This is a genomic window from Bulleidia sp. zg-1006 (assembly GCF_016812035.1).
GTDB lineage: Bacteria > Bacillota_I > Bacilli_A > Erysipelotrichales > Erysipelotrichaceae > Bulleidia.
The window spans coordinates 1152664-1209197 of record NZ_CP069178.1 but is presented as its reverse complement, the minus strand read 5'-3'; the positions used below and the strand labels follow the sequence as shown (position 1 = coordinate 1209197).

Annotated in this window: 66 protein-coding genes, 1 tRNA gene and 4 pseudogenes (2 of these 71 only partly in view); 59 read left to right on the top strand and 12 right to left on the bottom strand. The window is 35.7% G+C overall.

The genetic code is table 11. The features are described 5' to 3' along the window. The 11 genes and pseudogenes from JOS54_RS06155 to JOS54_RS06110 form a co-directional block, all read left to right on the top strand. A protein-coding gene (locus tag JOS54_RS06155; protein WP_238928336.1) for a helicase-related protein crosses the window boundary here: on the top strand, positions 1-3793 show its 3' end. The gene continues 4529 nt to the left of window position 1, outside the view; 3793 of the gene's 8322 nt are visible here — the last part of the coding sequence; its start codon lies off the left edge, out of view; it ends in the stop codon at positions 3791-3793. After that, complete coding sequence (locus JOS54_RS07945; RefSeq protein WP_255520682.1) at positions 3783-3905, top strand: hypothetical protein; 123 nt, start codon at positions 3783-3785, stop codon at positions 3903-3905. Before JOS54_RS06155 ends, JOS54_RS07945 begins: the two co-directional genes overlap by 11 nt. Then, a pseudogene (locus JOS54_RS06150) lies at positions 3850-4509 on the top strand (single-stranded DNA-binding protein). Before JOS54_RS07945 ends, JOS54_RS06150 begins: the two are co-directional and overlap by 56 nt. A 119-nt stretch (positions 4510-4628) precedes the next feature. Further along, on the top strand, positions 4629-4844 hold the full coding sequence (locus JOS54_RS06145; protein WP_203244733.1) for a helix-turn-helix transcriptional regulator: 216 nt from the start codon (positions 4629-4631) through the stop codon (positions 4842-4844). Position 4845: 1 nt separating this feature from the next. Next, the gene (locus tag JOS54_RS06140) at positions 4846-8043 is read left to right on the top strand and encodes a type I restriction endonuclease subunit R (protein ID WP_203244732.1); all 3198 of its coding nucleotides are present in this window, start codon (positions 4846-4848) and stop codon (positions 8041-8043) included. Positions 8044-8053: 10 nt separating this feature from the next. After that, the gene (locus JOS54_RS06135; RefSeq protein WP_203244731.1) at positions 8054-9676 is read left to right on the top strand and encodes a class I SAM-dependent DNA methyltransferase; all 1623 of its coding nucleotides are present in this window, start codon (positions 8054-8056) and stop codon (positions 9674-9676) included. Next, positions 9669-10916: a restriction endonuclease subunit S gene (locus tag JOS54_RS06130; protein WP_203244730.1), complete on the top strand. Its 1248-nt coding sequence runs from the start codon at positions 9669-9671 to the stop codon at positions 10914-10916. The genes JOS54_RS06135 and JOS54_RS06130 overlap by 8 nt, the downstream gene beginning before the upstream one ends. Before the next feature lie 49 nt (positions 10917-10965). Further along, positions 10966-11400 (top strand): hypothetical protein, encoded by a 435-nt coding sequence (locus JOS54_RS06125; RefSeq protein ID WP_203244729.1) that lies wholly within the window; start codon positions 10966-10968, stop codon positions 11398-11400. Next, a complete protein-coding gene (locus tag JOS54_RS06120; protein ID WP_203244728.1) occupies positions 11400-11798 on the top strand; it encodes a TIR domain-containing protein in 399 nt (132 codons plus the stop codon). The genes JOS54_RS06125 and JOS54_RS06120 overlap by 1 nt, the downstream gene beginning before the upstream one ends. 99 nt (positions 11799-11897) lie before the next feature. Beyond that, positions 11898-12881, top strand: coding sequence for a site-specific tyrosine recombinase/integron integrase (xerA, locus tag JOS54_RS06115; protein WP_203244727.1), 984 nt, complete (start codon positions 11898-11900; stop codon positions 12879-12881). A gap of 4 nt (positions 12882-12885) precedes the next feature. Continuing rightward, entirely contained in the window at positions 12886-13470 is a 585-nt protein-coding gene (locus tag JOS54_RS06110; RefSeq protein ID WP_203244726.1) for a restriction endonuclease subunit S, read from the top strand. On the opposite strand, the gene JOS54_RS06105 is transcribed toward JOS54_RS06110, so the two are convergent. From JOS54_RS06105 to JOS54_RS06075, 7 genes and pseudogenes are all read right to left on the bottom strand, one after another. Then, positions 13449-13985: a restriction endonuclease subunit S gene (locus JOS54_RS06105; protein ID WP_203244725.1), complete on the bottom strand. Its 537-nt coding sequence runs from the start codon at positions 13983-13985 to the stop codon at positions 13449-13451. The two genes, JOS54_RS06110 and JOS54_RS06105, sit on opposite strands and share 22 nt — an antisense overlap. 52 nt (positions 13986-14037) lie before the next feature. Beyond that, a pseudogene (locus JOS54_RS06100) lies at positions 14038-15036 on the bottom strand (relaxase/mobilization nuclease domain-containing protein); the annotation flags it as partial. A gap of 96 nt (positions 15037-15132) precedes the next feature. Further along, complete coding sequence (gene ltrA / locus JOS54_RS06095; RefSeq protein WP_203245794.1) at positions 15133-16950, bottom strand: group II intron reverse transcriptase/maturase; 1818 nt, start codon at positions 16948-16950, stop codon at positions 15133-15135. 539 nt (positions 16951-17489) lie between these two features. After that, positions 17490-17846 (bottom strand): annotated as a pseudogene (locus tag JOS54_RS06090) (relaxase/mobilization nuclease domain-containing protein); the annotation flags it as partial. Then, positions 17846-18205 carry a plasmid mobilization relaxosome protein MobC gene (gene mobC / locus JOS54_RS06085; RefSeq protein ID WP_203244723.1) on the bottom strand — a complete coding sequence of 120 codons (360 nt, stop codon included), beginning with the start codon at positions 18203-18205 and terminating at the stop codon, positions 17846-17848. The gene mobC and the pseudogene JOS54_RS06090, both read right to left, overlap by 1 nt. A gap of 237 nt (positions 18206-18442) precedes the next feature. Beyond that, entirely contained in the window at positions 18443-19003 is a 561-nt protein-coding gene (locus JOS54_RS06080) for an ImmA/IrrE family metallo-endopeptidase (RefSeq protein ID WP_203244722.1), read from the bottom strand. A 3-nt stretch (positions 19004-19006) separates the two neighbouring features. Continuing rightward, the gene (locus JOS54_RS06075; RefSeq protein WP_203244721.1) at positions 19007-19414 is read right to left on the bottom strand and encodes a helix-turn-helix domain-containing protein; all 408 of its coding nucleotides are present in this window, start codon (positions 19412-19414) and stop codon (positions 19007-19009) included. A gap of 372 nt (positions 19415-19786) precedes the next feature. Between JOS54_RS06075 and JOS54_RS06070 the strand changes: the two genes are divergently transcribed. The 13 genes and pseudogenes from JOS54_RS06070 to JOS54_RS06015 all read left to right on the top strand — a co-directional run bounded on the left by JOS54_RS06070 (position 19787) and on the right by JOS54_RS06015 (position 31574). Beyond that, entirely contained in the window at positions 19787-20152 is a 366-nt protein-coding gene (locus JOS54_RS06070; RefSeq protein ID WP_203244720.1) for a hypothetical protein, read from the top strand. Positions 20153-20202: 50 nt separating this feature from the next. Next, a complete protein-coding gene (locus JOS54_RS06065; protein WP_203244719.1) occupies positions 20203-20364 on the top strand; it encodes a hypothetical protein in 162 nt (53 codons plus the stop codon). Between the two features lie 239 nt (positions 20365-20603). Next, a complete protein-coding gene (locus JOS54_RS06060; RefSeq protein WP_203244718.1) occupies positions 20604-21017 on the top strand; it encodes a sigma-70 family RNA polymerase sigma factor in 414 nt (137 codons plus the stop codon). A gap of 502 nt (positions 21018-21519) precedes the next feature. Beyond that, positions 21520-21669, top strand: a complete 150-nt coding sequence (locus JOS54_RS06055) for a hypothetical protein (RefSeq protein ID WP_002843633.1) — start codon at positions 21520-21522, stop codon at positions 21667-21669. Positions 21670-21764: 95 nt separating this feature from the next. After that, on the top strand, positions 21765-23450 hold the full coding sequence (locus JOS54_RS06050; protein WP_203244717.1) for a recombinase family protein: 1686 nt from the start codon (positions 21765-21767) through the stop codon (positions 23448-23450). After that, positions 23450-25117 carry a recombinase family protein gene (locus JOS54_RS06045; RefSeq protein ID WP_203244716.1) on the top strand — a complete coding sequence of 556 codons (1668 nt, stop codon included), beginning with the start codon at positions 23450-23452 and terminating at the stop codon, positions 25115-25117. Before JOS54_RS06050 ends, JOS54_RS06045 begins: the two co-directional genes overlap by 1 nt. Next, positions 25110-26603 carry a recombinase family protein gene (locus tag JOS54_RS06040; RefSeq protein WP_203244715.1) on the top strand — a complete coding sequence of 498 codons (1494 nt, stop codon included), beginning with the start codon at positions 25110-25112 and terminating at the stop codon, positions 26601-26603. Before JOS54_RS06045 ends, JOS54_RS06040 begins: the two co-directional genes overlap by 8 nt. Positions 26604-26673: 70 nt before the next feature. After that, positions 26674-27108: a class I SAM-dependent RNA methyltransferase gene (locus tag JOS54_RS06035; protein ID WP_203244714.1), complete on the top strand. Its 435-nt coding sequence runs from the start codon at positions 26674-26676 to the stop codon at positions 27106-27108. Positions 27109-27269: 161 nt separating this feature from the next. Next, positions 27270-27509, top strand: coding sequence for a CD1845 family protein (locus JOS54_RS06030; RefSeq protein ID WP_203245793.1), 240 nt, complete (start codon positions 27270-27272; stop codon positions 27507-27509). A gap of 84 nt (positions 27510-27593) precedes the next feature. Further along, a pseudogene (locus JOS54_RS08020) lies at positions 27594-27812 on the top strand (hypothetical protein); the annotation flags it as partial. Between the two features lie 147 nt (positions 27813-27959). Continuing rightward, a complete protein-coding gene (locus tag JOS54_RS06025; RefSeq protein WP_203244713.1) occupies positions 27960-29027 on the top strand; it encodes an ATP-binding protein in 1068 nt (355 codons plus the stop codon). After that, positions 29020-31254, top strand: a complete 2235-nt coding sequence (locus tag JOS54_RS06020) for a S8 family peptidase (protein ID WP_203244712.1) — start codon at positions 29020-29022, stop codon at positions 31252-31254. Before JOS54_RS06025 ends, JOS54_RS06020 begins: the two co-directional genes overlap by 8 nt. 38 nt (positions 31255-31292) lie before the next feature. Further along, positions 31293-31574, top strand: a complete 282-nt coding sequence (locus JOS54_RS06015; protein ID WP_203244711.1) for a hypothetical protein — start codon at positions 31293-31295, stop codon at positions 31572-31574. A gap of 113 nt (positions 31575-31687) precedes the next feature. Here the strand turns inward: JOS54_RS06015 and JOS54_RS06010 are convergent, their stop codons facing one another. Continuing rightward, positions 31688-32602 (bottom strand): sugar phosphate nucleotidyltransferase, encoded by a 915-nt coding sequence (locus JOS54_RS06010; RefSeq protein WP_203244710.1) that lies wholly within the window; start codon positions 32600-32602, stop codon positions 31688-31690. 73 nt (positions 32603-32675) lie between these two features. Here JOS54_RS06010 and JOS54_RS06005 point away from each other — a divergent pair, with 73 nt between their 5' ends. Both JOS54_RS06005 and JOS54_RS06000 read left to right on the top strand, forming a co-directional pair. Then, the gene (locus JOS54_RS06005; RefSeq protein WP_203244709.1) at positions 32676-33233 is read left to right on the top strand and encodes a nucleoside triphosphate pyrophosphatase; all 558 of its coding nucleotides are present in this window, start codon (positions 32676-32678) and stop codon (positions 33231-33233) included. A 41-nt stretch (positions 33234-33274) separates the two neighbouring features. Beyond that, a tRNA-Thr gene (locus JOS54_RS06000) sits at positions 33275-33345 on the top strand. Between the two features lie 83 nt (positions 33346-33428). Here the strand turns inward: JOS54_RS06000 and JOS54_RS05995 are convergent. Next, on the bottom strand, positions 33429-34472 hold the full coding sequence (locus tag JOS54_RS05995) for a site-specific integrase (protein WP_203244708.1): 1044 nt from the start codon (positions 34470-34472) through the stop codon (positions 33429-33431). A 149-nt stretch (positions 34473-34621) separates the two neighbouring features. Then, positions 34622-35308 (bottom strand): LexA family transcriptional regulator, encoded by a 687-nt coding sequence (locus JOS54_RS05990; protein WP_203244707.1) that lies wholly within the window; start codon positions 35306-35308, stop codon positions 34622-34624. A 455-nt stretch (positions 35309-35763) separates the two neighbouring features. Here JOS54_RS05990 and JOS54_RS05985 point away from each other — a divergent pair, with 455 nt between their 5' ends. Continuing rightward, positions 35764-35988 carry a helix-turn-helix domain-containing protein gene (locus JOS54_RS05985; RefSeq protein WP_238928334.1) on the top strand — a complete coding sequence of 75 codons (225 nt, stop codon included), beginning with the start codon at positions 35764-35766 and terminating at the stop codon, positions 35986-35988. A 12-nt stretch (positions 35989-36000) separates the two neighbouring features. Continuing rightward, on the top strand, positions 36001-36162 hold the full coding sequence (locus JOS54_RS05980) for a hypothetical protein (protein WP_203244705.1): 162 nt from the start codon (positions 36001-36003) through the stop codon (positions 36160-36162). Here JOS54_RS05980 and JOS54_RS05975 read toward each other — a convergent pair. Beyond that, a complete protein-coding gene (locus JOS54_RS05975; RefSeq protein ID WP_203244704.1) occupies positions 36147-36815 on the bottom strand; it encodes a hypothetical protein in 669 nt (222 codons plus the stop codon). The two genes, JOS54_RS05980 and JOS54_RS05975, sit on opposite strands and share 16 nt — an antisense overlap. A 49-nt stretch (positions 36816-36864) precedes the next feature. Here JOS54_RS05975 and JOS54_RS05970 point away from each other — a divergent pair, with 49 nt between their 5' ends. Continuing rightward, a complete protein-coding gene (locus JOS54_RS05970; protein WP_203244703.1) occupies positions 36865-37167 on the top strand; it encodes a hypothetical protein in 303 nt (100 codons plus the stop codon). On the opposite strand, the gene JOS54_RS05965 is transcribed toward JOS54_RS05970, so the two are convergent. After that, entirely contained in the window at positions 37150-37290 is a 141-nt protein-coding gene (locus JOS54_RS05965; RefSeq protein ID WP_203244702.1) for a hypothetical protein, read from the bottom strand. The two genes, JOS54_RS05970 and JOS54_RS05965, sit on opposite strands and share 18 nt — an antisense overlap. Before the next feature lie 180 nt (positions 37291-37470). On the opposite strand from JOS54_RS05965, the gene JOS54_RS05960 reads away from it, so the two are divergent. From JOS54_RS05960 to JOS54_RS05815, 30 genes are all read left to right on the top strand, one after another. Then, on the top strand, positions 37471-37713 hold the full coding sequence (locus JOS54_RS05960; protein ID WP_203244701.1) for a hypothetical protein: 243 nt from the start codon (positions 37471-37473) through the stop codon (positions 37711-37713). An 87-nt stretch (positions 37714-37800) separates the two neighbouring features. Beyond that, entirely contained in the window at positions 37801-38064 is a 264-nt protein-coding gene (locus JOS54_RS05955) for a hypothetical protein (RefSeq protein WP_203244700.1), read from the top strand. A 14-nt stretch (positions 38065-38078) separates the two neighbouring features. After that, entirely contained in the window at positions 38079-38381 is a 303-nt protein-coding gene (locus tag JOS54_RS05950) for a hypothetical protein (RefSeq protein ID WP_203244699.1), read from the top strand. A 463-nt stretch (positions 38382-38844) separates the two neighbouring features. Then, entirely contained in the window at positions 38845-39180 is a 336-nt protein-coding gene (locus JOS54_RS05945; RefSeq protein WP_203244698.1) for a hypothetical protein, read from the top strand. After that, on the top strand, positions 39168-39926 hold the full coding sequence (locus JOS54_RS05940; protein WP_203244697.1) for a Rha family transcriptional regulator: 759 nt from the start codon (positions 39168-39170) through the stop codon (positions 39924-39926). Before JOS54_RS05945 ends, JOS54_RS05940 begins: the two co-directional genes overlap by 13 nt. Positions 39927-39936: 10 nt before the next feature. Continuing rightward, positions 39937-40818 carry a polymer-forming cytoskeletal protein gene (locus JOS54_RS05935; RefSeq protein WP_203244696.1) on the top strand — a complete coding sequence of 294 codons (882 nt, stop codon included), beginning with the start codon at positions 39937-39939 and terminating at the stop codon, positions 40816-40818. Continuing rightward, positions 40815-40985, top strand: coding sequence for a hypothetical protein (locus tag JOS54_RS05930; protein WP_203244695.1), 171 nt, complete (start codon positions 40815-40817; stop codon positions 40983-40985). Before JOS54_RS05935 ends, JOS54_RS05930 begins: the two co-directional genes overlap by 4 nt. 37 nt (positions 40986-41022) lie before the next feature. Next, positions 41023-41217, top strand: coding sequence for a hypothetical protein (locus tag JOS54_RS05925; protein ID WP_203244694.1), 195 nt, complete (start codon positions 41023-41025; stop codon positions 41215-41217). Positions 41218-41235: 18 nt separating this feature from the next. After that, positions 41236-41997, top strand: a complete 762-nt coding sequence (locus JOS54_RS05920; protein WP_203244693.1) for a phage replisome organizer N-terminal domain-containing protein — start codon at positions 41236-41238, stop codon at positions 41995-41997. Next, on the top strand, positions 41997-42362 hold the full coding sequence (locus JOS54_RS05915) for a hypothetical protein (RefSeq protein ID WP_203244692.1): 366 nt from the start codon (positions 41997-41999) through the stop codon (positions 42360-42362). Before JOS54_RS05920 ends, JOS54_RS05915 begins: the two co-directional genes overlap by 1 nt. Before the next feature lie 6 nt (positions 42363-42368). Beyond that, a complete protein-coding gene (locus JOS54_RS05910; RefSeq protein ID WP_203244691.1) occupies positions 42369-43130 on the top strand; it encodes a site-specific DNA-methyltransferase in 762 nt (253 codons plus the stop codon). Between the two features lie 52 nt (positions 43131-43182). Further along, entirely contained in the window at positions 43183-43854 is a 672-nt protein-coding gene (locus tag JOS54_RS05905; RefSeq protein ID WP_203244690.1) for a tyrosine-type recombinase/integrase, read from the top strand. Between the two features lie 172 nt (positions 43855-44026). Further along, positions 44027-44464 carry a hypothetical protein gene (locus JOS54_RS05900; RefSeq protein WP_203244689.1) on the top strand — a complete coding sequence of 146 codons (438 nt, stop codon included), beginning with the start codon at positions 44027-44029 and terminating at the stop codon, positions 44462-44464. 143 nt (positions 44465-44607) lie between these two features. Then, a complete protein-coding gene (locus JOS54_RS05895; RefSeq protein ID WP_203244688.1) occupies positions 44608-45120 on the top strand; it encodes a Panacea domain-containing protein in 513 nt (170 codons plus the stop codon). Beyond that, positions 45104-45580, top strand: a complete 477-nt coding sequence (locus JOS54_RS05890; RefSeq protein ID WP_203244687.1) for a hypothetical protein — start codon at positions 45104-45106, stop codon at positions 45578-45580. Before JOS54_RS05895 ends, JOS54_RS05890 begins: the two co-directional genes overlap by 17 nt. Positions 45581-45784: 204 nt before the next feature. Next, positions 45785-46135, top strand: coding sequence for an HNH endonuclease (locus JOS54_RS05885; protein WP_203244686.1), 351 nt, complete (start codon positions 45785-45787; stop codon positions 46133-46135). 130 nt (positions 46136-46265) lie between these two features. Next, entirely contained in the window at positions 46266-47501 is a 1236-nt protein-coding gene (locus JOS54_RS05880) for a phage portal protein (protein WP_203244685.1), read from the top strand. Beyond that, complete coding sequence (locus JOS54_RS05875) at positions 47501-48595, top strand: hypothetical protein (RefSeq protein WP_203244684.1); 1095 nt, start codon at positions 47501-47503, stop codon at positions 48593-48595. The genes JOS54_RS05880 and JOS54_RS05875 overlap by 1 nt, the downstream gene beginning before the upstream one ends. Further along, complete coding sequence (locus tag JOS54_RS05870; RefSeq protein WP_203244683.1) at positions 48579-48788, top strand: hypothetical protein; 210 nt, start codon at positions 48579-48581, stop codon at positions 48786-48788. Before JOS54_RS05875 ends, JOS54_RS05870 begins: the two co-directional genes overlap by 17 nt. A 287-nt stretch (positions 48789-49075) precedes the next feature. Further along, on the top strand, positions 49076-50488 hold the full coding sequence (locus tag JOS54_RS05865; protein WP_203244682.1) for a terminase: 1413 nt from the start codon (positions 49076-49078) through the stop codon (positions 50486-50488). A gap of 127 nt (positions 50489-50615) precedes the next feature. Continuing rightward, positions 50616-51098 carry a DUF4355 domain-containing protein gene (locus JOS54_RS05860; RefSeq protein ID WP_203244681.1) on the top strand — a complete coding sequence of 161 codons (483 nt, stop codon included), beginning with the start codon at positions 50616-50618 and terminating at the stop codon, positions 51096-51098. 4 nt (positions 51099-51102) lie between these two features. Beyond that, positions 51103-51984 (top strand): phage major capsid protein, encoded by an 882-nt coding sequence (locus JOS54_RS05855; RefSeq protein ID WP_203244680.1) that lies wholly within the window; start codon positions 51103-51105, stop codon positions 51982-51984. 126 nt (positions 51985-52110) lie between these two features. Beyond that, the gene (locus JOS54_RS05850) at positions 52111-52512 is read left to right on the top strand and encodes a Gp19/Gp15/Gp42 family protein (protein WP_203244679.1); all 402 of its coding nucleotides are present in this window, start codon (positions 52111-52113) and stop codon (positions 52510-52512) included. Continuing rightward, on the top strand, positions 52499-52840 hold the full coding sequence (locus tag JOS54_RS05845) for a hypothetical protein (RefSeq protein WP_203244678.1): 342 nt from the start codon (positions 52499-52501) through the stop codon (positions 52838-52840). The genes JOS54_RS05850 and JOS54_RS05845 overlap by 14 nt, the downstream gene beginning before the upstream one ends. Then, complete coding sequence (locus tag JOS54_RS05840) at positions 52833-53087, top strand: hypothetical protein (protein WP_203244677.1); 255 nt, start codon at positions 52833-52835, stop codon at positions 53085-53087. The genes JOS54_RS05845 and JOS54_RS05840 overlap by 8 nt, the downstream gene beginning before the upstream one ends. Before the next feature lie 2 nt (positions 53088-53089). Beyond that, positions 53090-53434 (top strand): hypothetical protein, encoded by a 345-nt coding sequence (locus tag JOS54_RS05835; protein WP_203244676.1) that lies wholly within the window; start codon positions 53090-53092, stop codon positions 53432-53434. A gap of 1 nt (position 53435) precedes the next feature. Continuing rightward, on the top strand, positions 53436-54017 hold the full coding sequence (locus JOS54_RS05830) for a phage tail protein (RefSeq protein ID WP_203244675.1): 582 nt from the start codon (positions 53436-53438) through the stop codon (positions 54015-54017). An 11-nt stretch (positions 54018-54028) separates the two neighbouring features. Beyond that, positions 54029-54295: a hypothetical protein gene (locus tag JOS54_RS05825; RefSeq protein ID WP_203244674.1), complete on the top strand. Its 267-nt coding sequence runs from the start codon at positions 54029-54031 to the stop codon at positions 54293-54295. Positions 54296-54396: 101 nt separating this feature from the next. Beyond that, positions 54397-54669 (top strand): hypothetical protein, encoded by a 273-nt coding sequence (locus JOS54_RS05820; protein ID WP_238928333.1) that lies wholly within the window; start codon positions 54397-54399, stop codon positions 54667-54669. Then, positions 54669-56534 carry the 5' portion of a phage tail tape measure protein gene (locus JOS54_RS05815; protein WP_203244673.1) on the top strand. It continues 99 nt past the right edge of the window, so only the first 1866 of its 1965 coding nucleotides appear in the window; it begins with the start codon at positions 54669-54671; the stop codon falls past the right edge of the window. Before JOS54_RS05820 ends, JOS54_RS05815 begins: the two co-directional genes overlap by 1 nt.

Genomic DNA, 56534 nt, shown 5'->3' with positions numbered 1-56534 from the left:
AAGGTTTAATCAGAAACTTTCATTTGACCTTGAAGATGGGGATTTGCCATTTAGCTGTAGTGATGAGAATAGTTCATTTAAGTATGCCTATGTAACAAAAGATGAGTATTTAAGCGGAAATATCAGAGAAAAGATAGGTATTGTAGATAGCTATATTGCAAGACTAAGCCAAGCACAAAGAATGCTTCCGGATGAAAATACAGATGAACAAGAAATGCTTGCAAGTGAATTAAACCGCCTTGAATTTCAAAAGTCAGAGCTTCAAAAGGTTATGCCGAAAGAACTTGAAGCAAGCGAGATAAATGTAAGGCTTGGTGCTACTTGGATACCGACAAAAGATATAGAACGATTTGTCTTTGAAACCTTAGAGACACCGGGCTGGGCAAGATGGGATATAAAGGTTAAATTCTCCCATCTTACAAGTGAATGGAATGTTGAGGGGAAAAGCAAAGACCGAGGAAATGACCTTGCGGAAATGACCTACGGTACAAGTAGAGTCAGTGCCTATAAGCTTATTGAAGATGCTCTAAACCTAAAGGAAACAAAGGTATTTGACCAGATAGTAAATCCTGACGGCTCTAAAACATCGGTCTTAAATAAAAAAGAAACCATGCTTGCAGGACAAAAACAGGAGATTCTGAAAGAAGAGTTTAAGAACTGGATATTTAACGATCAGGAGCGAAGAAACAGGCTTGTAAAGGTATATAACGAGAAATTCAACTCAATCCGAAACCGTGAGTATGACGGCAGCAATCTGACCTTTGAGGGGATGGGTGAGGGGATTGACCTATATGAACATCAAAGAAACGCTATCGCAAGAATTTTGTATGGCGGAAACTCGCTTCTTGCTCATGTAGTAGGTGCCGGCAAGACCTTTGAAATGGTGGCAAGTGCTATGGAAGCAAAAAGGCTTGGAATGTGTACGAAGTCATTATTCGTAGTTCCTAATCATTTGACCGGACAAATTGGAAGAGAGTTTATGCAGCTTTATCCGTCCGCCAACATCATGGTGGCCGACAAGAAAGATTTTGAACCGAAAAACAGAAAGAGATTTATCGGAAAGATTGCAACCGGCGAGTATGATGCGGTAATAATCGGGCATAGTCAGTTTGAAAAAATCCCTATGTCAAAGGAATATCAACAAAAACATATTCAGGATCAGATTGATGAAATCATTAACTATGTTGAAGAATACAAGCACGACAGAAATCAGAACTTCACGGTTAAAGAGCTGCAAAAGACAAGAAAGAAGTTGGAAGCAAGACTTGAAAAACTAAATGATGATTTCAAAAAAGATGATGTCATTACCTTTGAGGAGCTTGGCGTTGATAAGCTGATAGTGGACGAAGCCCATAATTACAAAAACCTTTATCTTTATACAAAAATGAGAAATGTAGCAGGTATCGGGCAGTCGGAGGCTTTTAAATCTTCCGATATGTTTATGAAGTGTCGCTATATGGACGAGATGACAAACGGAAAAGGTATCGTATTTGCCACAGGAACGCCTGTAAGTAACTCGATGACGGAGCTTTATACTATGCAGAGATATTTGCAGTATGATGCTTTAAAGAAAAATGGCTTGGAGCATTTTGACTCTTGGGCTTCTACATTTGGTGAAACACAATCAGCATTTGAACTATCGCCTGAGGGAACCGGATATAGAGTAAAGACCAGATTTTCCAAGTTCTATAATCTTCCGGAGCTTATGAGTATGTTTAAGGAAGTGGCAGATATTCAGACGGCGGATATGTTAAATCTTCCTACTCCTGAAGCACACTATGAAGTTGTTAAGACAATGCCGAGTGATGAACAAAAAGAGATATTAAAAGGTTTGTCTGAAAGGGCGGATAAGGTCAGAAATAAGGAAGTAGAGCCTGAAGAAGATAATATGTTGAAAATTACGAATGACGGCAAGAAACTTGCTTTAGACCAGCGTTTAATCAATCCACTGCTTCCTGATAATCCTGATAGCAAGGTCAATGTCTATGTTAAGAATGTATTTTCAATATGGGATAAGACAAAAGAGAATAAATCTACACAGCTTCTTTTCTCGGATATGTCTACACCAAAGGGAGACGGAGAGTTTAATATCTATGATGATATAAGGGATAAGCTTGTGGCAATGGGAATACCGAAAGAAGAAATTGCCTTTATTCATGAAGCAAATTCAGATAAGCAAAAGGATGAACTTTTTGCAAAGGTAAGAAAAGGAGAAATCCGTATCTTAATGGGTTCTACGCAGAAAATGGGAGCAGGTACAAATGTGCAAAACAAGCTGATTGCAATGCACGATTTAGATGTGCCGTGGAGACCTGCTGACCTTGAACAGAGAGCGGGCAGAATTGTCCGTCAGGGAAATGAAAATAAAGAAGTTAATATCTATCGTTACATTACCGAGAACACCTTTGATGCTTACCTTTGGCAGACCATAGAGAATAAGCAAAAATTCATTTCTCAGATTATGACTTCAAAGACTCCTGTCAGAGTGGCGGAAGATGTGGATGAAAGTTCCCTTAACTATGCGGAGATTAAAGCCCTTGCAACAGGTGATCCGAAAATCAAAGAAAAAATGGATTTAGATAATGAGGTTACGAAGCTTAAAATGCTTGAAGCCAATTACAAGTCAAATCGCTATCGCTTGGAAGATAAGGTTGCAAAAACCTATCCTGATGAAATCGCAAAGCTTGAGAAACTTATTGAAGCTGTTAAAAAGGATATATCAAGTGTAGAACCGCAAGGAGATGGCGAAAATAAGTTTACTTCCATAACCATTAACGGAGCGAAGATAACGGATAAAAAAGAAGCGGGCGAAAAGCTGCTTGAAGCTATAAAGACAGTAAAAGTAAATGAGAGCAAGGTTATCGGTAAGTATCGAAATATGGACTTGGAAGTGAGCTACAACTTCTTTACCAATGAGCATAATTTCAGCTTGAACGGAGCTTCTAAAACGATAGGAGAGCTTGGAACGAGTGCGGACGGTAATATTACAAGACTTGATAATGCCATTGAGAAAATGCCTGACAAACTAAAAAAGCTTGAAGAAAAATTCGTCAGCACCAAAGAGCAGCTTGAAAATGCTAAAGAGGAATTAAAAAAGCCTTTTGAAAAGGCGGAGGAATTGAAAACTAAGATATTAAGACTTGCAGAGTTGAATAAGCTCCTTGATATGGGAGAGGTGGAAGAAAAAGAAAATCCCAATCCATTAGTGGAAGATGTAAAAAGAGCCATTATTGACTTCTGTAACAGAGAGTATGAAGAAAATCATTGCTATGAGGAATTCAATACACTGTATCCTGATTTAAAACATATAGGTATTGCCTATACAAATACGCCTGATGAAAAGCATGAGATACAGTTTGAACTTAATCTTGAGGACTTTATGGCTACACAACTTGTAAACGACAAAGAGATAGGTCATTACGATTATGTAAAAGAAAACGGTAGCGAAGAAAAGGCTCTTGATTGCATGAAGTTTGAAATGGAAAATGGCGAATTTAGTGCATTTGTTTTTGTTGATGAGGAAGAATTAAGACAGGCGTTAGGTCTTGAAATTGATGATGAAGGTAATTTCTATGATCCGCTTGCAAAGGACTTGTATAATGACGGCGTGCCTGACAGATATGACAACGACTTTAGGGATAGCGACTACTTTGAGACTACCTACGATGTGGAAGATAATCTCCACGCAAAGGAGGAAAAGCCATCTATCTTAGGGCAGATTAAGTCATTTCAGTCAGAGCAGAAAGAAAAAGAAGTAAAAGATACAAAATCAAAAGAACACGATGAACGATAAGGGGCTTGATTTAAGTCCCTTATTCACTTTTAACAACAAATATGGAGGTATGAATAATGAATTACAAGGAAATGAGAAATACCATCGAGCAGATGGCAAACGAGAACTATGAGGACTTTACAAAGGCTCTAATCAGTTTTGAAAAGGGCGTGAATGACAAGGAAGCACTCGATATATTGTATGACAACTACACAAACAACGACTCACTAACACTGCTTAATGAGGAATTTGACTATATGATTGATGAGCTTCGTGAAAGCGGTCAGATTAAAGAGAATGAGACTCTTGAAAAAGAAGATAACGACTTGGTAAATATTGTCGGCAATATTGTCGGTGATGTCGAGGTAGTAGAACGAGAAAACAAGAACGGAGAAGCCTTTAAGGTAGTCAATTTCTCCGTTGTATAAAAAGACGATGAGGGCAATAAGCACTATACGAATTGCTCGGCTTATGGAGAAAAGGGCGATATTCCAAAGGACTTTAAGCAAGGCGATTTTGTAAAGCTCTTCGGTCAGGAGCGAAAATCCATTGATGATAATGGAAAAGAGCATACGAATGTAAGGATACTCGCTTCTAAGCTCTTGAAAGCCAAAGAGCAGATGAAGAGCCAGGAAGAAAAGAAAGAGTCCGTCCTTGGAGCAATTAAGAAGTTTAAGGCGGAAGAAAAAGCAAAGCCTACTGAGAAAAAAGAAGCTTCCAAAGAAGCGGAAAGATAAAGAATTGTCGGTGTGGTCTTCGGGCTGCACCGGCTTTTTTTGTATATGGAATAAATTCTAAATTTATGGTAAAATATATGAAATGAAACTTCATGAACACGAATTAGAGAGGTGAAGATATGAAGGTTAGCTATAATGGATTATGGAAAATACTAATTGATAAGAATATGAATAAAAAAGACCTGGCAGAAAAAGTATCTTTAGCACCGGCTACTATAGCAAAAATGGGTAGAGGTGAATTTGTCAGTATGGAGATTTTATATCGAATCGGCAAAAAATTGAATGTCGATTTTGCGGATATGGTTTCAATTGTTAATGGTGAGGAGAGTGAATAATATGAGTGAGGTTAAAAATTATTCAAGAAATAAGGACTTCAATGAGGCTACAAGAGTACAAATGCCTGCGTTGGTTCATTTATCTCGCCTGGGATATAAGTATTTCGGGAAAATAACTGAAGATATGAAGGGTATCAAGTATGATGGAGATACTAATATTCTTTTAGAAGTTTTTAAAGATCAATTCAAAAAATTAAACCCTGCTCATGCTGGAGAAGTTGAAGAAGTTTTAAGAAGCATAAGGCAGGAATTGGACAATGACGATTTAGGCAAGAGTTTTTATAAGAGATTAGTAGCAATTTCTCCAACAAAACTCATTGATTTTGAAAATATAAACAACAATACTTTCCATTATACTGCTGAGTTTACTTGTAAAAATGGACAGGATGAATTCAGACCGGACATTACACTTTTTGTAAATGGGCTTCCTCTTGTATTTATTGAAGTTAAGAAGCCTAATAATAAAGGTGGAATGGTTGCGGAAAGCAAGAGGATGAATGACCAAAGATTTCCAAACAAGAAATTTCGCAGGTTTATTAACATCACTCAACTAATGATTTTCTCTAATAATATGGAGTATGAAACCTTGGGAGGAATAATACCTATTCAGGGTGCGTTTTATTGCACTGGAGCAAGAGATACAACAAAATTCAATTGTTTTAGAGAAGAAAATCCTGGCAACAATGATGTAGCTCCATTTATCCAAGATTTTCCGTATTTGGATATAAATCAAGATATGGAAAAGCAAATTCTATCAGATTTTAATTGCCAAGTAATCCATACATCTCCAGAATATCAGACTAACTTAAATGAGAGCACGCCGACAAACAGAATAATTACATCAATGTGTTCAAAACAAAGACTGTTATTTCTTTTGAAATATGGATTTGCTTATGTAAGAATAGATAGAGAAATTGATGGCGGTAAGATTGAAAGCTTAGATCAAAAGCATATTATGAGATACCAACAATTTTTTGCAACGCTTGCTGTAATAGAAAAACTGGAAGAGGGGATTAAATCAGGTGTTATTTGGCATACACAAGGCAGCGGAAAAACAGCATTGTCTTACCATTTAACCTATGCCTTAACAGATTATTATGCAAAACAGAATAAAGTAGCTAAGTTTTATTTTATTGTAGATAGATTAGATTTGTTAGAGCAAGCATCTTCAGAATTTGAAGCAAGAGGTTTAGTGGTCAAAACTGCAAGTAGCAGAAAAGAACTGATGGCTCAATTCAGAACAAACCAATCTCAAGACGGAAACAGTGGAAAAACAGAAATCACAGTTGTCAACATTCAAAGATTTGCTGAAGATAAAGAAAAAGTCGTGATTAACGATTATGACACAAATCTTCAAAGAATATTTATCATTGATGAAGCACATCGAGGATATAATCCGAAAGGCTGTTTCTTGGCAAATCTGTTTGATGCGGATCAAGAATCTATAAAGATAGCCTTGACCGGAACTCCTTTGCTTAAAGAAGAAAGAGCTTCATGGAAAGTGTTTGGTAATTACTTGCATACTTATTATTATGACAAGTCAATTCAAGATGGGTATACCCTGAAAATAATAAGGGAAGACATTGAAACTTCATACCGCGAAAAGCTTTCTGAAATTTATGACAATATTGAGCATTTGGTTGAGAAAAAAGATATAAAGAAAAGCTATATAGTAGAACACGATTCCTATGTGAAAGAGCTTTTACGATATATTATCTCGGATTTGAAAAAATTCAGAGAAATTCAGGGAGACGATACATTAGGCGGAATGGTGATTTGCGAAACAAGTGAGCAAGCAAGGAAACTATTTGCTTATTTCGATGAAATACAAGAAGAACTGAATTGCAACGCTTCTGTAAAAAGTAAGTTAAAAGCGGGGTTAATTCTTCATGATAGCGATGATAAAGAGACAAGAAAAGAAATAGTTAATGATTTCAAGAAAAATAATACAATAGATATTCTTATTGTGTTTAATATGCTTTTGACCGGATTTGACGCTCCAAGACTAAAAAGGCTATATTTCGGGAGAAAATTGAAAGATCATAATCTTCTACAAGCTTTGACGAGAGTTAACAGACCTTACAAAGATAATTACTATGGATATGTCATTGATTTTGCAGATATTAAAAAGAACTTTGATGAGACAAATGAAGCTTATCTAAAAGAACTTAACAGGTTTAAGGATCCTGCTGAAACAGGCGATGGAAATACAATGGATACACTGAGCCAAGTTCTTGAAAGTCCCGAAGAATTAGTTGCAAAGATGAAAGAAGTAAGGCAAGTTTTATTTAACTATACCATAGACAATGCAGAGGATTTTAGCTCCGAAATATCAACAATAGAGGATAAAGAAGAGTTGTTAAAGTTAAAAAAGGTGCTTATATCTGCAAGAGATTTGTGCAATATTGTAAGAACTTTTGGCGATGAGGAATTGAAACAAAAATTTGAAAAACTTGAGATAACAAAGTTGCCTTCAATGATTTCTGAGGTTTCACATTGCATAGATATTATCAACCAAAAAGAAGTTTTCAGTATGCATGATGAAACGAAGCAAATTGTTAATAAGGCGATGGAGGATATAGAGTTCAGTTTCAAATCTATAAGCAAAGAAGAAATGAAAATTATATCTGGAGGCATTGAGATAAAGGAAAAATGGAAAAAAACCATAAATGAATTTGCCGAAAATTTCGATCAAGATGATCCAGAATATATCACACTTAGAGAAGCTTTCATGCAAAGATTTAAAGAACATGGTTTTGTAATTGACAGTATCAAAGAATTTAATGAGCAATCGGAAGCATTGGAAGATGTTTTGAAAAAATTGGCTGAAATTAAGAGGAAAAATACTGCTATATTACGAAGATATAATGGCGATACTAAGTTTGCTCGTGTGCATAAGAGGATAAAGGAAGAAAATGAGCGAAGAAGGATGACTTCAGCAACTCCAATTGCTTCTGAATACGATGAGGATATTGTTGATGTGCTGAATACAATAAAGAGAAATATTGATAGTAAGGTTTATGATCGTAACGACATATTGAAGAAAGATGCGTATTTTGAGCAAACTGTGATGAAGGAAATAACAGACTCAATGAACAGCATGAATTTTTCAAATAGCCGTGAAGATAGGTCATTTATTCAATTCAGAATAAGTCGAGAATATCTTGATCAGTACAACTCTTACTACATGTATGCTTAAGGGAGAAAGTATGAATATTAAGGAACAGACTATACAGTTAATAGATAATTTAAAAGCTACTTGCCAAGTTTATGGACTTGGCAACGATGGAAATGAATATAAAATAATCACTCAAGTATTTCTTTTCAAGTTCTTGAATGATAAATTCGGAGTGGAAGTCAAAAAAATTAGTGAAAGACTTCGCAATGCGTCTAAATGGGAAGAAGAATACAGAAAAATGACAGAGGATGAAAGGCTTGATTTATTCGATCAGCTTTCTCCGGATATTCCAAGATTAAATCCAGAACATTTAATATCAAACTTATGGAATCAGCAGTCAAAAGGCGATTTTGATGTCATTTTCGATTCTACGATGACGGATATTGCAGACAAGAATAAGGAAATATTCTCCACAGAAACAACTGAAAAAACAAAAATAGCTTTATTTGAAAAAATAACTACCAATGTTACAGACGATGCACAAAGAGCTCCTTTTGCACGAGCTTTGGTGGATAAACTTATCAATTTTTCTTTTGATGAAGCATTTAATGAACATTATGATTTTTTTGCAGCTATATTTGAGTATTTGATTAAAGACTATAATACAGCTGGCGGTGGAAAATATGCTGAATACTACACTCCTCATGCAATAGCGACAATTATGGCTCGCTTGCTTGTGGGAGAAAATAAGGATTTGCACAACATAGAATGCTACGATCCTTCGGCGGGAACAGGCACACTGCTTATGGCGTTATCACACCAAATTGGCGAAGATAGGTGTACTATCTTTTCTCAGGATATATCTCAAAGAAGTAATAAAATGTTGAAGTTAAACCTTATTTTGAATGGCTTAGTTTCTTCTTTAGATCATGCTATTCAAGGAGATACCTTAGTTAGCCCGTATCATAAAAGCGATGATGGAAAAGAACTTAGACAATTTGATTATGTAGTATCCAATCCACCTTTTAAAATGGATTTTTCTGAGAATAAAGCGAAATTAGATCAAATGCCCGTTCGTTTTTGGGGTGGCGTTCCGAAAATTCCTGCTAAGAAAAAAGAGAGTATGGCAATTTATACGCTCTTCATTCAGCATGTCATAAATTCGCTTAAAAGCAATGGAAAAGGTGCGATTGTTGTTCCAACTGGATTTTTAACGGCAAAATCAGGTGTTGAAAGTAAGGTGTTAAAACACATTGTTGATAAAGAAATTATTAGTGGAGCAATTAGTATGCCGTCCAATGTTTTCGCAAATACCGGCACAAATGTATCTGTTTTATTCTTTGATAAATCAAAGGAGAACAAGAAAGTTGTCCTTATTGATGCTTCTAAGTTGGGAGAAGAATACAAAGACGGTAATAATCAAAAAAGAAGATTGCGTCCGGAAGAAATCAATAAAATAGTTGATACATTTAACAATAAAGAAGCTGTAGAGGATTTTTCCGTTGCAGTTACTTATGAGGAGATAAAAGGAAAGAAATATTCACTTGCAGCCGGTCAATATTTTGATGTAAAGATTGATTATGTAGAATTAACACAAGAAGAATTTCAGGCAAAAATGGATGAGTATCAGGCAAAATTAAAAGAATACTTTGCAGAGGGAGATAAGCTCAAAACCGAGATTATGGAACAGTTAAAGAAGGTGAAGTATGAGTAAACTTACAAAGTACAAATTCAGTGATTTATATGAAATGAGTTCGGGCATATCTTCATCAAAAGCGCAATCTGGACACGGTTCTCCATTTGTATCATTTAGTACGGTGTTTAATAATTATTTTCTTCCCGAGGAATTATCGGATTTAATGAATACATCTATTAAAGAACAAGAAATATATTCTGTAAAAAAAGACGATGTATTTATTACGAGAACAAGTGAAACAGTGGATGCTTTAGCGATGAGTTGTGTTGCGATAAAGGACTATCCAAAAGCAACTTTTAGTGGTTTCGTGAAAAGACTAAGACCTAAAACAACGGGGATTGTGTACTCGAAATATATTGCTTTTTTCTTGAGAAGTAAGTATTTTCGGAAAGTGTTGGATTGTAATACTATAATGACCTTGAGGGCAAGTTTTAATGAGGATATTTTTTCGTTTTTGTATGTATATTTGCCTGATTATGAAGAACAGGTAAGAATTGGCGATTTATTATATAAAATAGAAATGAAAGTTCGGACAAATAATAAGATAAACGATAATTTAGAGCAGCAAGCTAAGCTTATTTACGACTACTGGTTCACACAATTTGATTTTCCAGACGAAAACGGAAAGCCATACTGCTCATCTGGCGGTAAGATGGTTTGGAACGAACAACTAAAACGTAATATTCCAGAGAACTGGAATGTTGTTCCACTGCTCAAATTGGTAAGTTGGGAAAGCAATAGTCAACCACCTAAAAGTGAATTTGTATATGAGCCAAAAGAAGGTTATGTGCGTTTCATTCAAAACAGAGATTATGATAGCGATACACACATAACATATATTCCTCGAACAAAAAATCTTAGTATAGTTGACCGCTTTGACATACTTATGGACAAATACGGAGATGCTGGTGCAGTTCGATACGGAATAGAGGGTGCGTTCAATGTAGCTCTTGGAAAAATTTGTGTTCACAATCCTAATTACAGGGAATACATACGTTCATTTTTAGGTAGCGATGGCATATATAAATTTCTCCATAATTCGTGTATGGCATCAACAAGAGCATCTCTCAGCGAGGCTAATTTGGCAATACTGAATGTTGTTGTTCCTGATGAAAAAATTATATTGGACTATGAAAACTTCCTGCATAAAATCCGTGTCAGCATATTGAAGAACAAAAATGAAACCGTCGAGTTAATCAATCTTCGTGATTGGTTACTTCCTATGTTGATGAATGGACAAGTTACTATTGCTGATTAAGCCACTAAATTATCGTTTATAATATTAAGTATTAGGAGGTAAGGTATGGATGGAAGATAAAGATGCATTGTTATCTCAATGGCAAACTTGTGTTGAAATGGCTAATTCAGTGAGTCAAAGAAGAGATAGCATGAACAATTTGTTTGTAACACTCAATATCGCATTATTAGCCGCAAATTCTTTTTTGTGGGATATGAAGACTATAATTCTTTCGATAACAGGGATTTGTATTTGCGTGGTTTGGACATTTTTTATAAGAAATTTTAAATTATTAAATACAGCAAAATTCTTGGTTATCGAGGAAATAGAGAAAAAATTGCCAATGCAAGCATTTAATGAAGAGTGGAAGCATTTAAAAGACAATAAAAAATATAGAGAAGGAACTAAGTTAGAAATTGCTTTTCCAGTCATCTTTATAGTGCTTTATATTTCTATAATAATTATCATGATAGCAACAAAGTGTTGTGGAATAGGAGGAAATTAATGTCTACTTATAATATTTTCATAAGCCATTCATGGAGCTACAGTGATCAGTATCAAGGATTAGTTAGGTTGCTGAATAATGCACCATACTTTAGTTACAGGAATTATTCAGTTCCTAAAGATGATCCTATTCATAATACTTCAAACACATATGAGCTGAAAAAGGCTATTAGAAATCAAATGCAATATGCAAGTTGCATTATCATTTTGGCGGGCGTTTATTCTACATATAGCAAGTGGATAAACATAGAGATTGAACTTGCTAAAGAGATGGGTAAAAGAATAATTGCTGTTGAACCTTGGGGAGCGAGTAGAACATCTGATATTGTAAAAAAATCAGCAGATGAAATTGTTGCTTGGAATTCAAGTTCTATTGTAAGTGCTATTAAGAGATACTGACATTTTATAAAACAAATAACTCTTATCAACGGCAAGAGTTTATTATGGAAGAACTGCCGTTGGTAGTCGTTCTCTAAGAAAAAGAAAAGGAGAATGACTATGAAACAAAATTTAATCACAGACATTGTTCAAGGCATGTTGCCATATTTGAGCAATGCACAAACAGAAAAATTACATGAGGTACTACAACACACGCTTTTTAATTACGATGTAACCCTTTCAGAAAAAAGCAAGGACATTTCGGGAGAAAACTTGGTAGAATCTTTCTTGTCAGCGAAGAAAATTGAAGGTTGCTCCGAAAAGACTTTGAAATATTATTATGCTACGATACAATCGATGCTCGATGAAATTAAGAAGGATGTTAAGCATATTGTAACGGATGATATACGCTGTTATCTTACAGAATATCAAGCAAACAAGAAGTCAAGCAAGACTACCATTGATAACATAAGACGAATTCTATCCAGTTTTTTCTCATGGTTAGAAGATGAGGATTACATTTTAAAAAGTCCGGTTAGACGAATCCACAAGGTTAAAACTGGAACAAATATTAAAGAAACTTATTCTGACGAAGCTCTGGAGATTATGCGTGATAATTGCGTGGAACTAAGAGATTTAGCAATAATTGATATGCTTGCTTCAACAGGTATGCGTGTTGGAGAAATGGTATTGTTGAATCGAGAAGATGTAGACTTTAATGAAAGAGAATGTGTTGTTTTTGGAAAGGGAAACAAGGAACGAATTGTATATTTTGATGCAAGGACGAAAATACATTTGCAGAATTATTTGTCTAAAAGAAAAGATAATAATCCTGCCTTGTTTGTATCGCTCAAAGCTCCATATGATAGGCTTAAAATTGGCGGGGTAGAAGTAAGATTACGAAATTTTGGAAAGCAACTTGGACTCAATAAGGTGCATCCACATAAGTTTAGACGAACACTTGCAACTATGGCGATCGACAAAGGTATGCCGATAGAACAGTTACAAAAGTTGTTAGGGCATAGTAAAATAGATACGACTTTGCAGTATGCAATGGTTAAACAGAGCAATGTTAAAATTGCTCATAGAAAATATATAGGGTGATGGAATGATATATAACGAAAGTAAATACAATAAAGATTGGAATGAGAATAAACTAAGTGATCTTGGTGTTTTTTCTCGTGGAAAATCCAAGCATAGACCAAGAAACGATGAGAGATTATTTGCTGGTGGCAAATATCCATTTATACAGACGGGTGATATAAAAGAGGCAAATTTATATATCAAAAATCATACACAAGAATATGGTGAATTTGGGCTAAAGCAAAGTAAATTATGGAACAAAGGCACTCTATGTATAACGATAGCTGCGAATATAGCTGAAACAGCTATATTATCCTACCCAGCTTGTTTTCCAGACAGTGTTGTTGGGTTTAATGCTTATGAAAGCCAATCATCAGAAATATTTATGTATTATATTTTTGAGTATATAAAGGCTTCTATTCAAAATGCTGCCAGTGGAAGCATTCAGGATAATATTAACATAGACTATTTAACGACTTTGAATTTTAAAATCCCCGAGAAGAATTATCAAGATATGATAGTTGCGTTATTAGGTGCAATCGATAAAAAAATCATATCCAATAATGATATAAACGATAATTTACCGTATCAGTCGCTAATGGTAGCTTGACCGTTCATTAGCATAGGAAGTAGCCAATCTCGTAACTGCACAAGCAATTCGTTTTCAAGCATATTTTGCTCTTGCATTATGACTAATTTATTAAGCTCATCAAGATACTTAGAATCATGAGGCATAAACACAGGGATGTTTTCAACATCACTTTTAGTAATAAATTTTACTATAGAACCTGAAGAACCTGTTTTGAAAGAATTGATTCTATATAAAGCTGCTAAATATAAGATAGCATAATACTCTTTTTGAGGGCTTAGCACATATGTCCTCTGATATGCATTAAATTTACCGGAATAATGTTTAACATTAAAATCGCCATTACCGGCTATAAGTACAGATGATGAATTGAATGCATACTCATCACAATGCAATGGAGTATTTGAACAGGTAAAAAATTTATATTTCCCATTTGATACAGAAAAATTTGCATCTTCTTTACCGGTTATAACTTGTGTAAGGCTTTTAGCAACAATAAATTCACCTTTAATTTTATTATTTGTTGCTTTAGCCATCATATCTTCAAAAATGAGATGCATTTGCTGCTCTAAATTATCGTTTATATTACTATCTCTCCATCTCTTTCCCCATATATCTCTCGTAGTTTTTCCTAATTTGATACAGTTCGGTCATCTCGGTTTTTGAGGAAGAATACTCTTGCATAAGGGTATTCTTTTTTTCGTTCAGTTTTTCAAGTTCCTCAAAAATCTGCCTGGAATTTGGCATTTTAGAGTATGACTTTTTAAGGTCGGCAAGGACTTTTTCGTACAAGAGAATTTCCGATTTATGCTCACCGGCAAAGGCTTTGTCAGTAGGGTCTTTCTTATATGCCTGATAAATTTGGCGGTATTTCGTAACAGTATGTACTTGCTCCATAGTAGTGGAAAGGGTAGCTATTTTCTCGTCAAGTAACTTAATTTTGTCCTGTAAGCTTTGCCTTTTGTCTGCACTTTTCTTAATAAAATCATCAAGCTGAGCAAGAGACTTAAAGCCTTTTTCACGCATTAAGATAACAGTATCTGATGCTACTTGCAGGTTGTGTTTGGTAGCCCAGAATTCGTATCCCTTGCTTGATTGTGCCTTTTCATTGTTAGCAATGTCGATAATATTTCCGACACGCTTTTTAACGGAGAATGTTTTTTGATTAGCGTTTTCTAAAATTCTTTCTTTGAGTCTTTCTTCCGTATAATCTTCTCCGATAGTTTTTGCTCTTGTAAATCTTTCCTTGTCTTTGTGCTTAAAAGCGATATGCTTACCATACTTGATTTCATAGCCGAGATCCGCCATCCTCTTTAAGAATTCATCCCAGTCCTTTGACTGTTTTATCATTCTATCAATGTCAAATTGGAGCTTACTTTTCCAAGAAGTTCCGTTTTTAGCTTGCTCATTTTCATACCAGGATTTGCCGTTCGTCCTATACTTTTTCTTAAATCTTTCGTAGTATTCGTCAATGACTGACAGGCTATTTTCTCTGCATAGCTTATCGCTTTGATAACGGATTTGATGATAGCTTCTTTTGTTGGACTGGTAGCATTTCCCCGTTACCATATTTACATTATTAAGTAGGCTAAGTATCCAACGCCTTGCATTATTTCTAATGTAGGTTTTTAGATACTCGCCCCCAAACCGTACGTACACCTCTCGATGTATACGGCTTTCCATTTATTCTTCATTTGAGTTATTAATTTTTTCAAAACATTCATTACAAATTACTAGAGTTTTTCTATTAATGCTTTTCATAAAAACATGCCAAGCATATTCATCAGTTAAGTCTTTAAGCTTTTTTACTTGATACACTTTTAGATTATTAGTTTCTTTCCCGCACCATTCACACTTATTATTTTTTAATCTTAAACCTAGCGTTGGTTTCTTAAGATAGAATTTTTGCTTATGAATCACATCAGCATTATCACATTGGGGAAATTCTTTTCTAGCCAAGCTGTCTTTCCAAAGTAAACGAGTTTTGTTATTACCATTTTTATCTGTATAACTTATACCAAAATCTTTATCAGTGCGGTATCTAGTTATAATATCCGTTACCTTTGTCCTATATTTGCAAGCCAATGTTTTATACAGACTATATTCCATAATGTATCTAAACTTATGGAGCTTTGAAGAATTATTTGCGATTCTGTAGTAGTTGCAGAATCCTCTAATTTCTCCGTTATATTGGTCTAATATACTTAAGTTTGTTCTTGATATTAGCTCAGTTCTTTCTTTAGGAAACCATACTTCTTTTCCATTTAGATTTTTAATTCTTAATGCTCCAAGCTCTGCTAGCTTATTTTGTATTGTTGAAGTTGATAGCTCAAGTCTTACATGACCACCAAAGTTTCTTGCTTTTATACCTGCTTTTGTCCTCTTTGTATGATTACTTCCAGGAGTTACTCTGATATCAAAACCTAGGAACTTGGCTCTATCTGTTGATTTTGTTACTAGCGTTTTTTCATCAGATAGTTCGAGGTTTAATTCTGATTTGATAAATTGACCAATGTCTTGTTTTACCTTTTCAGCATCTGCCTTAGAACCGATAATGCCAATAATGAAATCATCAGCATATCTAACATATTGTATTCTCTTGAAGTTTTCATCCATAGGATTTAAGCAAGGTATATTGAAATATCTTTTGTTTATCTCTTCAATTTCTGATTTAATATCATCTATTTCAATTTTATTGGTTGTCTTGCTTAACTTATTTTCAAGTCTTTTTCTTCTATCATAGAGAGCTTTATATTCCTTATTTTGCTTTCTTTTATTACCTTTATCAAAGCTTTCCTTGTAATTTTGCATATACTTGTCAAACTTATCCAAGTAAATATTTGAAAGTATGGGACTTATTATTGACCCTTGTGGCATTCCACTGTAGGTGTTGTGATATTGGTTTTGTTCCATGTATCCAGCTTTAAGAAACTTTCTTATTAATCTTAGGAATCTTTCATCGTCAATACGCTTGGATAGAATGTCTATCATAATGTTATGGTCTATATTGTCAAAGAAACCTTTAATGTCTCCTTCAACGAACCATTTACATCTTACGAATCTATTTTGAATTTGTCTTAAAGCGGTATGACAACTTCTATTATCTCTAAAGCCATGAGATGTGTCCTCAAAGCTTTCATCATAGATAGAATTTAATAACATTCTACATACTTCCTGTACTAATTTATCGTCAATGCTTGGTATGCCTAATGGTCTTAATTTTCCGTTTTTCTTTGGAATATATACTCTTTTTGTTGGTGTGGGTGAGTAACTTTCATCTTTTAGTGAATCAATGATTTTGTTAATTCTTTCTAAGCTCATTGCACTTATTGTTTGATTATCTACACCTTTAGTCATATTTCCTGTGTTAGCATAAATATTTTGGTATGCTTGCAAGAATAGGTCTGTATTGTAAAGGTTACGATACAATCTTTTGTAAGTGTAGTTTTCTTCTTTTGAATGTTTTCTCAAACTAATCAATACATTGTTGGGATTTCTCATAGTGCCTCTCGCACCTTCCTTTCCTCTGAATTGAATGAATAAACTGCCTTCCTTCACCATGTAAGAGTCATTATCTCTCTCGGATTACTACGAAGGCTCCGTTACCATATCAGATATTCAGGTTCTTAAAACCATAGCATTTTTTTCGCTTTCTGACTTAGGTAATCTCCATTTAGTATCGAAGTAAAAAGCAAGCGTTGATTGTCGGATATGCTTTTCGTCCTTTCATGCTTATGCAAGCGGATTGAGTGTAAAGTTTTGCCTAATGCATTAATCTTCGCTACATAGGCACACTCAACATAACGTATATAGATATCTTTCGTTATGACCACCACAAATGTTCCTCGGACTGGCATTCAATCAGTTTAGATTTTATCCTCATATCAACTTTAGGTCTCGCCATTCAGTCGTGGAATGATATCTATCCAACTTATGACTTTAATAACGTGCTATTGTCCTCTTTGGATTTCTCCTCTAAGTTAGTTATTGACCCTAGATATTAAAACTACTATTCTACCATTTTGCTAAAATGGATTTACTTCGTACCTTATGGACGCACAGATGATATGGTTGTGAATATGTCCTTTGTCAATGTGGGTAGAGAGGATAAATTCATACTCATCTTTAAGTATTCTGTTGCAAAGTTCCAGACCGATTTGGTGTGCCGTTTCGGGTGTAGCTTCGCCCGGCAAGAACGACTGAATAAGATGTCTTGCAAGTACAGAACCTCGAACATTTGCTTCTTCTCTTCGCCTTAAAAATTGTGTATGAGCGGAAGCTGCATGGCATTTATTGGTGCTGATTAGAATTTTTTCATCCGTCTTCTCGGCATTGGTTATATAGTCAATTGCCAAGTTCAGCGTAGATTTTATAGGGTGAATTTTCGTTATTGCCATTACTTATCATCTCCAGTTTCAGCGGTTCTTCCAAGAAGAAGAGCGTGGATTTGCCATATCTCTTTTGAAATGTGGTCTATCTGTTTTTTCATATCACCTATGTCATCACTGTAAATAATGCCTGTAGAATTCACTCGTTTTGCAATCTGATTGATATTGCTTGTAGCGTTATAAAGAAGTCCCTGTAAATCTGCAAAGGGCTGTAAATCAATCTGATAAATCTCCTTTTCAAGAACGCATTTCCTTAGAAAATGACTCATTGTTTTGCACTTGGCAAGCTTCATTTTCTTTTCAAAAATTTGTTTTTCTTCTTCGTTCAAGCATATTTTAAGCTGTATATTTCTTTTTCTATTTGCCATAATTTTGTCTCCTTTCGGTGTATTTCGGGGTCTTAGGGTTCTCCCTAACAAGCTAAAAATGGATAAAAAAGAAGCAGCACCGTATAGGTCTGCTTCATCAATTTTTCCGTAAGTGTGTACACACTTACTGTGCTTGCTACAAAAGAATGATTTGTAGATTAAGCGTTAAGCGAGTATTGAGTTTTGTTAATTATTATATCCTGCATAGAATTATTTGTCAGCGTCCTTTGAGAGCTTTTAATAAGTCGAATTATCTCTATCTCTTATAGGGTTATAGTCTTTCAGAAACTCCGATCTCGGTCTTTCGATATTGTACTTGGAAGAGGAAAGTATACCCATTTTGTATAACTCTGATATTTTCAAGTTTACAAGGTTGATTTCCACGCCAAGCTCATTAGCAAGGGAGCAATCCGATACATCTTCATTTTCTAAAAGTCGTATGATTTCTTTATCATCAATCAGAAGATGAGCCGCAAAAATATTTGCTTCTATTTCATGGCATCCCAATTCTCTGAAAATAGAAACCTCATGGAAGGCATTTGCCTTTGCATAATTTCTATGAAGTTGGTCGTGTCCAATCTCATGAGCTAAAACAACTTTCCTGATACTTGGATGTAAATCAGCGGAAAGAAAGATAAAACGGTTTTTCTGTATGACCTGATACATTCCAAGAAGATGAGTCATATTATTCATTACTTCAAGATGAATATTAAGGTCTTTGGCAAGCTCAAAAGGATCACGAGTAAAATGCTTTCTGACCAAAGCATTGGCTTTTTCGTATATCCAATCGTTTGTCATAGCTCACCTTAATTTATCTTTCTTCTTACCATATTTCTTGTTAATATCTTTTGCTTTCCAGTAGGCTCTTGTGATTGCCTGGAATGCTTCTTCCATATCTTCTTCGGGTAAAGTACCGCCTGCAAACATACTGCTTACTCCCTCGGCTAAAGCTCTGACTTTTGCAACTTCCGTTGTGCCGTATCTGTTAGAAACTTCTTCCAAAAATTCATCTTCCTCCGTCATAAGAAAGTTATAATCGCAGCCCATCACCTCGGCTATTTTTTCATAGACTTCCTTTTGCTTCGGGTATCTTTTCCCTTGCTCATATAAAAGCAGCGTTCTTTTGCTTACGCCGATAAGTTTTGCAAACTCGTCCTGGGTGTAGTCGTTTTCGGTTCTAAAGCTTCTCACCTTTTCTCCAAAGTTCATTTTATCCTCCTATTGAACCTAAGTTCACCTAAAAAACATAAAGTGAATTTAGGTACTTGCTTTTCTCTTTTTCTTTGTGTATAATTAAATAGAACTTGAGTACACTTATTATAGCATCTGAAGAACTTAAATGCAATAAATATTTTGCGGTAAGTTTGAAGAAATACATGGGAACAAAGTGAGGTGAGGGCAGATGGCGAAGGGAAAAATGCTTAGGGAATTGGAAAGGCTCTATGAGAGTCATGAGCTTCCTTTTTTGCCGACCAAACTGAAAGCAAAAGCGTACTTTCGATATATAGGAATGTTGTTTGGTCAGTAAAAAATACGGCACAGTGCCTTGTCTGCGAGCAGGAAGTAACCTATGGGAGTGATTTGGGAGAGGCACTTTCATATCTGGAAAATTTTGCTCCAGAAAGAGTCCTTGATGATTTTGAAGCGAGGGTCAGACATCTTTTTGAAACGAAATGGCTGATTGATATTATCGACAGTGCATTGATAAGGTTAAAAGAATATCCTGTTCACGGTCAGTGTTACTATACGATAATTCAATACTCTTATCTCAGCCGTGATAAACATTCAAACGAGGAGATAATGAGAAAGGTTGCATTAGAAAAGACATCATTCTACGAGCGGAAAAATGAAGCGATTGCCATTATGGGCATAGCACTTTGGGGATACGCTCTTCCGACTCTTTTAAAAGAAATCAGTGATGAAAAATCGAAAGGAGAACAGAAATGAAGATAATGCCCATATATGATTTGAGGAATAAAGCTGAAGTGGCTCTTCTTATGAAAAGGTTAGATGATGACACCGTAGATATCATTGAGGGTTTGCCTGACAGTATGATTTTATTGGTACCTGAAAAAGCTTGTCCGACGATGACTTTGCAAGATTTAAAAGAAAAATTATCGGATAAAAGGCGGATAAAAAACGGAGTTGTTGCGGACTAATGACGGAGTACCTACGGACAATCATCGGACAAAGAGGGGACTCTAAGCGAACTTCATATATGTTAAAGTGTATATAGTGGGACGGAACTAATTTAATATCACGGGCAAAGACCATAGGTGAAAAACTTATGGTCTTTTTTTACGCTCATTTTTAGGAGGCTTATGAAAAGAATAAGAAGTCCTCCAGCTTCTTTTGGATTTTAACAAGCAAACAAATTCAAAAGAACACGGAGGAAAAAATGGATAAGAAATACTATATTTTCGTTGGAGGCGAAAAAATTGAAGTAGACCAAGAAGTCTATAAAAGCTACTGGCAAATTACAAATAGGGAAAGATATTTAGAGCGACTTGATAGACAAAACAAGTTGCTCTTTTTTTCTGACCTCAGCACGGAATATTCCTTTGAGGATACTATTGCCGATGAGAATTACGATTTGGAAAAAATCGTTGAAACCAAGATGCTTATCGACAGGGTTAGAGAAGCGATTGACTCATTAAATGATGAGGAAAGGGAAGTCATAGAAAGACTTTATTATCAGGATGAGTCTACAAGGATAGCGGCTAAAGCTCTTAATCTTCATAAGACATCTCTTATCAGAAAAAGGGATAGGATTTTAGCAAAGCTTAAAAAGATGCTCGAAGGGAATATCTAATCTGACTAACGGGGGAGCGGAGACAATTTGTTTTCGCTTCCTCATTTTTATTTTGAAAAAAGTGTGTCCAGGTGTGGCGAATTTTCACTGTACATAGTGAGAGGGTAATTTGCTTCTTTCGTGATAGAGAAATCTCTATCCCAAAACTAAAAAGCAACTCTCATAGCGAAAGCTATTTGTTCTTTGACAACTGAATAGACCAAGGTAGGACTTTATCCACTTGCTGAGAATTATGACCTACGCCAAGACTTTTCTGCTGATGAAAATCGGTTCAAATGAATACCGGGGCTAAACCGAGGATAGAAGAAAACGAGCGACAGATAGGAATACATAAAAGATAAGTGTGGCAACTTATTTCGATGATGTAAGTGGTGATAATGATACTTCAATAGTTTAAGCTGCCTCGTCTGGAACAGGGGGCGGAGGTGAGATTCCTATGTAGCAGCCAATGCACCTACCAATGTCAAAAAACTTATATTCGATTAAATGCGAGGTTATGATCATGAAAAATGAAAACAAGAAAAATGAAGATAAAAAGCAAATAGAGAAAAATTATGAGAAGAAGATAACCTACTCAAGCAGCAAGAGCGAAAAGCTTGATTTGCTGGATATTATTGAAATGCATCTTTTAAGGTCGGTCATAAAGCTATAGGGCTGACATAAAAATCCGGGTGCGGTACAATATAAGCGGTAGAAGCAATCTTCCTAAATGACTATTTGCCAAAATAAAATTTTAGGAGGGTTCTTATGAACAATAATATCGCTTGTATGTATCTTCGTCTTTCAAGAGAAGACGGGGATATTTCAGAAAGCAATTCTATTTCAAATCAAAGACAAATCATCAAGTCTTACGCTAAAGAAAACGGCATTACCATATTTAATGAGTATGTAGATGACGGCTTTAGCGGTTCTAATTTTGACAGACCGAACTTCAAGAATATGATTGAAGACCTAAACGCGGGCAAGTTTAGGATAATCATCGTAAAAGACTTATCCCGTTTCGGCAGAGATTATATCGAGTCCGGCAAATACTTACAAAAGATATTTCCCGAAAAAGGTATACGCTTTATTTCCGTAAATGATAATTACGACAGCGACAATGCTGATGTAAGTGATACCCACCTGATACTTCCTATTAGAAATTTTATCAACGACAGTTACTGCCGTGATATTTCTATGAAAGTAAAATCATCTAAGGAAGTCAAAAGGAAAAACGGAGAATTTATCGGTTCTTTCGCTCCATTCGGTTATAAGAAAGACAGTAAGAATAAGCATAAGCTTGTGGTTGACACGGAGGTTTCTCATATTGTCAGCCGTATTTTTGATATGAAAATTGAGGGATATTCCTCAAAAGCAATCGCTGATTTTCTAAACAGCATAGGTACGGTTACACCGTCCAGGCACAAGGAGAATAAAGGCGATAACTTTAACACGGGCTTTATCGTAAAAGATGCCAAGTGGGATGCTAAGATGGTCAACAGGGTCATCACCAATAAGGTATATATTGGCGTTTTAGAACAAGGCAAGACGGCAAAGCTCAATTACAAATCCAAAAGAGAAGTCGATGTAGCAAAGGATGACTGGATCATAATAGAAAATGCTCACGAAAGCATTGTTTCCAAATCCGTATTTGCACTGGCAAATAAAATGCTGCTTCGAGATGTAAAAGCTTCAAAAGAAAATCCGAGTATTCTGTCTGGAATGCTTTACTGTAAAGATTGCGGCAGCCCGATGATTAGACGAAAGGTCAAGTCAAAAGACGGCTACAACATCTTTTATATATGCTCCGAATATAACATCAAGGGCGAATGCACAAGGCATAGCGTTAAAGAAGATTATGTAATAGGTGCTACCATTCATGCTCTTAATAATTATCTTTCAAAATATAATGAGCTTCTTAAAAAGGTAAGTAAGATTGATATTTCTAAGCTCACAATCAAGGCTGATTTCGACTCCTTAAATGCGGAAAAGAAAAAGTATGAAAGGCTTAGAGGCTCTCTTTATATGGACCTGGAAGAAGAGCTTATTACTACAGAAGAGTTTGAGAGATTTAGAAAAAACTATCTTCTAAAGATTAGGGAGATTGAGAAACAGATTATTACAAAACAAAAAACGATAGAAGAATTAACAGAAAAAATTAAAGATAAGGGTAGTTTTGTTTCCGATATTATTCCTGATGTAGAAGAGGGTACGCTTAATAGATTATCCTTGGTGTCTTTTATTGACCGCATAGAGATTGGCGAAGATAATGCCATAAACTTTGTCTTCAATAATATGGAAACGGTAAATCTAATGCAGGCAATTTTGGACAGTGAAAAATGCGAGTGTAAGGCTTCAGATGAAAATAAGGTGAGAGTATTTACCATAGGCAGAGCTTATGGTGAAACCTTAGAAATGAATATGCCCAAACTTGCAGTGGGAGGTGTTTGCTGATGGCAAGGACTTCCAAAAGATATGCTCAAAAAGCTGAGGATAGCATTGACAAGATATTTTATAAAGCTGGTATTTATACAAGGTTGTCATCCGAAAGAAAAGAAGAATGGAGAGAGAAATCTTCTTCCATTGAAACGCAGGTGCTTTGCTGTAAAGAATATGCCTTAAAAGAAAATATTAAGGTCTTAAACACATATACGGACTATGAATACAGCGGAACAAATTTTGAAAGACCTCAGTTTCAGGAGATGATGCAGGATATTAAGGACAGAAAGATAAACTGCATTATCATAAGAGACTTATCAAGACTTGGCAGAGAATATCTTGAAATGGGAAGACTGATTGATAAGGTGTTTCCGTTTTTAGGCGTTAGATTTATCTCGGTTAATGACAAGGTTGATACCGTAAAGGACTTAGACTCTAAAAAGTCATTTGAGGTAACACTTAAAAATATCGTCAACGATATGTATGCCAAAGATATTTCCGTCAAGATAAAAACAAGTAAGCATAACAGGGCAAAAAACGGATATTTTATCGGTACTGTTCCGCCTTATGGATATAAGGTTGTAAAGTTAAAAGAGGGACAGAAATTAGAGATAGATGAAAAAGTTCGCTTCATTGTAGAAGAGATGTTTCGCTTAACTCTTGAGGGAAAAAGCCAGTATGAAGTTGCAAGACACCTTAATAAAAAAGGCTATGCCACAGGTATGGTTTACTACAAGACCGGAAGAGTTTACAGGCTTGAGGGAGAACCGCAGTGGCATAAGTCTACTATTTCTAAAATCCTTACAAACAGAGCCTATACAGGCACATTGGTGCAGGGAGTAAGACAGCAAAATCTTGCAAAGGGTGTAAAACAGCATTTTGTAGAGGAAAATGAGCAGATAGTATTTGAAAATGCTCACGAGCCTATTATTTCAAAAGAAGATTTTGAAAAGGTGCTTGAGGGTAGAAAACAAAGATATGAAAATCATCGTTTTGCTGCTAAAATGCACGACTTTGAAAGAGATTATGAAAATAGATATAAGGGCTTGGTTTTCAACAATAACACCGGCAAAGAGCTTTTTAGAAGAACAAGAATATACGGTAAAAATCAGGATAGACTTTACTATTCTTTTCAAAATGACACCTATACGGGAACACTTGAAAAAGAAAAAAGTGTCTTCGTCATGGAAAGAGATTTAGATAAGGCTATCAGCGATAAAGTAGCCGAGTTTATTACCAAAGCTACAAGTAAGAAAAAGTTTATTGAAAGAGTGTCTTTGAGATTTGATGAGGGGCTTTCCCTTGCCACAAAAGATATTGATAAGCTAAAAGATAAGGTGCTGAAAGAAGAGTTGCTTATTCAAAAGGCGTATGAGGAATATCGCCTTGGAAAGATTGACAGAGAGCTTTATTCATTGAAAAGAGAAATTGCTCTAAGTCATATAGCAACGATTAACAATGAAGTGATTGCCCTTGAAAACAAGGCAAAAGAGCTTGAAAAGGAAAAGAGAAAATCACTCAAATGGATAAAGGATGTATTCTCGGCAAAGGAAATTGAAAAGCTTTCGGGCGATTTAATTCACAGCCTTGTAGAAAAGATAATCGCTTATGCCAATCACAACTTTGAGGTGGTTTTTAAATTTAATATGGATATGCTGATGGGAGGTACAGAAAATGAGTAAGATAGCCCTTTATATCAGACTTTCCGTAGAAGATCAGATGAAGAAAGACGAGAGCGAAAGCATCATAAATCAAAGGCAATATCTAAATGACTATCTCAATAAAAATGAGGAGTTTAAATCTTTTCAAAGGGAAGAATATATTGATGACGGCTATACCGGAACAAACGAAAAGCGTCCTTCTTTTCAAAGAATGCTTGAGGAAGTAAAGTCCGGAAAGATAAATACAATCATCGTAAAAGACCTATCAAGGTTTATGAGAGACTATATTGCTCTTGGCGATTACCTTGAAAATATCTTTCCATTCCTCGGTATCAGATTTATAGCCATAAATGACGGATATGACAGTGCCAAAGAAAAAGGAAATGGAACAGACCTTGATATTCAGTTCAAGGGACTGCTTTATGACTTCTATACAAAGGATATTTCGCAGAAGATTAAGTCGGTTTCAACGGAACTTAAAAAGCAAGGAAAATTCCTTGCCTGGAGTCCTCCGCTTGGATATATGAAAGATCCGGCTGATAAGCACAATATTATCATTGATGAAAAAACGGCTTGGATAGTCAGAAAAGTATTTGACTTAGCGTTAAGCGGAATGGCTACCAGAAAGATTGCAACCGTAATGAATGCAGAGAATATCCCAACACCGAATGAGCGTAAAAAAGAGCTTACCAATATGGACTACGAGTATAAAATCGTATCTTCGGAAAACAGAAAAAATCCTACTTGGACAAACGGAACTGTAACGGATATGCTCTCAAACGAAAATTACACAGGCACTTATGTTTTTAATATGCAAGAAAAATCAGTGCTGACACCTGGAAGCTTCAAGTTTCATCCAAAAGAGGAATGGGGCAGGGTGTATAACCATCACGAAGCTATTATCTCTCAGGAAGAATTTGATAAGGTTCAAGCCATAAAAGAAAGCAGACGCTTTATTAAAGGTAAGAATACCGATTATCCATGGAGACAGCATTCGCCACTTCAAGGCTTTGCTAAATGCCCTACTTGTAATCACATCTTGGGATTTGTTCACTCAAAAAGACCGAGACTTGATGGAAGCGTAAGAGTACACAGGTATTTTCATTGTAGAATTTGTAAATGCAACAATGTGGAACATAAGAACTCAAGAGCTGAGACGCTTGAGGAACAGGTTTTAGCTCTTATCAAAGAAAAATATGGCGAGGTTAAACCTGAGCAAAAGGATAGGACAAGCATTAAAGATTTGGAAAAGCAAGTCGCAAGACTTGAAGCTAAAAAGACTTCAGACTTTGAAAAATACAAACTCGGTAAGATGACGAAGCTCAAATTTATAGAAACTAAAAAGAGCATCGACAAAGAACTTGAAAGCCTATCGGAAAGAATAGAGGAACTTTCCAAACAAGTTGAAGTTGTCAAGGACAACGAGCTTACGAGGGAGCTAATGGAAAAGTACATTGACTCTGTTCTATGTGAGGGCAGCATCGTTCAGAAAATCATATGGAAATAGACACATGAGGGAGTGAGAAATCACTCTCTTTTGTTGTCTAAAAATAGACAATATATTTTGTGTCATTCGCTTGACACGAGAGGGGACTGGGACGATTGGTATTTTGGCTTCTAGGAAGGCTAAAAAAGTAATTGGAATTGAGATTGTGCCGGAAGCGATTGAGAATGCGAAAGTAAATGCACAATTAAATCAGTGTGATAATTTGGAATTTTGGTGTATGGATGCGCAGAATGGAGCTAAGAAGATTGTTGGGAATAAGGAAAATATTGACATTGTGATTGTGGATCCGCCTCGTAAGGGTTGTTCATTAGAAACATTGAAGTCAATTGAAAAGATGAAACCTGAGAAGATGGTGTATATTTCTTGTGCCCCAAGTACTTTAGCAAGGGATTTAGAGATTTTACAGGGGATGGGATTTAAGATTAAATTAGTTCAGCCAATTGATTTATTCCCGATGACAACACATGTGGAGTGCATAGCGTTGATACAAAGAGTGAAATCGTGAAAATCCTGCATTTTAAGCGGTTTTACAAGCATTATGTCTTTAATGAAGATGGCGATGGAGGACGAAAAAAAGTCCTGAAAAATTATATTGATGTGAATGTTTGCATTGATATGGTGTGTGGAGATACAAGGAATGGATTGGAAAGTGAGGAATAAGAAATGATTAGGTGGATAATAAAAATAATCTTGTTTCCAATCAGTTTGCTGCTTAGTATTCTCACTGCATTTCTAACATTCCTGATCAGCATAGGAACAGCATTGTTATACTTGCTGATGATGTTTTGTATATTTGGAGCAATAGCATCTTTTTTGCAAAAAGAAGTTACCATTGGAATCGAAGCATTGATTATTGGATTTTTAGTTAGTCCATACGGAATACCGATGGTTGGAGCAGCCATATAAACTGCTACGCTAAAAAAGTCTGACTTTTGGGGGTCGGTAAAAAATCTAACCACCTTTTTGTTTGGAAAAAAGAAGGAGGTAAAAATGCGAATAAATGATTTTCATAACATTTTGGAGCTTGTAAAACAAGATGTGCTTCATAGTAAAGCAGAATATCTGAAGCTCTTAAAGGTTGTCGGAAACGATTAAAGATACGACTTTAGAAGTCAGTTAAGTATCTATGATAAAAATCCTGAAGCGACAGCCTGTGCCAAGTTCGACTATTGGAGAGAACGCTTTAACCGTACCATTATGCAAGGTCAAATGAACTGCACCGGCTCTTTTTTATTCATGAAGGAACGCTAATATACCCTTTCATACAGAAATTAAAATTTTAAATATTTGTCCCATAAATATAGAAATTTGTCCCGATTTGTGATATAATAATGAAAAAATAGGAGGTATGGAAATATGAAAAAACAAAATGTTTTGAATTTAATAAAATACCATGTGGAAAGGAATGAAAATTCCTTTAGGAATGAGGCGATAGCAATCGCAAGATATTTTGATAGCATAGGAGATTATCAGTTATCCGAATATATTATGGGGTTAATATCTGAATCAAATTTATATTCACCACAAAGTAGTGATTTTGAAAGTGAGTTTTTAAAACAAGTAGAAATAAGAAATTTAGAGGCTTTAAATTTACCACTTGAAATAACAGAAGATATAAAAGGTATTATTAACGCTGTAAACCATAATGTTGGTATTAATAAATTTTTATTTGAAGGATTACCGGGAAGTGGGAAAACAGAAGCAACCAAAAATGTTGCAAGATTATTGGATAGATCTCTTTTTAGGGTGGATTTTGAAAACTTGATAGATAGCAAGTTGGGACAGACTAATAAAAACATAATAAAGGTATTTAGAGAAATAAATATGCTTCCAAATGCAAATAAGGTTGTGGTTTTATTTGATGAAATTGATGTTATTGCTTTGGATAGAATTAATTCTAATGATATTAGAGAGATGGGAAGAGTAACATCTACAATTTTAAGAGAATTAGATAGATTGACAGACCTTAATAAAGAGATTGTACTTATTGCAACAACTAATCTATATTCAAATTTTGATAAAGCCTTAATTAGGAGATTTGATGCTGTTATTAATTTCAATAGGTATAGTGATGAGGATTTAATAGAAGTTGCTGAATATTATTTTTCTTCATTTATCAAGAATTTTAAAGGAATATCCAAGGACACAAGATTATTTAAAAAAATATTGAAGATAGCAAAGAAAATACCTTATCCTGGAGAATTAAAAAACATTATAAAAACATCACTTGCATTTAGTGATGTTGGTTCTGAGTATGATTATTTGAAAAGATTGTACAATAGTTTGATAGGAAACTTGGATCAAAAGGACGTAAGCCAACTTCATGAAGAAGGCTTTACTGTAAGAGAAATAGAAAAATTAAAAGGAGAGTCTAAAAGTGCTGTATCAAGAAAGTTAAAGAAGGAGGAAGTAGGCAGTGAATAATGTCTTGGAATTAAGAGGTAAGCGCTTTGTGCAAGCCAGTAAAAATGGTATGCGTGGAGGTATAGCCATGAATGGAAAAAATGATGTTAGCACACAGCATTTGTTAAGGTTAAAATCTCAGTTAAGCCAAATTAAAGAATTTTGGGATAAAGAAACAAAGCCGTTTGAAGGAATTTTAATTAGTGTTTATTATAATAAAATTGTTGCGAAAAGTAATCGAATTGCAGGACTTTTTAAAGGGACGACTTCTAATGATGCAATTGTTGGAGCAAAATTTAATTTAGATAAGAGTAAGCATATAATAACGTATTTTCTTGATGAGGATGATTTAACTAAAAGCATAGAGTTAATTGTAAATACTTCAAATATATTATCTCAAAAATTTGAAGGAAATATCAGCAAGAGCAAATTTGAAGACAAAAGTATTGTTAATTCAGAAGTTTTTAAAAACCTTTCTGTAAGTATGTCCATATTTAAACAGGTGATTGCAGATGTATCGTATATCGATTCTTTTGAGATAGAGTCACCTACGATAGATGTAAAACAGAGTATTATAACTTTGTATGATGTAAGAAAAGATACAAAATTATTATTTGAAAGATTAGGGATAGATATTTTAAGTAGCAGAATTTTAGATAATCAAACTGTTTACTTAGATGAAAAGCAGGTAGAACTACTTTTCGAAAAAGCTCCTTATCTTGTTTCAATGGCAACCGTTGATTTGTCAAGTTTATCACCTGATGATTTTATCAATGAGTATCAAACAAAAATGGTAACTATACCATCCCCAACTATTGAACCGACAATTGGGGTGATAGATACCTTATTTGATGAAAGTGTTTATTTTAGTGATTGGGTTGAATATCATGATATGGTCTCAGAAGATATACCAAAAAATCCAAAAGATTATAATCATGGTACAGCAGTATCTTCCATTATTGTTGATGGAGCAAGATTAAATCCTTGGCTGGATGATGGCTGTGGAAGGTTTAAGGTTAGGCATTTTGGAGTAGCGGTAGGTGCTGAATTTTCTTCATTTTCAATAATAAAGAAAATAAAGAGTATTGTAGTAAATAATTCAGATATAAAAGTCTGGAATATTTCACTTGGTAGTAATCAGGAAATTAATGACAACTTTATTTCTGCTGAAGCTGCAACATTAGATAAAATTCAGTTTGAAAACAATGTAATATTTGTTGTGGCAGGAACAAATAAACCAAGTGCAGATATAGTAAAAATAGGATCTCCGGCAGATTCTGTTAATAGTATAGTTGTAAATTCGGTTAGTAAGAATGGTCTGTCTACTAAATATGCTCGTAAAGGATTAGTATTATCTTTCTTTGCAAAGCCTGATGTGAGCTATTATGGTGGCAGTGAAGAAGAGTACATTAGGGTTTGTGAACCTTTAGGGGCTGCAAGTGTTGCTGGTACTTCTTATGCTGCACCTTGGATTGCGAGAAAATTATCTTATTTAATTGATGTGTTAGGACTTAATAGAGAAGTTGCAAAAGCCATGATTATTGATGCTGCAAGAGGTTGGGATGAAAAACCGACTCCTGAGGAAGTTGCTTTATATGGGCATGGAGTTGTACCAATTCATATAAACGATATTATTCAGACAAAAGATGATGAAATAAAATTTGTGGTATCAGATATTAGTGAAAAATGGAATACTTATAACTACGATTTTCCAGTTCCTCTAAAGGATAATAAGTATCCATATATTGCGAAGGCTACGATGTGTTATTTCCCATTGTGTGATAGATTGCAAGGTGTTGACTATACAAATACAGAATTGAATTTGCATTTTGGTCGAATAGGAGATGATAAAAAAATCAAGGATATTAAGGGTGATAAACAGAATACAGAAGACACATTAGATGGAGAAAAAAATTATCTTTTGGAAGTTGAAGCCAGAAAACAGTTTAGAAAATGGGATAACGTAAAGTATATCGCAGAGAGTGCTACAAAAAGAATGATACCAAAAGATTCTTATAGAAATAAGAACTGGGGTATGGAAGTAAAGACAAATAACCGATTAGCTCCCCAAGATGGCGTAGGAGTTAGGTTTGGTGTTGTTGTAACACTCAAAGAAATGAATGGGGTTAATAGAATTGATGAATTTATCAGAAGTTGTACATTAAATGGTTGGCTAGTAAATGTAATTGATGTTGTTAATAGAGTGGATATTCACCAAAAAGTGAATGAAGAGATTGAGTTTGAATAGATGTTAAATGACGGTATCAAAGGAGGGTTAGGTAGTAAATGATATTCACAGAAGAACAATTAAGAAAATATGCAAAACCTTTGAGTGAAACAGAGGAAAATCAATGTAAAAATGCTATAAGAATGGTAGTTGATGCATTAAAAACTATCGGATTTAATGAAAGGACTTCCATTCAAAAAATGTATAGTGAGACACCTTCATTTGAAGTGATGATGAAGAGTAATGATGATTATGAGGTTAAAATATTTTTACAAGGATCTTATGCAAACAATACTAATGTTAGACAGCATAGCGATGTTGTACCGACCCCCAAAAGTTAGACCAAAATCTAACGATTAGGAGGTCGGTATTTTTATGGCAAAACATAGTTTTGAATTCAAGAAGAAAGTTTTAACTCTTCCATCGTAAAATTAAAAAGTGATTTTTCAATCACTTAATCGGTTTCTTTCCAAAGAACATCTGGATAGGAACCATTTTTCTTTAATTCAGCAATATTTCTGACAACCATTGGCTTATCTTCTTGATAAGTTATACCAAACCATTTGTCGCTTGTATCTAAGATTTCTACTTGAATTTGCTTATCTTGAACCAATTGACCAATCGCTGTTGGAATAACATACTCAGCTTTTTCAGGATTTTCAATGCGTGCTTTGGCAACGAACTCTTTCCATAATGGCATGAGTTTTGCGTAAATGGAAGGATGAAAAGCCCAGAAATTCATTGATACCAAACAGTTATTATCTAGTGGAATATCTTGACCATCTTTCTTAGCGTGAATTTGCTTATCCTTTAAATAGATTTCTTTGATTTCTATGATTTGTTTTAAATAACCTTGTTCATTGACATCACAAACGCCTCTTGTGACGGAACCATTTTCGGTGACAGTTTCTTTGATGTGATAGCCTACCATAGCGTAGTGATTTTCGCTTACTTTTGTACTTAAGAATTGATAAATGCTTCGATAAGCATCTTTGCCATAATAATCATCCGCATTGATGATAGCGAAAGGACCTTTGACAATATCTTGGCAAGAGAGTAAAGCTTGTACTGTTCCCCACGGTTTACTACGTTCAATCGCTTCCCCCGGTATATCATTAACGTCTTGGAATGCGAATTGGACATCCATTTTTTGCGCCACGCGGTCAGTTAAAGCTTTTTTGAAAAGAGCTTCGTGTTGGTGTTGAATAATCAAGACGACTTGTTCAAAGCCAGCTTCTTTTGCGTCGTAAATAGAAAATTCAATGATTGGTTCACCATGAGATCCAACGCCATCGATTTGTTTCATACCGCCATAGCGACTACCCAATCCTGCAGCTAGTATCACGAGTGTTGGTTTTTGATGATTCATAGTTACCTCCTGTTGTATACTTACATTATCCTTATTATAGCATTTACATGGATAGAAAGAGGAACACTTGTCTATGAAAGAGATTATATTGGCTTCTAAAAGCCCACGCCGAAAAGAATTAATGGAAACTTTAGGCTTACCATTCTCAATTATGGTTTCAAACACAAAAGAGGAGTGGTATTCAAATTTAAAACCAAATGAAAATAGTTTGAATATTGCTAAAGAAAAAGCGGAGGCTATCTTTTTGCAAAAACCAGAAGCGATTATCATTGCGAGCGACACAATTGTGCTTAAAGATAATCTTGTTTTTGGTAAGCCAAAAGATGTAAAGGATGCGAGAAGGATGTTACAAGAATTAAGTAATTCGGTTCATCAAGTGTATACATCCGTTGTTGTTCGTAAAGGAAATCAAGTGCTTAGTGCCATTTCAGTTAGTGATGTCTATTTCTTAGAAATACCAGATGATGAATTGGAGTTATATCTAAAAGGTAGTGAATGGAAAGATAAGGCAGGTGCCTATGCTATTCAAGCTTGGGCTGCTCGTTATATTGATAAGATTGATGGTGATTATTATGCGATTATGGGTTTTCCAGTTTCTAAGGTAAATTCTTTATTGAAACAGATACTCTAGCCTTTACATTTATGTTGTCTTTGTTTAAGATATAAAGGCACGCCGCTTTAGTATAGTGGTAATACGCATCCATGGTAAGGATGAACGGGCAGTTCAATTCTGCCAAGCGGCATTATAGTTTTAAAAAGCCCCATTTTAAGGGCTTTTCTTTATGTTTAGTGCAAAAACGTTAGCAAAACGTTAGCACTTTTTTGGCTAAAATCTATTTAAGACAGCTAAAGTAGCGCTTTGGTTATTGTCAAAAATGTGGGCATACGTTTTCATTGTTTGAGCTGGGGAACTGTGGCCGATACGCTTTGATATTTCCGGTACTGGTACATGATTGGCCCATAGAAGAGAAACATGGCTATGTCTCAAATCATGCAGCCTCATATCTGGAAGCTTTGCCGCTTTTAGATTGGCCTTGAAATGATTCTGTAAAGCACTAAGGCATACAGTTGCTGTATCACCAAATAGCCATTTCCCGTGGCGTTTAAGCAGTGGCTTAATAATCTCGATGGTTTTATCATCCAGAGGGATTCTTCGCACAGAGCCGGCTGTTTTAGTTGTCTTGAGTGAAGATTCATAACGTCGCATGGATTTATATATGTGTACACTTTTAGAAACCGAATCATAGTCCTCTTTGTACAGGGCTCTGGCTTCACCTTTACGGCATCCGGTACGAAACATAAAAATTAGAATTGCCTTGATGATTTCATCTGTTTCAAAGGCAATCATCTTGTTAAAATCTTCCGGAGTGATGATGTGCATCTCGTGGGAATCGTCCAACGTCTTTTTAAAAGGCTTCAGCACTTTTGCAGAATCATAGAAATCATAGGTATTATACGCAAATACGAAAATCTGCTTTACAAAGCCGATAAGATCGTTCTTTGTTGTGGTAGCTATTCGATCGTCTACTTCTAAATCGCTTCTCCAGGACTGCAATACAGCCTTGGTTACACGATTCATTGGTTGGTTGATAATTGTATCAGCGTACTTAAGAAGGCGGTTTCTGCGTGTATCTGTAGTTGTTTTATTGGCGTTATTAGACTGACTCATCAATTCAAACATTTGTAACATTGTTGTACGTGAAGAAATAGACGATTCATGCTCATGAGAAACGCCATACGCCTGTGCTTCTGATTTTGTGGAAAATCCTTTTTTAATTTTATATGCCAGACGGCCATCCGGTTTTCTTATGTAGTATCTTGCTTCCCATGAAACTTTCTTAGACGTTGATGATTTGCGTGCAGTTGCCATCCTAATCACTTCCTTTCTGCATGGTTTGTGCTAAAATCGGGTACAGTAAAAGCACTTGGTTGTGGGTTTACTGCTTATCCGGCTGTTGGTAGCAGTCGGATTTTTTATCTTGATAACTCTTTATTGATTTATTTCTTTGTGTATCCCTATCAATACCATTTCTCCGCTATATCTTCCGGGTTCATATGCCAGATGACTTTTCCGATAATAATTAATTGCTGTTCTTGAGTAATAAGGATGGGCATATGGCTTTTATCAGAGCTATCCGGCATGAGCATTATTTGATTTCCACTTGAATATAAACGTTTAACGGTTGCTGTGCCGTCCATGAAGGCGATAATGATTGTTCCGTCGGAATATCGCATAGCGTTGTTGTGCGTGTCTTCTATGACCACAATAGAGCCATCCGGGATAACATTGTTCATGGATGTACCATTTACCTTAAAAGCATGTAAACGTTTTTTACGCCCTTGAAAGATGATAGGAACATAAACTACGCTATCCGGTTCAGCTTCCAGAAGCTCCTCAAAGCTACCGGCAGAAAGCCCCGAATAATAGTGGAGAGGGAAGTAATCATCAAAAACAATATTAGACATTGGTATTTCGGTTAGGGTGTCACGAACTTCAACTAAATCTGATTTAGTTATTCCAAAATAATTAGCCATTAATTCAATCTTATCAATTCTAGGGTATGAATTTCCTTTAACCCAATCGGTAAAGGTGGTGTATTTAACTCCCAGAGCGTTGCACATATCCATTCGGCTTTTATTAAATTTTTTCATGTAATATTTAATGTTATCAGCCATTGTTTCTTTGTTTCCCAAATTATTATTCATAATATGATTAACCTCCTAGTATAAGGATATGTTTTCACCGTAAAAAAAACAATATTTTTTTAAAAAATCACGATAAAACCGTTGACATTACGGTTAAACCGTAATACTATAGACATTGTAAGGAGGTAAGAGATGAAAAAAAGCAATAAAAAAAGAAATCGTCAGAAACACCTTGAAAAGACCCTAACGATTTCCATAGCCATAATCAACTTGCTAATAGCGCTACTAAGCCTAGTGGTTAAGTTGATTGAATTACTAGAGAGCTAACCCTCTCTAGTAAGGCTATTATAATTGCTTTATTCATAGAAGTAAAGAAAGGAGGAGAATATGGAAGTGTTAAATATTGCGTTATCCGTAATAAATGTTGCTTTAAGTGCTACGTTATTAGTGATTGTTGTTAAACATTATGATACAAAGTAAGCCTATATTGAGGGCGTAGAAAGGAGGTGAGAAAGTTGAATAAAATACCATTAAAATATGCAAGAGAATTAAGAGGACTAACTCAAGTAGAAGCAGCAAAATTGATTGGAATATCTGTAGATACTTTAAGTAATTATGAGCGTGGAAAAAGCTATCCGGATATACCTATTTTAAGAAAAATTGAAGATGTATATGGTATTCCATATAGCAACCTAATTTTTTTGCCAGAAGATTACGATTTAACCGTAAACACCCTTTAGAAAGGAGGATGTATGAATCAATTAGAAATGGTAGCTTTAGATAAATTGATTACAGATGTAACAGCTTTGAGAATTGAAATTGCTGAATTGAGAGACGAAATTAAAAAGCTTCATCATGACGATGACGATAAAGCTAAAAAAGAAATACTAAATCGTTATTATCCACGACGATAATTATTGGCTGCAATGTTTGAAAGACCTACGAAATTTATGTAAGCAACTAATGCCATAATATACTCTTTCATCTCAGGGATACCTTCGGAAAGTTTAATTATCGTATGTGTTTGGTCGTTACCGATTTCTTTAGTAGCAAAATAAAGTGCGCGCATACGTTCATCTTCAATACGATTGATGGTTGCTCCTAAACTCTCATTCCAAATTTGTTCTTTATTATCAGGATTTAAAAGTGAGCAATAGGACTTAACAAGATACTCAATAGCCTTACGATAGCCTGCACCACATATGGCTTTTAATCCAAGTGATTCGGCTTCTAAAGATTGGTTATAAACTTCAATAAATTCCTTTGAAATAGCATTTATGCGCTCATTAAACTTTTCGCCCTCAAAACCGTTTGGAATGGAAAGTGCATATTCTGAACTGTATTCTCCGTAATAACAATTACCAAGCTTATATTTACTCATAAAAATATTTCCACATGAGCACGAAAAGAGAACGGAAAAATATTGGTCGCTTGAATCATCTAAATGACCATATACAAAATTTGGTCTAACACGGGTATGACATACTGGGCACATTTCCGGATACGTAATTTCAACGTTTTTTTCATCATCGTTATAACCATAAATATAATGGTTGTTTTTAAACATTTTAGCCACCTCACTATTTAGCCAAATTATATCAAAGAAAGGATAAACCATGAAACTACCAAAACATTTATATATTTGCGGAATCAAGTTTGAAATTGTTGAAAAACCGGTCATCTGCAAAGGAGAGGCAGGTATAACGAGAGGAATTGTTGATTTTCAAAACGATACTATCGAAATTGATTCCGATTTGAATGATGATAGGAAAATTCAAGTGCTCATACATGAATGTTTACATGCAATTTTGGACTTATCAGGGAATAAAGATATTACCGAAGATGAAAGAGCAGTACAAAGCATTGCAACTGCCATGTACTGCACTTTGAAAGAAAACAATTTACTTAGTTTTCTTTGAGGATTTTTGCGCTAAAGCGCTACCAGCAACAGATTTTGATTTTGCACTTGTTCTTCCGTCACGAAGAATACTAGATGCCTTTGAAGCAACTTTAGCAGAAGTAGTTTTACTATTTTTAGCCATTATTATTCACCTCCTTTCCGCTCCGCCATCAGTATATAGCGGAAAAAGGAGAACACAGAAAGGATAGAACATGAAACAATCACTTAAAAACATCTATGAATTTTTAATAGTAACACTCACCATCACTTTTCCAATTTGGGGATTTATTTGGTGGGCACTAACTGAATAGAAAGGAGAAATATGCATACAAACAAGGAAAAATTATCAATTTTAGCAAAACCACATTTAACGGTTCGTGATGTACAAATTTTAGAAGCTTGCGGACAGCAAAAAGCCATGGAAATGATTGCTGCATTTCGTGAATGGTTTGAAGCAAAGTACAAACAACCGCTGTATCGTCGCCAAGTTCCCACGGGAGATTTTGTTTCCTGGGCAAGAATTGATGAAAAAAGAATCAAAGAATATGCGGGACTTGGTTATTAAAAAAAGCGCAGTCCAGAAAGACCAAAGCGCTTAAGTGACTATCTTAAAAAGTCACTCTTATTTTAACAGAAAAAGGAGAAAATAAAAATGATTAAAATACAAAAAGAAACCAAAGGTTTCAAATTCGAAATAGCAGGTAAACCTATAAACTTAGCTTTTGAGACACTAGCTATGCTATTAGCCCTGTGCACAGAGCCAGAACTAAAAGTCGCTTTAAATATGATTATAGTAAATCCAAAAAAACTTTGTCGAAAAGAAATGTTACCTAGTGTTGAAAAATTGATGCCTATCATTAAGGCTATTGCACTTTGTGAAATCGATCCGGAAAAGAGCGATATTAAACATGAGTGAATTTGTTAGCTACTATGTGGATTTTATCAGAAGATTTAAAAAGTCTTTTTAATACCAACAATATTGTCGACATTTACATAACACCATCGGGTGATGCTATTAAAGTGGCTCTTTCTGGACATATGGATCTAACACTTGGAGAGTATGGTTGTAGGGAAGAAACAGGTTTTGTTTTTAGCCAAATATTAGCTGCGTTAACGGATGGTTGTAAATTGCATCGTATGCCGCCAAAAGAACAAGTATCACGGCGCTTTACAACAGAAGAGAGACAACGTTCTTCTAACGGTAAGAAGACCGTTAGAAGAGGTGGCAGCTGATGAAGGAGTTTAACAATAGAAAGATTGCTGACACGATAAGGAGCAGGAACAATTAACACTTTTTTAGAAAGGGTAGAACATGAAATCAATTAAATTTAGTGACAAAGCATTCAAACTAGGCATTTGTATTTTCTAAGGCAGTAAAAAAAGTGCTACATCCATCCAAGAAACTAGCACTTAAACACAAGTGATGTGTTTAAAACATCACCTAAATTTTATCACAAATGTTTTATCACAAATAACAGTTCTTTATGAAGAAGTGGTATGTGCAAAATTTGCACATACCACCGACAAATATAAGTAGCAAGTGTATAAAAAACTCCTAAAAAATATCTAAAAAGGTATCACTGCGTTTCCGGCAAGAAGTAACAGCGATACCACAATCACACCGCAAGGGTGCATAGAGATTATACACTATGCTCCTTGTGTTTTCAAAGAACGAAAAAAGAAAGGAGCTTTTTATATGGAGCTAACAAAAGAACAATTTGAAGAACTTAAAAAACAAATCAAAGCAGAACTCATACAAGAGATGGGGAAGTCGGAGAAAGAGCAGATAAACCCCGTTAGGAAGGCACTGAAAGCCGTTCAATATGAGTATGAGAAGAAAGTACAAGAATTAGCCGGAAGCTATCAGTGGACGAATATACAGCGTGTAGCGTGTTTGATGAATGGCTATTCCCAACAACGATGGGTTCAAAATTCGGATGCGGAAAAGGTAGCGAATACTGCTAAGGAATTATGCGAATCAATTATTAAAGGATTTCAAATTAGAGAGGAGATTAAAACATGGAACAATTAGTAAAAATTCAAAAAGATAACATTTACGGCTATGTCGTATCAAGCCGAGTGATTGCGGAGGAACTCGGCAAACAGCATAAGCATGTTTTGGAAAGCTTAGACAACTTAAAAAGTAGTAGTACAGCCGACATTTCGGCTCTACTAATTTCAGGTGAATATATCGCTAGTAACGGGAAAAAGAACAGAGAATATCTCCTTACTAAAGACGGATTCACCCTCTACATGTTCAATATTCAAGGATACAACGATTTCAAGATAGCGTATATCAACAAATTCAATGAATTAGAAAAGCAAGTCAAAGAGTTGCAACCACTTATTCCGCAAGATTATCCAAGTGCCTTAAGAGCCTTAGCTGAAAGTGTGGAACATCAACAAGCGTTAGCGATTGAGTTAAGAGAAAAGAGCGACTTAATAGATACTCTGCAACCAAAAGCGAGCTATTACGATTTAGTGCTTCAATGTAAGGACTTGCTGACAACCACGATGATTGCTAAGGATTATGGCTTTAGTGCTCACAAGTTAAACAGTCTTTTAGTTGAAGATAATATCCAATACAAACAAAGTAATAGATATTTCTTATATGCCAAGTATGCAGGCAAGGGATATGCGGGAAGTAAGACTTATCCAATCACAAAGGGTGGAGAGCCGGCAACGGCTTCAAGTTTAGCATGGACACAAAAAGGAAGATTGTTTATCTACGATTGGTTAAAAAACAAGGGTATTTTACCTTGTATTGAAAGGAATTGAGAGCGGTTTTATGAAGAACAAAAAATACCAATTAACAACAGACATAAAGACATTTAATGGAATCAAATTGCATAGAATCAAAGCTTTAATTGATTTTGGAAATGTAAAGGCTGGAGAATACGGCGGCTATATTCAAGACGAAAGAGATTTAAGCCAAATCGGTAAGGCTTGGGTCAAAGATAATGCTCGGGTTAAAGATAACGCTTTTATTGAAAATGACGTAGTGGTTAGTGGAGACGCAACGGTCTGTGGAAATGCTGTGGTCTATGGAAACGCATGGGTCGAAGGCAACGCAAGGGTTAATGGAAATGCTGTGGTTAATGGAAACGCATGTATTGGAGGTGACGCAAAGGTCTATGGAAACGCAAAGGTCTATGGAAACGCATGGGTCGAAGGCAACGCATGGGTTTGTGGAAATGCTGTGGTTAGTGAAAACGCAAGGGTCGAAGGCAACGCATGGGTTTGTGGAAATGCTGTGGTTAGTGAAAACGCAAGGGTTGAAGGTAACGCTGGGGTTAATGGAAATGCTGTGGTTATTGATAACGCAAGGGTTGAAGGTAACGCAAGGGTTAATGGAAATGCTGTGGTTAATGGAAACGCATGTATTAGAGGTGGCACAAAGGTCTATGGAAACGCATGTATTGGAGGTGACGCTTTGGTTAGTAGTGAGGCAGATTATGTATATGTTAAAGGCTTCGGTTCGAAATACAGACATACAAGCTTTTTTAGACAAAAAGACGGGTCTATAGGCGTTGTGTGCGGATGCTTCTGTGGAACTTTAGAAGAATTTAGAAAAAAAGTAAGAGAAACTCATAAAAATACTAAATTCGCAGAAGAATACTTAATGTTAGCGAATTTAATAGAATTTCATTTCAACAAGGAGAACAAATGAAACATTTAACAACGAAGCTTGAGGGTATGAGTGCCAAGCAGTTTATCAATCAGCCATTAGAGTTTTTTGAACAGCTATATCAAGAAGCTTTAGAGGGTATTGATTTAACGATTAAAGAGTCAAAACAGAAGACAAAAGGAAGAGGCAGAAGATGCAAACGAAGTTGATAAAGGACATTAGCTTGCAAGAGAGGAGTATTGGTGGATGTATGTTGAAAAAATAAAAGAATTAGAGAAGAAAATAATGGCTCTTGAAGAAGAAAATTTCAAGCTTAAAAAGAAACAAGAAAAGTTAGAAGAAATGAATTTCAAGAGCTTTCAGACTATTTTAAAGCTTGAGCATACCATTCGTAATTACGAAAGCATAACAGAAATGTCTAGTTTGTTAGAAATATTTTAAAAAGGAGGAATAAGTAATATGGCAGAGAGAAAATATTTTTGGATAAAACTTAAAAAAGATTTCATGACAAGTGACGCAGTTGATTTCTTGATGTCCCAAAAAAATGGGTCTGAATATGTGGTTCTTTATCAAATGCTATGCCTGATGACGGTTAAATCAAACGGAAAATTAGAAAGGCAGCTCAATGAAATAATTATTCCGTATGATATCGAAAAAATTCAAAGAGATACTAAATACTTCAACATCGATACAGTTAGAACCGCATTAAATTTATATGTTAGTTTAGGACTTATTTATAAAGATGAAAATGGCTGTTTGAGCATTGCAAATTTCAAAAATTTGGTTGGAAGTGAAACGGGGGCGGCTGAACGTATGCGAAAAATGCGTAACAATGTTACGCCGATGTTACAAAATTGTGACGAACTACGTTACACAGATATAGATAAAGATATAGATAAAGATATAGATATAGATAATAAAAAAGAAATAAATAAAGAAAAAAGAAAAAATTTCCAAAAACCAACCCTCCAAGAATTAATTGACTTTTGCAATTCTGAAAACCTTGAAAATGTTGATTGTGAGAAATTCATAAACTACTACGATTCAAACGGTTGGCTAGTTGGTAAAAATCCTATGAAAGATTGGAAAGCTACTGCTAGAAATTGGAATCGAAAACAATTTCCGCAGTCAACATACAAAACACGTAGAGTTCAATTAGAAGCCAAACATTTAAACGATAATCAAACCCTAGATTTTAATGTGGAGGATTTACCATTCTGATGTTAAGTGAAAAAGCAATTTATTATTTCAAAAAAAGAAATCCGCAATTTGATGTTAAAAGTATTCTGCAAGATTTTACGGACGAAGAAATTCGACATGTGATGCTAACAAAACATCTACGTTCATTTGAAGAATTAACAAATTATCTTTTCAACCAAACAAGTGATAGAGAAATAAAAGCACACTTGAGAGGATATGAGAGTTATTCAGAAAAAAGGCAAAGTGGGATTGAACTAGGAAAAATATTTTCAAAAGGTGGTTGTAGCAAAGATTCAATAGTTAAGTGGTGGTGTTCGAAATTTGACTCAGATAATCCCTTAACGGATGAAGAATTAGAAAAAATTATGAAAGTAAAGAAAGAATAAAAAAATATGAGACAACAGAAAATAGAGTTATTTAACGATAGCTTTCAAAATTACAAACGGTATCAAATACCAAAAGCTCAGTTGGTGATAGCCGATATACCGTACAATTTATCAGAAAAAGCCTATGCTAGTAATCCACAATGGTATGTAGACGGTGATAATTCAAAAGGAGAAAGTAAACTAGCTAAAAGCTCATTCTTTGACACGGAGGGATATTTTAGAATTCCGGAGTATATGCACTTTTGCTCAAAAATGTTAATTAAAGAGCCGAAAGAAAAAGGGAAATCACCAGCCATGATTGTGTTTTGTGCATTCGAGCAAATCCAAGAAGTTATAGAACAGGGGAAAAAGTATGGGTTTAATAATTCATATCCTTTATTTTTCATTAAAGACTATAGTAGTCAAGTTTTAAAAGCGAACATGAAAATTGTTGGTGCCACAGAATATGCAGTGGTTCTATACCGGGATAAATTACCAAAATTCAATAATGATGGAAAGATGGTGTTTAACTGGTTCAAATACCCACGAGATAATAAAACGCCACATATTCATCCAACGCAAAAACCACTTCCTCTGCTTAGAAGATTGATTGAAATATTTACAGATGAGGGGGATGTAGTGATCGATCCATGTGCTGGTAGTGGTTCAACGCTAAGAGCTTGTGCAGAAATTAATCGTTCATGCTATGGTTTTGAAATCAAAAAAGATTTTTACAAACAAGCAAAAGAAAAAATGCTTAAGAATATTCAAACAAGTTTGTTACTTTAAAAAAATAAAAAAGTGGCTATTTGGAAACAGAGAGTATTAGGGGGTATTAGAAGTGGCTAGATATTATTCAAGATTCCATCCGCATAAATCAACTTATGAGCGGAAGACAGATTCAAAAAATGGGCGTGAAGTGGTTAAGCCGATTGATCGTGATGACTTTGCAGAGATGATTCGACTATGCCTTGTCCACAGAGACGCGTATAGGAAGCGTTCTACAGGCTATTTCCGATGGTACAGGAACTATATCATCCTTATACTAGGAGTCAACACAGGGTGCCGAATAAACACGCTTCTTGAACAAATTCCAAGAGACTATGCCGGTGGTAAAGTTACGGTCACGGAACACAAAACGGGAAAACGGCAACAATACATACTCTCTCCGGAAGTTTATACCATTTTGGAAGAGTATATTGAAGAATTTGGGTTCACTAAATATGAGTTTTTATTTCCGAAAGATTTAAAAACAAAAGATTCAATCGGTAGAGTTACGGCATGGCGTTGGATTAAGAAATTAGCCAAAGAAGCAGGCATCAAATATGAGGTGGGTTGCCACTCGCTTAGAAAAAGCTATGGGCGTTGGATTTGGGATGAAACACATGATCTTCTGTTAGTTCAAAGATTGTTACAACATTCTTCGGCAGAAGAAACTCAAAGATATATTTGTTTGGAAGAAAATGATGTGGAAAAATTCAGAGGAAAAATCAACCATTTAGCGAGGTATTAAAAAGCCTTAATGCAACATGCAAATTTATGTTGCATATGAGAAAACGGAAACAATCAAAAATGCTAGTTATTTACTAGTAATTTGTTTAAAAAATGAAAATTAAAATTATGCAACATAAGTATTGTTCTGTTGCGTTCAAGAAATTGCGGGCAAGCAGTAGATTGGAGTAGGGATGAATAACTATTACGATGACCGTGACGTTATCCAACAAGTTGATAGAGAACTTAGAAGCTATTATTTTTATCTTCATGAGATAGAAATAATTCAAGAAAAGATATGCGAGATTGACGCCAAGTTAACTTCGGTTGACAGTCCACCAATCAGAAATTTAGAGGAAGCCAAGTATCAACGGGGAACAAGGATTTATAGCGATATCAATCTGCTTGAGTTATTTGAGGAACAAGACGAGTTGATTAGGAAAAAGCAAGATTTAACTTACTTGACTAGTCGCATTCAAAAAAGATTAAATCGATTATCTGATGAGGAGCTGAAGTTGATTGAGCAAAGGTATAAGTACAAAAAGACTTTAAGGGAGATGGTTGAAATGTATTATGTAACCAAAAGCACAATGGCAAGACGGATAAATGAGGTGTTGTTGAAATTAAAATGAATAAATATTAAATTAAATTTGCAACACAAAAACACAAAATATGATATATTATGGGTGAATTTTAAGAAAAGAAAGCAAGAGATAATCAATATTGGATGTTTCTTGCTTTATGTATATGTGGAATAAATATATGGAGGCTTGCTATGAAAATAGAATTTTCAGCAAAAGATGCTAAAATCCATCCAAATTCAGATATTCTTTTAGTGGCTCAATGGTTTGTTGAAAAAGCTGAAATGAGCCATAAAAAAATCCAAAAACTTTGTTTTTATGCTGAAGTTTGGAGTTTACTTGAACTTGGAAAAGATATTGTTCCGGAAATTCGTTTTGAGGCGTGGGTGCACGGTCCTGTTTGTCCAAAACTATACGATGAGCTAAAAAAATTTGGTTGGCGAGATATTATGATTGCAGAAGAGTTCAAAAGCCTTGTCAAAAAAGATTTAGATAAAAATTTGAGTGGTGACCAAAAAAGAATTCTTCAGTTTGTTTGGGACGCTTATGGAGATTTAACGGCCGATGAACTTGAATCTTTGACCCATAAAGAAGATCCTTGGAAAAATGCAAGAAAAGGATTGCGTATGTTTGATTCATCTCAAAACGAGATTACTTCTGATGCAATTATTAAATACTATTCTGAAAAATATGCCGAATTCATTTAAATTTAAAAATAAGTTAAAAGAAGAGATATCAAATTTTAAAGAGCAAAAAGATAGATTTGTTAAGACTATTGAAGATCAACCAATGGTTGATTTGAGATTTCTACATCAATCAAATAAATGTATTAAATATGCGTTAGATGAAATTAGAAGTGATAGTAGAACAGATAGGGATAAATTCATTGATTGCTTTCAAAAATTTATATTTGACTTTTCAACTCAGACATCAATCAGTGATGCACTGAGGATGTATTCATCTCATAATAATGGAAGTAATCTTGATTATAAAAAATACAAATATTTAATAAATGTTCTTCCTGAATCTGTTCAATCAATTGCGAAGGATGAATTGATACATTTACACTTAAAACCAAACGGAAATGGTGAGCATATTCTTATTGGTTTCTGTTTAGAAGATATATTTTTTATTTTAGCTGTAGATCCAAAGCATAGATTGATTTAATTTTGGGACATGTCCCACGAAAATTGATGTTATAATGGGCATAGGGCAAGAACCACGTGCAGAAATGTTCGTGGTTTTTCTTATACAGATTTGAGACTACCAGCGTATGTATGCCTATTTAATTCTTTTTTTAAAATTCATTGTTTGTCATGAGCAAGGCTGGTAGTTTCTAATTTGTGTAAGAGAGCCTAGGAAGGAGATAGTGTGGGACAAAAAAAGTATGCAAGAAATCGTCCCGATAAGGATGGAACATTTAGAGCTGCCTTTGATAAGAACAAAAAGACGATTTACGCAACACAAACAATCTGTGCGATATGTGGTAAGCCTGTAGATTTCTCATTAAAGTTTCCTGACCCGATGAGTCCGACGGTAGACCACATCATACCTATATCAAAGGGCGGACACCCATCGGATTTACAAAATCTACAACTGGCCCACTTATCATGTAACAGAAGAAAGGCAGACAAAGTGATAAACAAGAAATATATACCAGATAAAAGTATAGATAATCGAGTATTACCTCAATCAATAGATTGGAAGTCATATAAAACATAAGGGGGAGGTAGACCCCTACCCCCATGTGTTTCGCAACATACGCCCGTTACTGCGAATATTTCTCGCTGAAACATCAATTTTTTTACAAGTGACTAGTAAAATAGCCATTTTTTTAATGGAAGGAGACCAAATGGAAGATTACAAAGGGATTGAATATTTACGCCGTAAACTAGAAGCTAAAAGAAGTAGAGTAGAGACCAGATACCGTTATTACGAAATGAAGGATTCACATCAGCCTAGAAATTTAATGGTTCCAGTCGCACTACAAAATAAATTTAAGTTTACGCTTGGTTGGTGTACTAAGGCAGTCGATTCAATGGCTGATAGATTGCGTTTTCGAGGTTTCAAAGATGATAACTTTAATATGCAACAAATCTTTGAAATGAATAATAGCGATGTTCTTTATGACTCCGCTATTTTAGGTGCGCTTATTACTTCGTGTAATTTTATTTATATCTCCGAAGATGATACGGGCTTTCCGAGATTGCAGGTTATCGACGGCGGAAATGCCACAGGTATTATAGATCCGATTACTGGTATGTTAACCGAAGGATATGCGGTATTAAAAAGAGACGATAAAGGCAATGCCTTGATTGAGGCTTGGTTTATACCAGGTAAAATGGTCATTTATCAAAATGGATTAGATCCATATTCAGTAGACAATACGGCTCCATATCCGTTGCTTGTTCCTATCGTGAATCGTCCTGATGCAAAACGCCCGTTTGGCCATTCTCGGATTAGTCGCGCATGTATGAGTCATCAGAATAATGCAAAGGATGCGTTAATGAATATGGCAATTTGTTCTGAAGTGAATTCATTCCCACAAAAATATTTACTTGGGATGGAACCTGATGCTGAGCCGATTAATGCAACAGGTAGAGCAGCGATATCAGACTTCTTGCAAATCAATAAAGGGGAAGACGGTAGCATTCCTACACTTGGTCAATTCTCGCAAGCACAATTGGCGCCGTACGTAGAAGAAATAAAGGAATATGCTTCTCTTTTCACAGTTGAAACAGGATTGACATTAGATGATCTCGGTATTTCATCGTCCAATCCTACAAGCTACGAAGCAATTAGAGCTTCTCATGAGAATTTAAAATCCATAGCAGAAAAAGCACAACGTTCATTTGGCGCGGGATTTTTAAATACCGGATATTTGGCTGCGTGTGTGCGTGATAAGTATCCATATAAGCGGAATCAAATGCATCAAACAAAGCCGTTATGGGAACCAATCTATGCCCCTGATGCCTCTGGTATCGCTGCATTAGGTGACGCCGCACTAAAAGTTAATCAAGCAGTTCCCGGATATATCGGTAATGATAGTATGAGAGATATTCTCGGCATTGACGGAGATAACTTCTAATGGGCGATATTGCTCAGAAAGCAAAGTCAGTATATTTGCGATTGATTGAGAACGATACTGAACTTATACATCTTAGAAAATTGATTGAGAGTGGCAAAGCAAGTTATGAAGCGGCTCAAAAGTATAGTGAACGCGCGGGGCAGTTGGCAAAAAAAGCAATCTCACAAGTCAGCAAAGGCGATTTAACCGTTACTCAGGCGGTTTTAAATCCTATTTTGGAAGCAAACTATCAAGATGTCATGACTGTAGCGTCGCAGGCACAAAATGTCATATACGAAGCCGCAAAGGTCAATTTAAAACCTGCTACAGTTTCATATGACAACACATGTGTAGATAGTATTTCTTCAAAGTTTGATAACTATGATAATGTGGATGATGCCCTCAATGTTGCAGAAAATCTTTTTATTTCTGCTTCTCAAAACTATGTTGACGAAATAGGTAGAAGAAGTGCTAAATTCATGGATGAATCCGGCATTAACGTTTTGGTTTCTCGTGAATATGACGACGTAGGCATTCATACAACCGATAAAGGCGGTAGCGAAGTATGCCAGTGGTGTCTTGACCGTTGTGGTGTTGATATTCCATACGATGAAGCATATGACATGGGAATGTTTGAAAGACATCCGGGGTGCGGTTGTGTGATTACATACCGTACTAAAAGAGGTGTGGTCATTCAGGGGAAAGGTGATTGGGAAACAAATAAATGGAGTCGAAATGAATCTGCTGATAGGATTTCGATGGCAGAAGCAATGAAATATAAAGCGGAGTATAAGGAAAAGGTCAGTCGAGAATTAAGAAAAATCGTAGGTGCAAGGGTAAATGATACTGAAATCAAAAAAATAAGTAGACACTTTTACGACCAAGCATATAATCGAAAAATGAATCCATTTGATATTACAGATGCAATCAAACATAGTTTAAAAATTGGTGATATTAAAGTTAATAAAAATGGCAAATCATCATTTCAAATTATTGGTAAAAATGCTACAGTATATTTAAATCCAGATAATGGTACAATAACTACCGTTCATAAGACACATACGAAACTTGTAGAAAAATTAATGAAGAGGAAAGATTATGAAAGTAAAACTTGAACAATCTGAAAAACAGTTACTCTATGATATTGGGATTTCAATTGAAAATAGGGAATATGAGGATGATGAACTTTTACAAATTGCTGATGAAGTCTATTTGGAAGAATCGTGTAATGTCGAAAAGAATGAAAAACTGGCAAATTTATATGCGAAGTTAGGCGATAAACTTCAAGGCATGATTTCTGGAGTTTGAATAGGACTATAAAACATCGTAAATTCTACGATGTTTTTATTTATATTAAATTACAACAGTGTAATTATTAAACGAAGCGATCTATTATTTCTATTCTTTGCCGAAACAATAAATAACATAAAATGATGGCCCCTCCTCCAACCGGAGCAGGACCCATCATTACCCTTAGTATAATTGATTTTTAGAGAAAGTCAATGCATATAAAAGTCTTATATTATTTTGGAGGATAAATAATGAGAAAAGTATTCAGACCACCAAAGAAGATAGAAAATGGATAAGGAGGAGTTATGGCAGAACCTAAAAGATTAGGTCGCCAAACACCAACTCAATCCATTATTTTGCCATATGAAAAGACATATGGAGAAGAAGCAATCGCACTATACGAAAAATCAAAACGTAAAGCACAGGACTGGCAGAAGTTATTAATCTATGACTTACTTTCCTATGATGATGAAGAACTGTGGGTACATTCAAAGTTTGGATATGCTGTATCACGAAGAAATGGCAAGAACGAAGTTATTACCATACGAGAGATTTATGGCTTAATTAAAGGGGAACGTATCCTACATACAGCGCACAGAACGCCAACATCTAGTTCAGCCTTTAGCCGTCTATATGACATTATGGTCAAAGCTGGATACAAAGAAAAAGAAGATTTCATAGTAACTCGTCAATATGGATTGGAAAAAATCGAGATGATAGAAGGTGGTGGACTTGCATCGTTTAGAACAAGAACATCTAAGGGTGGACTTGGTGAAGGATATGATCTGCTTATCATTGACGAGGCACAGGAATACCAGAACGATCAAGAGACTACATTGAAGTACGTTGTTTCTTCATCTCCAAATCCACAGACGATATTCTGCGGTACACCACCTACAATGGTATCCTCGGGTACAGTATTTACGCACATGAGAGAGAATACATTGGCAGGTAAGACCAGTAATACAGGTTGGGCAGAATGGTCAGTCGAAAGCATGACAGATGTCAATGATGTAGAGACTTGGTATGAGACAAATCCATCGCTAGGCACGATTCTAACAGAACGTAAAATACGTGATGAAATTGGGGAAGATGAATTGGACTTCAACATTCAGCGTTTAGGATACTGGACTAAGTTAAATCTGAAATCAGACATCAGCGAATCACAATGGAAGGAATTACAGGTTGATAAGTTGCCTAAGTTCAAAGGAAAGTTATATGCTGGCATTCGTTTCGGTGCTGATGGAAAAAATGTTGCATTAAGTATTGCGGTTAAAACGACAAATGATTTAATCTTTGTTGAAAGTATAGATTGTCAACCACAGCGAAATGGGCTAGGATGGCTGATTCGTTTCTTGAAACAAGCTGAATTACAAAATGTAGTAATAGATGGAGCAGGTGGTCAAAAGCTACTGGCAGATGCCATGAAAGACGCCGGAATTAAGAAAGAACCAATCTTTCCTAAAGTTGGAGAAGTTATTGAAGCAAACGCACTATTCCAACAATGCCTAGATCAAAAAATGATATGCCACAAAGGGCAACCATCGTTGCTTCAATCAGTTTGTAATGTTCAAAGACGTGCTATTGGTAGTAATGGCGGTTTTGGTTTTAAATCCATTAAAGAAACAGTTGATGTATCTTTGATGGAATCGATGATTTTTGCGTTTTGGTCATGTAAAAAGACAAAAGAACGCAGAAAACAAAAGGTGTTCTATTAGGGCGGCTAAAATGATGTGACCTCCAAAAGTTAGACTTTTGGGGGTCGGTACAAAATAGTCGCCTTTTTAGATAGTTTTAAAAATACGTATACCTCACGGATTGAAGAGGGAAAGGAGACTTAATTAAATGGCAGAAGTATTTACACCAATCACAACGCAAGAACAGTTTGATTCGGTAATGAAAGACAGACTAGAAAGAGAGCGTAGTTCAGTAACTAAAAAATATGAGGGATATACGAGCCCTACGGATTTAGAACAAATCAAAAAAGATTACGATACGCAGATTTCAACACTTTCTAAAGACGCAGAAACAAAGGCCAAGAAGTATGCAGATTACGATAAACAGCTTGCGGATAGGGATTCCAAAATCAAGAGTTACGAGACCGCCTCGGTAAAAACGCGAATTGCTCACGAGACAGGACTACCTTATGAGATGGCAAGTAGGCTTTCGGGAGAAACGGAAGAAGATATCCGAAAGGATGCAGAAACGCTTGTGAAATTGATTGGAAACAACAAGCCAAAAGCACCACTGGCAGAACCGGAAGGAAATCAAGGTGGCGAAAAAAACAACGCAGTAAGAGCGTTAGCGAAATCACTTAAAGGAGAATAAAAATATGTCAACTATTACAAAATCAACGAATTTATTTCCAGCTGAATTAGTAACAGAGGTATTCAGCAAAGCAAAGGGACATTCTTCCTTGGCTAAATTATCTGGGCAAACACCAATTCCATTTGCGGGCATGACAGAAATGACATTTGCGATGGATGGTGAAGCATCTATCGTAGGCGAAGGCGAAAATAAACCTGCTGGTGATGCTAGCTTTAAGCCTGTAACAATTGCACCCATGAAGTTTATTTATCAACACCGTTTAACAGACGAATTTGTAAACATGTCTGAAGAACAGCAACTTCCATATTTGCAAGCCTTTGCAGATGGGTTTTCGGCTAAGATTGCACGTGCTTTAGACATTAGTGCCTTTCACGGGGTGAATCCCGCAACAAAAACAGCAGTTACTTCCTTAGCTACTAAGAACTTTGATATGGCTTCAATCACTACAGTTACAACAACTGCAGGAAAGGAAGATGAAGATATCGATACTGCTGTACAGGCTATCACAGGTGAAGATGGCGTAGTAACAGGTATCGCAATGGCTCCAGCATTTAGTGCTGCATTATCCAAGATTAAGGTTAATGGTGTAGTACAGTATCCTGAATTCCGTTTCGGTCAGAATCCAGAAGCATTCTATGGAATGGCATCCGATGTAAATAACACAGTTTCCTTTGGCACATCTAAGGACTTAGCAATTGTCGGTGACTTCCAAAACGCATTTAAGTGGGGATATGCCGAAAATGTACCATGCGAAATCATCGAGTATGGTGATCCAGACGGACAGGGCGACCTAAAGCGTACAAATCAGATAGTATTACGTGCAGAAGCATACATCGGTTGGGGCATCTTAGATACTGCATCCTTCAAGAAGATTGCGAAGGCTTAATCATGCAGTATAGAAACATTAAAAACGGCCGTGTAATTGATGTTTCATCTGTTTTAATTAGTGATGTATGGGAGGCGGTAGAAAAGCCGTCTCCTGCAGCCACTAAAGATAAGAAGGTGGTAAAGGATGATAAACCTAGCAAGCGTAAATGATGTCAATACTCTTTGGAAACCTTTATCTAATGCTGAACAAGAACAGGTAGAAGCGTTACTCCCTGTTGTATCCGATTCTTTACGACAAGAGGCTATGAAAGTTGGAAAAGATTTAGATAAGATGATTGCTAAGGGCGAAATACTTTCTAATGTGGTGAAATCAGTGGTTGTAGACATCGTTTCTCGATATCTAGATCAGTTATCCTCAGATAACGCAAGTATGCTCTCACAAGAATCACAATCTGCATTAGGCTATTCGTGGTCAGGCACCTATGTTAATACAGGTGGTGGAATGTCTATCTTAAAGAAGGACTTAAAGCGACTAGGTCTAACACGCCAGCGCTTTGGAGTGGTTGATTTATATGGCATCCATTAAGGGTATCACGGTTAAAATCCTTCCTAAGGTACAGATAGGTTTGGATGAATTTAATGCCCCTATATACGAAGATGGAAAAGCCATTGAAGTAGAAAATGTACTCGTTGCACCTGTTGGTTCACAAGAAAACCTTGATGTAACAAACCTTTATGGTAAAAAAGCGCAGTATCAAATTGCGATTCCAAAGGGAGATGAGCACACATGGACTGATGCAATCGTTGAGTTTTTTGGATATCGCTGGCACGTTTTCTCATTATCACAAAAGGGAATTGAAAAGATGATTCCACTAGAATGGAATGACAAATATTATGTCGAACGTTATGAATAATGGAAAATTGGAGCATCTAGAACTCAATAAAAAAGGTGTGAATCAATTGTTGAAGTGTCCTGCAGTACAAAATTATATTGAAGAACTTGCACGAAAACAGGCGGCAAGAGCCGGAGAAGGCTATGAGTATAGAATCAACCATTCTTCAAAAGATGGACGTGTTACAGCTATTGTTAGATCAAAGAGTGGCAAAGCTAAGCAGGATAACCTAGACAATAACACGCTTCTAAAAAGTACACAGGGGTGAATATGGTTGAATTAGAAATCATTAAATTGTTGAACAGTGAAGGTATTAAAGCTTATATGGAACGGCCAAAAAATGTTCCGGAAGAATATGTAATTGTAGAAAAAACGGGAACATCCAGTAAAGATTGGATAACGGTTTCTACAATTGCTGTTAAATCACATGCAAAATCATTGTTAAAAGCAGTTCAATTAAATGAAAAAGTAAAGAAGGTTATGCTTTGTGCAAATAAAATAGGAATATCTTCCATACTGCTTATCAATGATTACAATTTTACAAATATAGAGACAAAAGAATACCGTTATCAAGCGGTATTTTCTGTTGTTACGCAAGAAATTATGGAGGGATAAAATGGCAGAAATGAATACAAATAGTGCTAAGAATGTATCTACTAGTAGCCCAAAAATTACGGGTGCAATTTATTATGCACCAATTGGCACGGTATTGCCTACAGACGCAAACACTGCATTGAATGTAGCTTTTAAAGGTGTAGGATACATTTCGGAAGAGGGGGTTACGCGATCACAAGCTAGAAGTTCTAATGACGTAAAAGAATGGGGAGGCGGCATTGTGGCCACTGTTCAGACCGAATATAGCGAAACGTTCAAGTTTAAGATGATTGAGGCTTTAAATGATATAGTTCAGAAAGCAGTTTATGGTGATGCGAATGTGGAAGGTAAACTTGTAGCCGCATCATCTAAGATGACAGTTAAACACAATGCCTCTGAACCTAAAACCAACACTTGGGTGATTGATACAGTAATGCTTGACGGTACATTGTCACGTATTGTGATTCCAAATGCCAAAATTACAGAATTGGGTGATTTGGATTATAAAAAAGATTCTGCAATTGGATATGATGTCACATTAAAAGCAATGTTAGATGATAAAGGTAATACGTCTTATGATTATTACCAAATGCCAGCTGCATAGGAGGTTGAGTTATGAAAGGTAAAACAAAAACAGGATTTGAAATCGAAGTGAAAGATAATGCGCTGGATAACTGGGAATTGCTTGAATTATGGGGCGAAGCAGACAAAGGAAAACCAAGCGCATTGATTTCAGCTATGAAAATGCTATTGGGTGAAGATGGGTATGGAACTTTTAAAGAGCATGTACGTTCTTTATCAAATGATGGTATTGTTCATGCAACTTTAATGAGTGAAGAATTATCCAGTTTAATGGTATCCATTACAAATGGAAAAAACTAATAGCCCTTGCCGAAATAATTAACAAATATGGTGATGAGTTATTCTGCGATCTAGCAGAGACTTATCACCTTTTTGATTATAAACAATTGCCACCTTCAAAAGTGGCAATTTTAGTTTTCGGTTTAGGGGCTAATTCAAGAGTTTATAAAAAAATGCAAGGAATCTGTGAATTTCCTAATTACTTACTACTGCCAAGTATACATGATCGGCTAGCTGAAATTGAATATTTACTAGTGGGAGATGGGAAAAAAGATATGCCCCAAAAAATGGTTAACATCGTTTTGGGTAACGAAAGTAAAGAAGAAAAACGAGATACTTGCAGACAATACAATTCTGCAAGTGACTTTAATAGGTCTAGATATGGAGGTGCATAGTGGCAAACGGTATTGAGTTAGCAAGTGCATATGTGAGATTAATACCGACAACCGATGGTATCGGTAATGCAATCTCCGATGCGTTGGGGAAAGAAACAGCAAAAGCCGGCACTAGCGCCGGCAAGCAATCAGGCAAATCTTTTTTAGGGTCGTTCGGTAATGCAATGGGCAGAATTAGTAATTCTTTAAAGCCTGTTGGCGAAGCGATGACAAAAAGTTTGACAGTTCCCATTGCCGGGCTTGCTACGGCTGCAATGGCTTCATGGAAACAAGTTGATGATGGACTTGATATTGTCGTGAAGAAAACGGGAGCAACGGGCAACGCGTTGCATAATATGCAAGAGTCTGTTAGAAATATCGCAACTACTATGCCTGCTTCCTTTAAAGAGGCAGGAACAGCTATCGGTGAAGTAAATACCAGATTTGGTTTAACAGGGAAACAGCTAGAGGGTGTTTCAACACAATTCCTTAAATTTGCAAAAATAAATGGTGTTGATGTTAATTCATCTATTGATAAAGTTCAAAAAGCAATGTCGGCTTTTGGTGTATCTTCAAAAGATACAGGAGCTATGTTAGATGCCTTAAATAAAGTTGGCCAAGATACTGGGATTAGTATGGACATTCTTGAACAGCATATGATAACAAATGCTACAGCATTAAGAGGTATGGGTCTGAATGCAGCTTCTTCCGCCACACTTTTGGGTAATCTTGAAAAGTCCGGAGTAGATGTGTCCACCGCTATGCAAGGATTGAAAAAGGTACAAGCTTCAGCTATGAGTGAGGGCATTAGTATGCAAGAAGCCTTTAAAAAGGCATTATCTTCATCTGAGGGAGCTATATCAGTTTTTGGAGCTAAGGCGGGTCCACAACTGTATTCAGCCTTCAAAAACGGTACATTATCGGCTGATATGTTTACTAATTCCAGTAAGGCGCTTAATGATTCGCTGGGTTCTGTAAGCAATACTTTTGATGCCACATTAGATCCTGCTGATCAATGGCAAACAGTTTTGAATAGTTTGATGTCTTTGGGGCACGATATAGCAGAAACACTAATGCCATCCATTCAAACGGCTGTCAATAATATCATTCCTGTTGTTAAAGGCTTAACTGAAGGCTGGAACGGACTCGATGATAGTGAGAGAGATATTATATTGACGATAGCGGGTGTTTTAGCGGCTATTGGGCCGGTGACATCGGTGTTATCCGGTATAACGGGAGCGGTTGCTAAGCTTTCAAATGGTTTGGGTGTTTTGATGTCTCATCCTATTTTGGCGGCTATTGGGGCCGTAATCGTTGCACTAACGCTACTTTATCAAAATAATGAGGGCTTTAGAAAGTTTGTTAATAAAGCGTGGACCAACATTAAAAACGTGGTTGGCGGTACAATCAACGCCATTGCGGGGTTTTGGAACAGCATTTTAAAACCCGTTTTATCCAGCATTGGTGGGGCGGTAATGGCGTTAGCTAATTTTGTTTTAAATCCGTTAGATTCAATCAAAAATACATTTTTAAAAGTTTTTAATGGAATTAAATCCATTGTTTCTCCAATAATCAATTGGTTAAAAGGGATATTTAGTTTTAAGTGGAATCTTCCAAAAATTAAATTGCCTCACTTCAAATTGGAAGGTAGCTTTTCATTAATGCCTCCAAAGGTGCCTCGATTAAGTATTAAATGGTATGCTAAAGCGATGGATAAGCCTTATTTGCTTGATGGTGCTACTATTTTTGGATCAAATGGCAATTCGCTTCTAGGTGGTGGAGAAAAAGGTAGAGAAGTGATTATGTCAGAAAACTATTTAAGAAACCTAATTGAAGGCAAAAGAACACAAGTGGGTACTGTTAATATGGGTGGCGTTACTATTCAA

What these genes read in the sequence shown, in the direction of transcription:
- JOS54_RS07945 (WP_255520682.1), top strand. Translation starts at nt 3,783, where the DNA reads ATGAACGATAAGGGGCTTGATTTAAGTCCCTTATTCACTTTTAACAAC.
- JOS54_RS06145 (WP_203244733.1), top strand. Translation starts at nt 4,629, where the DNA reads ATGAAGGTTAGCTATAATGGATTATGGAAAATACTAATTGATAAGAAT.
- JOS54_RS06140 (WP_203244732.1), top strand. Translation starts at nt 4,846, where the DNA reads ATGAGTGAGGTTAAAAATTATTCAAGAAATAAGGACTTCAATGAGGCT.
- JOS54_RS06135 (WP_203244731.1), top strand. Translation starts at nt 8,054, where the DNA reads ATGAATATTAAGGAACAGACTATACAGTTAATAGATAATTTAAAAGCT.
- JOS54_RS06130 (WP_203244730.1), top strand. Translation starts at nt 9,669, where the DNA reads ATGAGTAAACTTACAAAGTACAAATTCAGTGATTTATATGAAATGAGT.
- JOS54_RS06125 (WP_203244729.1), top strand. Translation starts at nt 10,966, where the DNA reads ATGGAAGATAAAGATGCATTGTTATCTCAATGGCAAACTTGTGTTGAA.
- JOS54_RS06120 (WP_203244728.1), top strand. Translation starts at nt 11,400, where the DNA reads ATGTCTACTTATAATATTTTCATAAGCCATTCATGGAGCTACAGTGAT.
- xerA (WP_203244727.1), top strand. Translation starts at nt 11,898, where the DNA reads ATGAAACAAAATTTAATCACAGACATTGTTCAAGGCATGTTGCCATAT.
- JOS54_RS06110 (WP_203244726.1), top strand. Translation starts at nt 12,886, where the DNA reads ATGATATATAACGAAAGTAAATACAATAAAGATTGGAATGAGAATAAA.
- JOS54_RS06105 (WP_203244725.1), bottom strand. Translation starts at nt 13,985, where the DNA reads ATGGCTAAAGCAACAAATAATAAAATTAAAGGTGAATTTATTGTTGCT.
- ltrA (WP_203245794.1), bottom strand. Translation starts at nt 16,950, where the DNA reads ATGAGAAATCCCAACAATGTATTGATTAGTTTGAGAAAACATTCAAAA.
- mobC (WP_203244723.1), bottom strand. Translation starts at nt 18,205, where the DNA reads ATGGCAAATAGAAAAAGAAATATACAGCTTAAAATATGCTTGAACGAA.
- JOS54_RS06080 (WP_203244722.1), bottom strand. Translation starts at nt 19,003, where the DNA reads ATGACAAACGATTGGATATACGAAAAAGCCAATGCTTTGGTCAGAAAG.
- JOS54_RS06075 (WP_203244721.1), bottom strand. Translation starts at nt 19,414, where the DNA reads ATGAACTTTGGAGAAAAGGTGAGAAGCTTTAGAACCGAAAACGACTAC.
- JOS54_RS06065 (WP_203244719.1), top strand. Translation starts at nt 20,203, where the DNA reads ATGAAAAGGTTAGATGATGACACCGTAGATATCATTGAGGGTTTGCCT.
- JOS54_RS06060 (WP_203244718.1), top strand. Translation starts at nt 20,604, where the DNA reads ATGGATAAGAAATACTATATTTTCGTTGGAGGCGAAAAAATTGAAGTA.
- JOS54_RS06055 (WP_002843633.1), top strand. Translation starts at nt 21,520, where the DNA reads ATGAAAAATGAAAACAAGAAAAATGAAGATAAAAAGCAAATAGAGAAA.
- JOS54_RS06050 (WP_203244717.1), top strand. Translation starts at nt 21,765, where the DNA reads ATGAACAATAATATCGCTTGTATGTATCTTCGTCTTTCAAGAGAAGAC.
- JOS54_RS06045 (WP_203244716.1), top strand. Translation starts at nt 23,450, where the DNA reads ATGGCAAGGACTTCCAAAAGATATGCTCAAAAAGCTGAGGATAGCATT.
- JOS54_RS06040 (WP_203244715.1), top strand. Translation starts at nt 25,110, where the DNA reads ATGAGTAAGATAGCCCTTTATATCAGACTTTCCGTAGAAGATCAGATG.
- JOS54_RS06025 (WP_203244713.1), top strand. Translation starts at nt 27,960, where the DNA reads ATGAAAAAACAAAATGTTTTGAATTTAATAAAATACCATGTGGAAAGG.
- JOS54_RS06015 (WP_203244711.1), top strand. Translation starts at nt 31,293, where the DNA reads ATGATATTCACAGAAGAACAATTAAGAAAATATGCAAAACCTTTGAGT.
- JOS54_RS06010 (WP_203244710.1), bottom strand. Translation starts at nt 32,602, where the DNA reads ATGAATCATCAAAAACCAACACTCGTGATACTAGCTGCAGGATTGGGT.
- JOS54_RS06005 (WP_203244709.1), top strand. Translation starts at nt 32,676, where the DNA reads ATGAAAGAGATTATATTGGCTTCTAAAAGCCCACGCCGAAAAGAATTA.
- JOS54_RS05995 (WP_203244708.1), bottom strand. Translation starts at nt 34,472, where the DNA reads ATGGCAACTGCACGCAAATCATCAACGTCTAAGAAAGTTTCATGGGAA.
- JOS54_RS05990 (WP_203244707.1), bottom strand. Translation starts at nt 35,308, where the DNA reads ATGAATAATAATTTGGGAAACAAAGAAACAATGGCTGATAACATTAAA.
- JOS54_RS05980 (WP_203244705.1), top strand. Translation starts at nt 36,001, where the DNA reads ATGAATCAATTAGAAATGGTAGCTTTAGATAAATTGATTACAGATGTA.
- JOS54_RS05975 (WP_203244704.1), bottom strand. Translation starts at nt 36,815, where the DNA reads ATGTTTAAAAACAACCATTATATTTATGGTTATAACGATGATGAAAAA.
- JOS54_RS05970 (WP_203244703.1), top strand. Translation starts at nt 36,865, where the DNA reads ATGAAACTACCAAAACATTTATATATTTGCGGAATCAAGTTTGAAATT.
- JOS54_RS05965 (WP_203244702.1), bottom strand. Translation starts at nt 37,290, where the DNA reads ATGGCTAAAAATAGTAAAACTACTTCTGCTAAAGTTGCTTCAAAGGCA.
- JOS54_RS05960 (WP_203244701.1), top strand. Translation starts at nt 37,471, where the DNA reads ATGCATACAAACAAGGAAAAATTATCAATTTTAGCAAAACCACATTTA.
- JOS54_RS05955 (WP_203244700.1), top strand. Translation starts at nt 37,801, where the DNA reads ATGATTAAAATACAAAAAGAAACCAAAGGTTTCAAATTCGAAATAGCA.
- JOS54_RS05950 (WP_203244699.1), top strand. Translation starts at nt 38,079, where the DNA reads ATGTGGATTTTATCAGAAGATTTAAAAAGTCTTTTTAATACCAACAAT.
- JOS54_RS05945 (WP_203244698.1), top strand. Translation starts at nt 38,845, where the DNA reads ATGGAGCTAACAAAAGAACAATTTGAAGAACTTAAAAAACAAATCAAA.
- JOS54_RS05940 (WP_203244697.1), top strand. Translation starts at nt 39,168, where the DNA reads ATGGAACAATTAGTAAAAATTCAAAAAGATAACATTTACGGCTATGTC.
- JOS54_RS05935 (WP_203244696.1), top strand. Translation starts at nt 39,937, where the DNA reads ATGAAGAACAAAAAATACCAATTAACAACAGACATAAAGACATTTAAT.
- JOS54_RS05930 (WP_203244695.1), top strand. Translation starts at nt 40,815, where the DNA reads ATGAAACATTTAACAACGAAGCTTGAGGGTATGAGTGCCAAGCAGTTT.
- JOS54_RS05925 (WP_203244694.1), top strand. Translation starts at nt 41,023, where the DNA reads ATGTATGTTGAAAAAATAAAAGAATTAGAGAAGAAAATAATGGCTCTT.
- JOS54_RS05920 (WP_203244693.1), top strand. Translation starts at nt 41,236, where the DNA reads ATGGCAGAGAGAAAATATTTTTGGATAAAACTTAAAAAAGATTTCATG.
- JOS54_RS05915 (WP_203244692.1), top strand. Translation starts at nt 41,997, where the DNA reads ATGTTAAGTGAAAAAGCAATTTATTATTTCAAAAAAAGAAATCCGCAA.
- JOS54_RS05910 (WP_203244691.1), top strand. Translation starts at nt 42,369, where the DNA reads ATGAGACAACAGAAAATAGAGTTATTTAACGATAGCTTTCAAAATTAC.
- JOS54_RS05900 (WP_203244689.1), top strand. Translation starts at nt 44,027, where the DNA reads ATGAATAACTATTACGATGACCGTGACGTTATCCAACAAGTTGATAGA.
- JOS54_RS05895 (WP_203244688.1), top strand. Translation starts at nt 44,608, where the DNA reads ATGAAAATAGAATTTTCAGCAAAAGATGCTAAAATCCATCCAAATTCA.
- JOS54_RS05890 (WP_203244687.1), top strand. Translation starts at nt 45,104, where the DNA reads ATGCCGAATTCATTTAAATTTAAAAATAAGTTAAAAGAAGAGATATCA.
- JOS54_RS05880 (WP_203244685.1), top strand. Translation starts at nt 46,266, where the DNA reads ATGGAAGATTACAAAGGGATTGAATATTTACGCCGTAAACTAGAAGCT.
- JOS54_RS05875 (WP_203244684.1), top strand. Translation starts at nt 47,501, where the DNA reads ATGGGCGATATTGCTCAGAAAGCAAAGTCAGTATATTTGCGATTGATT.
- JOS54_RS05870 (WP_203244683.1), top strand. Translation starts at nt 48,579, where the DNA reads ATGAAAGTAAAACTTGAACAATCTGAAAAACAGTTACTCTATGATATT.
- JOS54_RS05865 (WP_203244682.1), top strand. Translation starts at nt 49,076, where the DNA reads ATGGCAGAACCTAAAAGATTAGGTCGCCAAACACCAACTCAATCCATT.
- JOS54_RS05860 (WP_203244681.1), top strand. Translation starts at nt 50,616, where the DNA reads ATGGCAGAAGTATTTACACCAATCACAACGCAAGAACAGTTTGATTCG.
- JOS54_RS05855 (WP_203244680.1), top strand. Translation starts at nt 51,103, where the DNA reads ATGTCAACTATTACAAAATCAACGAATTTATTTCCAGCTGAATTAGTA.
- JOS54_RS05850 (WP_203244679.1), top strand. Translation starts at nt 52,111, where the DNA reads ATGATAAACCTAGCAAGCGTAAATGATGTCAATACTCTTTGGAAACCT.
- JOS54_RS05845 (WP_203244678.1), top strand. Translation starts at nt 52,499, where the DNA reads ATGGCATCCATTAAGGGTATCACGGTTAAAATCCTTCCTAAGGTACAG.
- JOS54_RS05840 (WP_203244677.1), top strand. Translation starts at nt 52,833, where the DNA reads ATGAATAATGGAAAATTGGAGCATCTAGAACTCAATAAAAAAGGTGTG.
- JOS54_RS05835 (WP_203244676.1), top strand. Translation starts at nt 53,090, where the DNA reads ATGGTTGAATTAGAAATCATTAAATTGTTGAACAGTGAAGGTATTAAA.
- JOS54_RS05830 (WP_203244675.1), top strand. Translation starts at nt 53,436, where the DNA reads ATGGCAGAAATGAATACAAATAGTGCTAAGAATGTATCTACTAGTAGC.
- JOS54_RS05825 (WP_203244674.1), top strand. Translation starts at nt 54,029, where the DNA reads ATGAAAGGTAAAACAAAAACAGGATTTGAAATCGAAGTGAAAGATAAT.